The sequence below is a fragment of the Antarctobacter jejuensis genome (assembly GCF_052266595.1).
Taxonomy (GTDB): Bacteria; Pseudomonadota; Alphaproteobacteria; order Rhodobacterales; family Rhodobacteraceae; genus Antarctobacter; species Antarctobacter jejuensis.
Genome location: NZ_JBQQXJ010000003.1, coordinates 1 through 56,849, shown reverse-complemented (window position 1 = coordinate 56,849; position 56,849 = coordinate 1). Strand labels below are relative to the sequence as shown.

The window sequence follows — 56,849 nt, the reverse complement described above, 5'->3', positions numbered from 1 at the left end:
CCGCGCGCCGGATCGGGGTTTCCGCCTGCAGGGTCACGATTTCGGTGCGGGTGATCGCGCCAACACGGTATTCGGTCATTGCGGGCCTTCTCCCTCGGTGGCTTGGCGCAGGGGGCAATCCGAGCAGCGCGCTGCCGCGATCCGTTGCGCTGCGCCGCAGCTAGTACGCGGCGGGTTGCGACCAAACAGCAGCCCGATGGCCATGCCCCCTGCAGCAAGACAGACGATCACGATGGCAAAGGCGATTTCCATGGCTTTCTCCGCCTACAGGATCAGGTCGGCGATTGCGCCGGTCCGGATCTGCCGGATCTGCTGACCGTCATGGTACTGGAACAGCGCCGCGATGTCGTGTGTTTGGGCAAGGTCCGGCCCGGCCTCATCGCCCGCTGCGCAAAGCGCGGTGGCCCAGCCATCTGCCGTCATCGCGTCGCTCGCCACCACGGTCACGGAGCGCAGCGTACCGGACGCCGGCGCGCCTGTGCCGGGGTCGATGATGTGGCTGTACTGGCGCCCGTTCAGAACATAGCTTTGCGCCCGCATCCCCGACGTGGCCACCGCCGTCCCGCCGAGCAGACGCAGCGCTGCGGGGCTGGGTGCCAGCGGCAGTGCCGCTTCGACCGCAACCCGCCAGTCGCGCCCGTCGGGGTGCTGACCCAATGCGATGAATTCCCCACCCAGATCAAAAAGCAGGTCTTTGATACCGGCAGTGCCCGCCAAATCCGCCGCGCGATCCAACGCCCAGCCCTTGGCAATGCCGCACAGGTCCAATGTCAGGTCAGCGCGTGTCTTTGACAGGCCGTCTGGCGTGGTGCTCAGCGCGCGCCAGTCCGGCGCGCCGCCCTGTGCGATCGGACCAAACCCCCAGCGCGCCACCAAAGGCCCGACGGTCGGATCAAAGGCCCCCGATGTCCGCCGGGCGATGTCCAGCGCCGCCGCCGTCACTTCGATCAGCGCGGGATCCGCCGCCTGTTTGCCAGCCGGGCTGGCGTTGAAATGGCTGATGGCGCTGTCGGCGCGCCAAGGCGAAAACTGTTTGTCCGCTTGTGCGAAAAGGCTCTCGATCTGAGGGGCCAGCGCGGCAAGGCCGCTGCCCGGCGGGGTGGCGATCCGCCAATGTGTCCCGAAAGCGGCTCCGCTCAGTGTCTCGACACCGCCCGCAAAGCCGGTGCGCGGCATCAGCGCCGCCGCCGCAACAAGACCAAGGGCGGCGCGACGACCGGGGTTCTGGAGGCGTAGCTTCATGGTTCAGGCTCCGAAATCGTCGTAAAAGATGGAGGACGGCTCAACCCCGAGCCGTTCAAGTGTGGCCAGAACGGCCGAAATCATCATCGGCGGACCGCAGAGGTAATATTCACATTCCTCCGGCGCGCTGTGGCCCTGCATCTGGGCGCGCAGAGTCTCGTGAACAAATCCGGTCGCCCCCCGCCAGCGATCACCCGGTGCGGGATCGGACAGCACGGGCGTCCAGCTGAAATTCGGGTATTGCGCGGCCAGAGCAGCCAGTTCCTCGGCATAGAAGAGATCCGCGGCAGACCGGGCACCATAGAAATAGCGAATCCGGCGGGACGTCCCGCGCGCCAGTTCCTGATGGATCATGGCGCGCAGGGGCGCCATCCCCACGCCGCCGCCGACATAGACCATCTCGCGGCTGGTCGGCTGGACGTGGAATTCTCCGAACGGACCGGACAGGGTGATGTCATCGCCCGGCTGGAGCGAGAAAAGCCAGGAGGACACGACACCCGGCGGCATCCTGTCTTCGCGCCCCGGCGGTGGCACCGCAAGGCGGATGTTGAACACGGCGCGCCCGGTATCCTGCGGCCTGCTGGCCAGTGAATAGGCCCGCGTGACCTCGTCCTCTGATCCGGCGCGCATCCTGCGCCAGCCCGCGATGTCCCAGGCGTCCTGAAACGCGGGCGGAATGTCGAGCGTCTTGAAATCGAGCCTGTAGGGCGGCGCCGTGATCTGCATGAAGTCGCCCGCCCGAAACTCGGATGAGCGGTCCGGCGGCAGGTCGACCACGATCTCTCGGATCAGAGGGGCCAGCATCCGGGTAGAGGCCACCTTGCACAGGAACCCGCCACCGGCGCTCAGGATGTCGTCCGGCACGTCAACCGAACAGTTGCCACGCAGGCCGGTCTGGCAGGCGAGCCGGACATGGGCGCGCCGTTCGCCGGGCGACAGGACGCCACGCTCTGTCGCCTGCGGCTCACCCGCCCCGGCGCCCGTCACCGTCACCCGGCACAGGCCGCAGGTGCCGGACCCGCCACAGGCGGCGGGGATCAGGATGCCACCTCCGTGCAGAACGTTCAGCAGCTTGTCGCCGCGTCGGGCGACCAGATGTACCTTGTCGTTCACCGCGACCTCAAAGGTCGTCTCGGGAACCAGCCGTCGCCGCAGGCCCAGCAACCCAATGCTTAGCCCCACGACCAGCGTCACGATGACGGCGCTTGCCAGCAACACCTCCGTCATTGGCTTGCCGCCATTTGCGCGAAGGAGGCAAAGCCAAGCGACATGAGCCCCGCCAGTACAAAGGCGACCCCCAGACCGCGCAGACCGTCGGGCAAATCGGCATAGGCAAGGCGGGTGCGAATCGCCCCCAGCATCGCAACCGCCACGGCGAAACCAACCCCGCTGCCCAGACCGAAGACCGCCGATTCAGCCAGCGTATAGCTGCGTTCGACCATGAACAGGCTGCCCGCAAGGATGGCGCATTGCACGGTCAGCAAAGGCAGGAACACCCCAAAGGCCGCGTGGATGCCCGGCATGAACCGGTCCAGCAACAGTTCCAGCAATTGCACAGAGGCGGCGATTACCCCGATGAAGGCGATCAGCGACAGATACGACAGGTCAATCTCCGGCAGACCCGCCCAAGTCCAGGCACCAGGGGCCAGAAGATACGTGTAGATCAGGTGATTGAGCGGCACCGTAACTCCCAGAACGCCGGTCATTGCCACGCCCAGCCCAAGGGCCGCCTCGGGCCGTCTGGATAGGGCCAGAAAGGTGCACAGCCCCAGAAACAGGGTCAGCGGCATGTTGTCGACAAAGGCCGCGGTCATGAAAAGGCCCCAAAGCTCTGTCATTCTGCAGGCTCCGGACGCAGAGGCGGCGTGTGTTCGGGTGCTTCGGCCTGTTCGGGGTTCAGGCTGCGCACCGCCCAGACCAAGAGGCCCAGCAGAAAGAAGGCCGAGGGCGCCAGCAACATCAGGCTCAGCGGCGTGAACCAGCCCCCCGCGTCGGCCAGCGGCAGGACCTGCACGCCAAAAAGCGCGCCCTTGCCGAACAATTCGCGCAGCGCGCCGATCACGATCAGAACCAGCGAATAGCCCAACCCGTTGCCAAAGGCGTCCACCATCGACGGCAGCGGCGCGTGGTGGCGGGCGTAGGCCTCTGTCCGGCCCAGCACAAGGCAATTGGTGGTGATCAGCCCTACATAGACGGAAAGCGCGCGGCTGACCTCGGCAAAGTAGGCCTGCAGGATCTGGTCGATCACGATCACCAGAGAGGCGACAATCACGATCTGCACGATCAGGCGGATCGTGTCCGGGATATGCCGCCGGATCAGGCTGATGATCCCCGCCGCCAGCGTCAGAACTACGGTCAGAGAGACCGACATGGTCACCGCCGTCACAAGCGTCGTTGTGACCGCCAGCGCCGAGCATATGCCAAGGATCTGCAGCGTCACCGGGTTCTGCCGGATCAGCGGATCGGTCAGGGTGGTCCAGAAGTTCATCCGCTGCGCCATGGCTCAGAACTCTCCGCGCTCGATGGCGGCCAGCAGCGGGCCGTATCCGTCGGGGCCCAGCCAGAAGCGCACCATCTGGGTCACGCCCCGCCCGGTCCGCGTGGCGCCGGTGATGCCGTCGACCTCTTGCGCAGTCGACGCCGCGCCCTGCGCCACGCGAAAGGCGATAGCCCCGCTGTCATTACGCAATTCGGTTCCGGCAAAACCCGCCTGCCAAGCGGCTTCCTCGATCCGCCCGCCTAGACCCGGCGTTTCGGAATGCGAGGTGATGGCGATCCCGGCGATCGTGTTCATGTCACCTCCCAGCGCGAGAACCGCGTCGATCTGCCCGCCATAGCCCTGCCCCGCCAGCGGCAGCAGCACCAGCGAAACCTTGTCGGCATCGCGCAGCAGAAAGATCTGCGCATAGTCGGGCCGTCTGCCAAGCCCCGCCAGATCCTGCCCGGCAGTGAGCGTGGTCCAGTTCGCCGGATCGGCCAGCGCGGTTTCCAGGGTCGCCGGGGTCACCTCTGATGCGGCACGGCCCTTGTCCAGGTCCACGACCACGGTGGACAGGGTGCCGCCCGACTGTTCCAGCAAGTCCGTCATGCCGGGGATGCCACGGACCAGCGCCGCGATCCGGGCCTGTTCCTCTGCCGCGCGGTTGGCCGCCTGAATGGGCCGCAGGTAGACCGTGGCGCCACTGACCAGCGCCGCGCAGATCGCCGCGACAAGAAAGGCGACGATGACCGTCTTCACCCGGCTTTCGTTCGGGAGTGCCAGCAAGCGTCGTATCGGGTTCCAGTCACGACCGGCCATGTCGCCTCCTGCGTCGGGCAATCCAGAGGGTCAGCGCGGCTTCGTCCAGAAGCGGCGCTGCAAGAGAAGAAAGCAATGCTGCGGCAACGGCGATCTGGACCGGGGCCGCCCCGGCCCACCCTTGGGCAAACAGGATCACCAGCGCCGCATACAGCGCACCGTTGAGCCAACGGCCAAGCGATGTCGCCGCGCTTGTGACCGGATCGGCCACCAGCAGCACCAGTGCGAGCCCGGAGGCAAGCAGAACCGGCTCCGGCAGGACCCCGGCCAGCACCGCGCCCAGCGCGACAAGTCCCGCGCCGGCCAGCACCCCAATCGGCATCACACCGAAGGCCGCGCCGATCAGGGCCGCCGGAATCGCCGCCCAGACAACCGGCGCGTCAAACGTGGGCCAGCCGAAGCCCGGGAAGCCAAAGCCCAGGAAAGACAGGGCCACGGTTGCCGGGTTCACGACGTTGCGGCCCCAGCCGCCAAACACCAATTCCCCCATCACCACGCCAAAGCTGATGCCCAGCACCATGCGGAACACGCCCAGATCCACGGGGGCCAGAACCGCGATGGCGAACGCCGTGATCAGACCGACCAGCGATGGCGGCTGCGCCCGCAAGAGCATGAACACCAGATGCCAGAACCCCACCACCAGCAGCGACAACCCAAGCCGCGCCAGCGCCTCTGGCGCGTTCAGCCAGAGCCAGAACACCGCCAGCGGCAGGTAGGCGGCCAGCAACATCGCGGCCACGGTCTCCCTGTTCCAGAGCCCCCGGATCATGCCGCGAACTCTGTCTGGATCCGGTCGAGCACGGCGCGCAACTGATCCTTGAGGTGTCCACCCTCGCTCAGCACATAGTCGGCAAGCGCAACATCTTCTTCCAACAGGGAAAGCAGGCCCAGTTTCATCGCCGTTTCGTCATCACCCGCGCCCAGTGCACGGACAAATGGCGTGGCGGGCAGCGCCGCGGCGAACGCCTGCGTCAGCGCGGCAGAGGGAATGACCGGATTGCCCGACGCGTTGCGATTGAGGGCCGCCACCAGCCAGTGAGGCCGGTTGCGCGCCGGTCTGCGCGGCAGGACCGTGATCTGGCGGTGACGCGGCGCAAGCCATTGCGCCACGTGGCCGTCCAGCGCCGCACCGGACATCAACTCATGTTGGCCGGGTGCGACAATGCGATGGGTCAACTGCCGCAGATCCGCCCCCGAATGGGTTCGGACGGTGCGCGATTCTCGCAGCGCGGCCCCGGTGATTGTCACAAGCCGCGTCATCGGCAGGCTGCCGGTCCTCAACAGCGTGCCAAGGGCGGCGGCATCCTCGGCATGAACATCCCAGACCGGCGCATCCAGACCGGCGGGGAACAATTGATGGACGCATATCCCGACAGCGGCCTGGGGATGCCGCGCCCCACGGGTTACCTTGCGGATGCGGTCCTCACCCGGGTCCGGCCATTCAAGCCGCGTACCGCTCTGCACGCAGACCAGAACCGGCCCCTCCGTCAGCCGGGCCAGCGCCGCCAGCCCGCGGGAAAAATCCTCTTCGCGGCCTTCCAGAGCCTGGCAGGGATCGGGCGCACCGGGCCGCGTGTCGGCGGCCATCACGACGATTGCGGCAGGTGTCTCTTCGCGCGATGGCATCCCGCCGAAGGGCCGCCGCCGAAGCCACGGCCAAAAGCCCGCGCCCTGCATCAGGCGCCTCAGGCCCGCGGTCGTGGTGGCCGGCCCTGTGTCATGCGTCTCGACAGAGGAGTCATCCTCACGGAACAAAACGATTTCTGACAGTTTTCGACCCGGCAGCAGCGAGATACGCGCGACCCGCCCGGCCACGGGCGCGCTGAAACAGATGTCCGGCGCGTGGCGCAGGCAGGCGACTGCCGCCCCTTTCGCGACAGAATCCCCCTCTTTCACCAGCGAGGTGACATGCAGCAACCGCCCCGTCGGCGGCCGAACGGCGGCCTCTTCCGTGGTCACATCCGTAACCACCGGGTCCGCGGGTGGAGTAGGGAAATCCGGGCTGAGCCCTGCCCGGGATCCGAAGAATGCCATTCTGCCCCCGATTTACTGCGCCGCCGCGTCCACCCTGCCCGCGACTTTCGCTGACCTCAACAGGCGGCACGCTAGCACGGAGAATCAAACCCTAGACATGAGATAAATCAAAGTCTGAAATGCCAGTGCGGTCTACCTTTGGGCCGAGACAGTGGAACAACGCGCACAGGAGGCCGAATATGCCATTGCCATCCCTCAAATCATCTATTCCGATGGTTTTTTTGGCGGGGCTTGCCGCGCTATCCATTGGCGGCACGGTCTTTGGCCAGACAGCGTCGGACGCCACCAAGACCGATGAGACGCCGGTGATTCCTTTTGCCCTGCCGAAATCCGGCCCGTTCAAACCCGCCGAAATCCAGATCGACAACGACAAGGCGATTTCTGACTGGTTCCGCTCGGCCCATGCCAACGCGGCGGCCGAGGCCTTTAGTCATTGGGACGAAGAAGGTGAAATTAACGCCTCATGCGCGACCTGCCATTCCGGCGAGGGGTTCCGCGATTTCCATGGCCTTGACGGAACAGAACCGGGGGTTGTGAACGGTCCCATCAATACCGGCGGCGTCGTCGATTGCGGCACATGCCATAACGCCGGGCTGGCCGAGATCAAGAGCGTGACCTTCCCCAGTGGTGTCATCCACCCGGTTCAGGGGGTCGAGGCCTCTTGCCTGACCTGCCATCAGGGGCGCACGTCGGGCGCAAATGTCCGTACGGCCATTGCAGACCTCGACGAAGACGAGCCCGATGCCAAGCTGCGCTTCATCAACCCGCATTACGCCACCGCCGCTGCCACATGGCTGGGCGGATACGGCGCGGCCGGCTATCACTACGACGGGCGGGACTATTCGGGGCGTTTCTTTCACGCACGTCCCGTTGCCAGCTGCAACTCCTGCCATGAGCCGCACACACTGGAGGTGGAATTCGAGCCCTGCCTGACCTGCCATCAGGCTGACAGCCCGCAGAGCATTCGTATTGCCCGCCAGAGCTATGACGGCAGCGGCGACACCTCTGTCGGCATCCGGTCCGACATCATGGCCAATGCCGATACGCTGATGGAGATGATCCGGGCCTATGCGGATGAGGTCGTCGGCGCCCCGGTCATTTATGACGGAAATCGCTATCCCTATTTCTTTGCGGATGCGAATGGCGACGGTGTCATTGACGTCGCCGATGGCAAACCCGTCGTCTACGGTTCCTGGACGCCTCGCAGCCTGCGTGCGGCCTTCAATTGGAAGCTGGTTACGGCAGATCCCGGCAACTACGCGCACAACCCGCAATACTCGCTGGAGTTGCTCTACGACTCGATCGAAGATTTTGCCGGACCGCTGGGCTACGACATGAAAGAGTTGGAATTGCTGCGCTGACTTTCAGACAAAACCGGGCGGACCTGCGATCGGTCCGCCCGGTGATCTAATCAGCAAAGCGCTTGGCACAGCCCTTGGCAGCACAGGCCTTCGCTCATTGACCGCGTTCGCAGGCCAGCCGCCGATGGATTCAATGCGTCAGCACCTGATCCAGAAAGGCCCGCGTGCGCTCGTTCGTCTGAGAGGTAAAGAACGTCTCCGGGTCGTTTTCCTCGATGATCTCACCTGCATCCATAAACAGGACGCGATCCGCGACCTTGCGGGCAAAGCCCATCTCGTGCGTCACGCAGACCATGGTCATGCCTTCCTGGGCCAGCGTGACCATCACGTCCAGAACCTCGCCGATCATTTCGGGATCCAGCGCCGAGGTCGGCTCGTCAAACAACAGGATCTCCGGCTTCATGCACAGCGCGCGGGCAATTGCGACACGCTGTTGCTGCCCGCCTGACAACTGCCCCGGAAACTTCTTCGCCTGATTTCCGATCTGAACCTTGTTCAGGAACCGCATCGCGGTTTCTTCGGCCTCTGCTTGCGGGATCTTGCGGGCCAGCATCGGTGCGAGGGTGCAGTTTTCAAGAATGCTGAGATGGGGAAACAGGTTGAAGTGCTGGAAACACATGCCCACCTCGCGCCGCATCGCCTCGATGTTGGGTGCATCGGCGTTGATCGGCTCCCCGTTGATGAGGATTTCACCGGACTGGTGTTCCTCAAGCTGGTTGATGGTGCGGATCATCGTGGACTTGCCGGAACCCGACGGGCCGCAGACCACGATCTTTTCGCCCTTCGCGACCGACAGGTTGACGTTCTTGAGCGCGTGGTAGGTGCCGTACCACTTGTTGACATTGCGCATCTCAACGGCCGGTGTCATGTGCGCTCTCCCTCTGGGCTGGGTTTCTCTGCGGCGGCAATGATGATCTCGACTTTCAGCGCGTCGCGGGCCAGCCGCGCCTCGCCGCAGGCCCGTGCCGGGGCCATGCCCGCAGGCACCCAGGCATCCCAGACGGCGTTCATCTCTGAGAAATCGGCCATGTCCGCCAGCCAGACGATGGCCTGCAGGATGTGGGCGCTGTCCGATCCGGCCTCTTCCAGCAGCGCATCGATGCGGGACAGGCAATCTTGGGTCTGATCGGCGACGGTTTCGCCCGCCCCCACCTGCCCGCACAGATAGATGGTGCCGTTGTGCTTGACGATCTTGCTCATGCGATGGCCAGTGTGCAGTCGTTCGATCATGCCGGTTCTCCGATCAGGTCGCGCGCCCGTAGCGCGGTGGTGATTTCCTCAAGGATAGCAGGGTCGTCGATGGCAGCGGGCATTTTGTACGCGATGTCATCGGCGATCTTCTGAACCGTCCCGCGCAGCACCTTGCCGGAACGGGTCTTGGGCAAGCGCTTGACTTCGATCGCGGTTTTGAAGGCGGCAACGGCCCCGATCTTCGACCGGACCAGCGTCACCAGTTCGCGTTCCAGTTCCTTCGGATCACGGTTGGCCCCGTCGTTGGTCACGAACAGTCCCAGCGGCATCTGCCCTTTCAGCGCGTCCGCCTTGCCCACCACGGCACATTCGGCGATGTCGGGGTGGCTGGCGATGACCTCTTCCATCGCGCCTGTCGATAGGCGATGCCCGGCGACGTTGATGATGTCATCAGTGCGCGCCATGATGAAGACATAGCCTTCCTCATCGATGATCCCGGCGTCCGAGGTCGCGTAGTAGCCCGGAAACTCTGCCAGATAGGACGACACGAACCGTTCGGGCGCATTCCACAGCGTCGGAAAGCCCGAAGGCGGCAGCGGCAACTTGCAGACGATATTGCCCAGCGTTCCGGGCGGAACCGGGTGCCCCTCGTCATCCAGCACATGGATGTCATACCCCGGCATCGGCTTACCCGGAGAGCCCGGCTTGACCGGAAAGGCACCAAGACCCACCGGATTGCCGGACATGGGCCAGCCGGTTTCCGTCTGCCACCAATGGTCGATGACCGGGCGGGACAGCTTGGCCTGCGCCCATTCCACCGTCGCCGGGTCAGAGCGTTCCCCGGCCAGAAAGAGCGTGCGAAAGCGGCTGAGATCGTAATCGGCGATCCGCGCGCCGCCGGGGTCTTCCTTTCGGATTGCCCGCAGCGCGGTAGGCGCGGCGAACAGCGCGCTTACCCCGTGATCCTGCAAGACCTTCCAGAAGACGCCCGCATCCGGGGTGCCCACCGGCTTGCCCTCAAAGACCACGGTGGTCGCCCCATGCAGCAGCGGACCGTAACAGATGTAGGAATGTCCCACGACCCAGCCCACGTCCGACGCGGCCCAGAACACCTCGCCTGGCTGGATGCCGTAGTGATGCTCCATCGTCCAGCGCAGCGCCACCATATGACCGCCGTTGTCGCGCACGACGCCCTTGGGCTGGCCCGTGGTGCCGGAGGTGTAGAGGATATACAGCGGATCGGTGGCGGCGACCGGGACACATTCCGTGCCCGCGCCACTTGCGATGGCCCCGTCGACAGCCTGCGCATAATCGACGTCGCGGCCTGCGGTCAGCTCACAGCGTAGCGTGTCGCGTTGCAGGATCACGCAATGGTCCGGCTTGTTCCGTGACAGGTCGATGGCCTCATCCAGCAGCGGCTTGTAGGCGATCACTCGTCCCGGTTCGATCCCGCAAGAGGCCGAGATCACCACCCTGGGCGCGGCATCGTCGATCCGGGTCGCCAGTTCCTGCGCCGCGAAGCCGCCGAAGACAACCGAATGGACCGCCCCAAGCCGCGCGCAGGCCAGCATGGCAAAGATCGCCTGAGGGACCATCGGCATGTAGATGACCACTCGGTCGCCCTTGGCCACGCCCAGCCCGCGCAAGACGGAGGCAAGCGCGCTGACCTGTTCCAACAGTTCCGCGTAGGTGTAGCGGGCAACTGTGCCGGTGATCGGGCTGTCGTGGATGACGGCCAGCTGATCACCCCGCCCCGCCGCAACGTGCCGGTCCACGCAGTTGAAGCAGGTGTTGCAGGTCGCCCCGTCGAACCAGCGTCCATAGACCCCGGCCTCAGCGTTGAAGACAGATGTGGCGGGCGTGAACCAGTCGATCTGCTGCGCCGCCTCCTGCCAGAACCCGACCGGATCAGCCTGCCAGGCAGCGTATGTCTCGGGATATCTCGACATCTTGCGCGGCCTCAGCAGGTGTAGTTCAGGCCAAGGCGGCCGCCGTCGACATAGATCGTCTCACCGGTGATGTAGCTGGCCTTCTTCGAGCAGAGGAACGCCACCACGTCACCGATTTCCCGCGCGCTGCCCGACCGTCCCAGCGGCGTGCGCGACATGGCCACGCGAAAGGCCTCGGGGTTGGCATTGACGCCCGCCATCATCTCCGTATCGATGGAGCCGGGGCCGACCGCGTTCACGCGGATGTTGTTCTTGGCCAGCGCAAGTGCGGCGACCTTGGTCAGTTGCATCAAGCCACCCTTCGACGCGCAATAGGCCGGGATCGCCGGGATCGCCACCTGCGCATTGATCGAGGACATGTTGACGATCGCGCCTTCGATCTTGTGCTCGACCATGACGCGCGCGGCCAGCTGCGTGGCCACAAAGACCCCGCGCAGGTTCACATCGATCACCTTTTCAAAGGCGCTCAGGTCATAGGTAAGGAAATCGCCGGGCATGGCGATGCCCGCATTGTTGACCAGCGCGTGAAGCGGGCCGTGATCCGCTGCGATCTGCGCGAACATCGCCTCGATCTGCGCAACGTCGCCCATGTCGCAGACAATGCCTGCGACAGCGCCCAAGGTTTCCGCCGCTTTGGCGACGCCTTCCGTCTGGATGTCGGACAGGATCACATCATAGCCGTCTTCGATCAGCGCCTCGGCGCAGGCATAGCCGATCCCCTGGGCCGCGCCCGTGACCAGTGCTAGAGGTTTCCCCGTCATCGTCTTACCCTTCGTATCCATAGTCTGTTTTCGCCTGTTCCGGCGTGATCAATCCGGCCTTCAGGTCGGCCTCGACGCTTGCGCGGTCGCGGTTCTCCGGGGCGCCATAGCCGCCGCCACCCGGCAGACTGAGTTTCAGCCGCTGTCCGTTCTTCACCTGCTGACGGCCCTTGCTGCGGAGCGGAGTGCCATCGGCAAGTTCGACCCGCCCGGGCGCGCCACTGCCGCCGCCGTCGCGACCCCGCGCTGGATTTTCGACCCGGTCGAACATCGCGTTGAAGTAGAAGTCATACCCCTCGCGCGGTTCGATCTCGATGATCTGGCCCAGCCCGCCGCGCAAAGCACCCGCGCCGCCAGATCCCGCGCGAAGATCCTTGCGCCAGATCGTGATGGGGCCCACGTGTTCCGTGGCCTCGACGCTCATGGTGGACACGCCCGAGGGGAAGGCCGTGGCCGACAGCCCGTCGAATTGCGGCCGCGCGCCGGTGCCGCCAGAGTTGAACATCAGCACCTCGCGGTTCGGCAGGCCGCTGTCCGGGTCGCTGGGCCGCGCGGAAATCTGGATGTTCCACAGTGCGCTTGCCCCCTCTGCCGGGACCGTTTCGGGCAGCGCCTGGTGCAGCGCCCCCAACACCACGTCCGGAACCAAATGCCCAAGGACATGGCGCACCGACACCGGCGCCGGGCGTTTGGCCGCAAGGATGCAGCCCTCTGGCGCGGTGATCTCGAACGGTTCCAGCGACCCGGTATTGTTGGGCACCTGCGGCGCGATTGCGCACTTCAAACCGTAGCAGGCATAGGCGCGGGTATAGACCTCTGGCACGTTGACGCCAAAGCGGCTCATGCCGGATGTGCCGTCGAAATCGGCGCGCAGGTGATCGCCCTCGACGTCCAGCCTGACCACCATCTGAACCGGCACGTCATAGCCATCGACCTGCATCGTGTGGCGAAACGTTCCATCGGGCACCTTGGCGATGGCCTCTCGTGTGGCCTTGCGGCTGCTTTCGATGATGAAATCGGACAGGCCGCCCAGATCGTCGATGCCGAATTCCCCCATCATCGCCTGAAGGCGGCGGTCCCCGGCCTCATTGCAGGCGGCCAGCGAATACATGTCGCCGACCACCTGATCGGGTTCGCGCACGTTTGCGCGGACCAGCCGGATCAGGTCACGCGCAACCTCGCCGCGTTCGGCGAACTTCATGATCGGGATCAGCAGGCCCTCTTCGTAGACCTCATTCCCGTCGGGGCCAAAGCCGCGCCCGCCAATGTCGACCACATGCGCGGTGCAGGCAAAGAAGCCGATATGCTGACTGCCCCGGAAGCTGGGCGAGACAACAGTGATGTCGTGCAGGTGCCCGGTCCCCAGCCACGGATCGTTGGTGATAAACACATCGCCCTCGAAAATGTTCTGCGCGCCGATCTCGCGGACGAAATGGGTGACGCTTTCGGCCATGGCATTGACGTGGCCAGGCGTTCCGGTGACGGCCTGCGCCATCATCCGCCCCTGCCGGTCGAACAGCCCTGCCGAAAGGTCGCCCGCCTCGCGCACCGATGTGGAAAAGGCCGTACGGATCAGGGTCGTGGCCTGTTCCTCGACCACGGCAATCAGGCGGTTCCACATGATCTGATAGTCAATCGCTGTGGTGGTCATTGGACGTCTCCCTTGCGGATCAGGCGCAGGCTGCCATCGCCCTGCCCCACGGCGCGATAGGCCGAGGTGACGATGGTGGTGGTTTCGTTCTCAACGATGATGGCGGGACCATCGACCGCGCGGCCGGGGGTCATGTCGTTGCGGTCCACCTCGGCGGCATCCACGGTCTGGCGGCGTGCGGCGTCATAGAACTGCCGGGTGCGCAGCGGCGTGACGGCGGTGCCGCTGTCGTGCCGGACAACCGCTGTCGTTTCCGGCAGGACCGAGGCGACGACGAGCGACCAGTTGGTGACCTCGACGCCCAACCCGTCGATCACCCGACCAAAGAGGGTGCGATAGGCGGCTTCGAAGGCCTCTAGGATCTGCGTCCGATCCGCATCGACAAAGGTCTTGTAGGGCAGCGGAACTGGGATTTCCCAACCCTGTCCCGAATAGCGCATGAAGGCGGTCAGCCGGGTCGTCGTCGCGGCCCCCTTGGCGCCAGCGCTGACAAACTCCGTGGCTTCGGCCTCCAGTTCCGTCAAGGCGGCGTTGACGGACGCAGCATCGAAATTTTCGATCCGCTGGAACAGGCCGCGCGTGGCCTCGTAGCTGAACGGCGCCTTGAGAAAGCCGATGGCAGAACCGACGCCCGCCCCCGGCGGGATGATCAATTCGCGAATACCCAGCTTTTCACACAGCCGGCAGGCGTGCAGCGGTGCGCCGCCACCAAAACCGATCATGGTGAAATGTTCGATGTCGCGGCCGTTCTCCACCGTGTGCACCCGCGCGGCATTGGCCATGTTCTCATCGACCATCTCCGTCACGCCAAAGGCCGCGTCCGAGACACCCATGTCCAGCTTCGCCGCCAGCTTATCCGACACCGCCTTGTCCGAAGCGTCAGGGGAGAGCGGAATGGCCCCGCCTGCGAAATTCTCGGGGTCAAGCCGGCCCAGCAGCAGGTTGGCATCCGTGACCGTGGGCTCCGTCCCGCCGCGCCCATAGCAGGCCGGACCGGGTTCCGACGCGGCGGACCGGGGACCAACCTGGATCCGGCCAAGGCTGTCGACCGACGCGATGGACCCGCCCCCTGCCCCGATCTCGACCATCTCGACCACCGGGGTCGACACGGTCATGCCCGACCCTTTCTTGAAGCGATAGGTGCGGGCCACCTCGAAGGTGTTGGCTGTCTTGGGTTCGGCGCCTTCGATCAGGCAGATCTTGGCGGTGGTGCCACCCATGTCAAAGGACAGGACGCTGTTCAGCCCGTGCCCGCGCGCAAAGTCAGCGGCAAAGATCGTGCCGCCTGCCGGTCCGGATTCCAGCAGGCGCACCGGCTGTTCGGCGGCCACATCGACAGAGATCAGCCCGCCGCCGGAATGCAGCATGAAGACCGGCGCGGAAATACCCGCCTCCTGCAACCGCGCCACCAACCGGCCAAGGTAATCGGCCACCTGCGGCTGCACATAGGCATTGGCGATCACCGTGTTGAAACGCGGCAGTTCCCGCATCTGTGGTGAGATGACCGAGGAGATGGAGACTGACAGATCCGGCGCGGCGGCGCGCAGCGCCTCTGCCATCATGACCTCATGCGTGTCGTTGGCGTAGGAATGCATTAGGCCGATGGCGACGGCGTCATAGTCTCCATCCAGCACGGTCTGAACCATCTGCTGCACCTCTGACGGGTCCAGAGCCAACAGCACCTCTCCGTTCGGACCCATGCGTTCATTCAAGGTGAATCGATGTTCCCGGGGGACCAGTGGCGTCGGCAGGGTCAGGTTCAGGTCATATTGCTCAAACCGGTTTTCCGAGCGCATCTCGATAACATCACGAAAGCCTTCGGTTGTTATAAAGGCCAGCTTAGCACCGCGTCGTTCGATCAGTGCGTTTGTCACCAGGGTCGTGCCGTGGATCACCTGCCCTATGTCGCCCAGAGCGACCCCTGCCTTCTCCGCCGCGATGGCGATCCCGTCCAGGATCGCCTGTTCGGGTTGCGCGTAGTTGGTCAGGACCTTGCAGGTGGACAAACCACCCGCTTGGGCAAGGGCAACGTCGGTAAAGGTGCCGCCGATATCGACACCGACACGGTTCTCTGGAATGGCCATGGGTCAGATCGCCTTCATGATTTGGTTGGCAGTGAACGCGGATTGATAGATGCGCGACACGAAGGGCGCGCTGGAGACAGTCGAAAGATCAGTCATGGGCAGGGGCAGGTCCGCACGATCCATCCCGGTCAGCAATCCGGCCATGGTTTCGCCGAACATGGTTCCCGTGGTGATGCCGCGCCCGTTGTAGCCAATCGACGTAAAGAGGTTGGTGTCCAGCTCGTGAACCCGCGGCAGGTGATCGGGCGTCATCGCGATCTGCCCGTGCCAGGCCTCATCAAATTCGACCGGGCCCAGCGTCGGGAAGATCCGCGCAATCTGTTTCTTGGCCCAGCGATGTGACAATCCACGATCCTTTGTGCCGATAACCTTGCCCATCGAGCCAACAAGCAGCCGATTAGAGGCATCGCGGCGGATATTGAACATGATCTGCCCGGTGTCCCACAGCCCTTGTCGTCCCGGCAGGATGTGAGCAGCTTCCGGCCCCAGCGGCTTGGTTGCCAGCTGGAAGTAGTGGATCATCGTGAAAGTGCGCTTGAGATCCGGCCAAAGCGTATCGGTGTAGGCGTTGGTACCCAGCACCACCGCCCGCGCCCGGACCAGCCCCTGATCGGTGGTGACGGTCCAGACCTCACCATCACGCTTGAGCCCGGTGGCGCGCACCCCGGTGCTGATCTTTGCACCGGCAGCCAGCGCCGCGCGAGCCAGGCCGCGGCAATAGCCCATCGGGTTGATCGTGCCACAGCGGTGATCCACGAGTCCGCCGTGAAAATGGGTTGTTCCGATCAGTTTGGACACCTCGTCCCGGTTCAGCAGATCAACCGGTTCGCCCAACCGCTGCCATTCCTTGTGCCGCTCCTGCAGATCGACCAGGCCGCTTGGCCCGTGGGCGGCGTGAATGGTGCCGGTGCGCGTGACCTCGCAGCGGATCTGGTGCTTTTCAATCAGAGAGAAAACATACTCCGGCCCCTGTCCGAACCGCTTGATGAAGCGCGGCCCGTAGGTCTGCCCCAACTGTTCACGCACCTTCTGCGGCGGCAGCCAGAGCGCCGCATTCACAAGCCCGACGTTGCGCCCCGAACCTCCAAAGCCAATCTGCTCTGCTTCGATGACATGGGCCGACAGCCCTTTTTCGGCACAGTGCAGCGCCGTGGATAACCCGGTGAACCCCCCGCCGATCACGGCCACATCAACGATGTTGCCGCCGGTTTCCAGCGGCGCATGAAAGTCCGGCTCTTGGGCCGAAGCGTCCCAAAGCGAAATGGCATCGGATGAGGTCATGCGTCGATTCTCCAATTCGAATTGCTGTTCCAGCGTTATCCGAAAGCTTGCATGGCACCCCAAAACGTGTCAACATATGAAATACACGTTCCACATATCAACACAGGTAAGTCGACGATGCCGCTTAAAATCTCCTCAGCCCAGATGGTGAAAGACGCCCGCGCCCGCATCAAAGAGATCGAAACGCCGGATCTGATCGCCATGGTGAACGACCCAAACGTGGTAATCGTCGATATCCGGGACGTGCGCGAACGCCAGCGCAGCGGCTATATCCCCGGCAGCTTTCACGCCCCGCGTGGGATGATCGAATTCTGGGTCGACCCCGACAGCCCCTATTTCAAAGAGGTCTTCGGACAGGAGGACAAGACATTCGTCTTCCATTGCGCGTCCGGCTGGCGCTCTGCCCTCACCACGGCCACGCTGCAGGACATGGGGTTTGAGGCCGCGCATCTGAAAGAGGGCTTTTCAACTTGGGAAAAACACGGCGGCCCGGTGGAGTTCCCCGAAAAAAAGGGCTGACGCCAGCTTAGCCGCGGCTCAGCTTTGCCGAGACAGAGCGGGCCGCGTGCGACACCAATGCGCCGAACCGGTCCACCCCGCCTTCCGGCAGGTTGATATCCGGAAGCGAAATGCCCAGCGCCCCAACGGCCTCTCCCCCCGGCAGGGTGATCGGCGCCCCGAAACTCAGGATGCGGTCCCGGAACTCTCCGGTATCAAAGGCAAAGCCACGTTCCCGCGTGGCTTTGACATCGGCATCCAGAGCGGCAAGATCGGTGATCGTCCGGTCCGTATGCGCCACCAGTTCCCCGGCGATCTGGTCTCGCAGCTTGTCGTACTCGGCTGCAAGGATCGCCTTGCCCGTCCCGACACAATGCAGCGGCGCGGTTCCCCCAACCGCGTTCCACGACCGGATCGGCTTTTGGCTGTCGATCTTGTCGATATAGACGACCGACAGGTTTTCCCGCGCCGCTAGGTAGACCGTCTCGCCGGTTTCCTTCGCCAGGTACATCAGTTCCGGCGCCGCCAGTTCGCGCAGGTTCAGGTTTTCGACCGATGCGCGGCCTACGCGCCAAGTCTTTAGCGTGGCAGCATAGGTCTTGTCCGGCAGGTGCTGCACATATCCCAGCGTCGCCAAGGTCTGCAATAGCCGAAAAGTGTTCGACTTGGTCAGCCCCAATTCCTTGGACAGCTCCGTGACGCCCTTGCCCTGCTGACACCCGGCAAGGTTCTCAAGGATGGCCAACCCCTTTGACAGGGTGGAATCGACCTTGGGTTCTTTCGCAGCGGCTGGACTCATCGTGTCTGTGTTCCTTTTTGGAAATGGGTATCAGCTACGGCGCGGCTTCGAAAGGTGGGGGTTCATGCGCCTCGACCTTGGGCAATTCCTCATCGAAGCGCCGCACATCCACCAATGCGGAATGCGCCGCGGGGCTTTGTGTCAGCGCAGAGGTCCGCAGATCATGCGTCAGCACGTTCGGATTGCCATGCCGATCGCGGGCCTGTGGCGCGCCGAAATCCGGATCGTACCAGGCCCCGGTCCACAGAAAGACACAGCCCTCCTGAATGTCCGGCGTCACCCGCGCCCCCGCCAGGCAGCGGCCCCGCGCATTGAACAGCTCGACCACGTCGCCGTCAGAAATGCCCCGGCGGGACGCGTCGGCGGGATGGATCAGTACCGGCTCGCGTCCCTTGATCTTGTAGCTGAGACTGTAGGCCCCGTTGTCCAACTGGCTGTGCAAACGGGTCTTCGGCTGCCCCGAGAGCAGCGCAAGCGGATACTGCGCGCCCTGCCCGTCCGCCTTATCGCGCGGCTCGAACCACGCGGCGTGGCCCTTGCAGTCGGGCAAATCGAACCCCGCGATGGTCTGCGAGAAAAGCTCGATCTTGCCGCTTGGTGTCGGCAGCCTGTGCGCCGCGGGATCGGCCCGATAGTCCGCGAGGAAGACCTGATCGGGGCTGGGGTCGGGAAGGGTGATCACATCACCCGCAAGGAAGGTTTCCCAATCGGGCAGGTCGCACCCGGCGTCGCGCGCACGTGACCGAGTGACCTCCCATATATCCTGCAGCCAGTCATCGGCGCTCTTGCCTTCGGTAAAGACCTCGGCGGCGCCAAGCCGCGCCGCAAGATCGGCGTAGATGTCGTATTCGATCCGCGCCTCGGCCACGGGCGGCACAAGCTGCGGCATGGGCACAAGCCCGTCGTCCGATTTGCCCGCCCCGAAATCCGTCCGTTCCTGCGCGGCGGCGACCGGCAGCACGATATCGGCATGACGGGCGGTGGCGGTCCAGTTGACCTCGTTCACGATGATGGTTTCGGGACACTGAAACGCCGCGTGCAGGCGGTTCAGATCCTGATGGTGGTGGAACGGGTTGCCCCCGGCCCACCAGACAAGCCGCGCATCGGGAAAGGTCATATCGCGGCCCTGATAGCGGTAGGCCCCGCCCGGATTCAAAAGCATCTCGCTGATCATCGCGACGGGGATAAAGTCCTGCACCGGGTTCTGCCCCTGAGGCAGCGTTCCCCAGCGAAACAGCCGTTCGATATTGCCGATATTGGCGTTCACGCCATAGCCGACCGTGTAGCCGCCTCCCGGCAGGCCGATTTGGCCCAGCATCGCCGCAAGGGTGATCGCCATCCACATGGGCTGCTCGCCGAAATCCGTGCGCTGCACCCCTGCCGCCACGCTGATCATCGTTCGACCGGCAGCCATGCGCCGTGCCAGACGGCGAATGGCATCCGCATTGACGCGTGTCCGCGCTGCGGCCCAATCGGCATCCTTGGGTGTCCCGTCTTTGGCACCATTCAAATAGGCCTCGACCTTGTCGAAACCTACGGCGTAGGTCTTCAGGAAAGCCGAGTCATACAGGTTCTCGACCAACAGCGTGTGCGCCAGTCCCATCATCAAAGCCGTGTCGCTACCGGGCCGAACCGGCATCCATTCAGCGTTCAGCACCTCCTCAGCATCTGTCCTGAGTGGGCTGATATTCACAAAGGACACGCCGGCCTTGGCGCATGCGGCAAGGTTGTCGCTCATCCGGTGACGGGTCACACCACCGTCGCTGACCTGCGTGTTGCGCAAAGCCATACCGCCGAACATCACCACAAGGTCACTGTGCTTCGCTATCACGCTCCAACGGGTGGCCTGCGCCACATGCGATCGGAAAGGGCCGACGATATGCGGCATCAGCCCGAGCGCGGCATTGTAGCTGTAGTTACCCTCGGACCGGACAAAGCCGCCGATCGTGTTCAGAAAGCGTTTCAACTGGCTCTGTGCATGATGGAAACGACCTGCACTGGACCAGCCATAGGAGCCCGCAAAGATGCCGGTATTGCCGTGCACAGTCCGAACGCGGGTCAGTTCTGACGCGATCAGATCAAGAGCGCGGTCCCACGACACCTCCACAAAGACATCCTGCCCACGCGGCACGGCGCCCGGCGTGCCCTCAAGCCAGCTTTTGCGAATGGCGGGGCGCTGGACGCGCGCGCGTCCGTGCAGACTGCCGGGTATGTTCTGATTGATGAGAGAGGCAGAAGGATCGCTCGGATGCCCCTCGACCGCGACGACCTTGCCACCTTCGACAGTGGCCAGCCCGACACCCCAATGGCTCCCCGTCAGTCTCTTTTGAAGTTCGCTCATGGCTCACCCTTTGTGCCAACATGCAAAACGCATTTTCCATATATTGACACACGGTTTTCCGACTGTCATCTTGAAATCAATCCATCAGACGAGTCAAAGAATGTCCCTCACAGATCCCCCGATAGCCGATGGGCTGGTTCAGATGGGCCGCCCCGACCGGACGGAAGGCCGCCATGTCAACATGCCGATCGAGCTTGGCTCGACAATGGTCTTTGACACCCTGGCAGCCTTTGAGGCGGCGCGCGATGCCCGGTATGACAGCGGCACGCTTTATTACGGCCGGTACGGCAATGCGGCGACCTGCAAGCTTGAACAGATGCTGACGCAGCTGGAACAGGCACATTCCGTCACGCTGACCTCCTCCGGGGTTGCGGCGATCACGCTGACGCTGCTGACCTTTGTGCGTCCGGGTTGCCACCTGCTGGTGGCCGACAATGTCTATGGCAACACACGGGCCTTTTGTGACGGCGTCCTCTCCCGCATGGGGGTAAAGACCACATATTTCGATCCGATGATCGGTGCCGGGATCGCGGACCTTATCCGGGACGAAACCTGCGCCGTGATGTTCGAGGCGCCGGGTTCCGGCACATTCGAAGTGCCCGACATCCCGGCCATCGCAGGTGCCGCGCGCGCTGCGGGCATCCCCTCGATCCTTGACGGGACATGGGCGACGCCGATCTTCTGCCAGCCCCTGACACTGGGCGTGGACGTCGTTGTGGCCTCCATGTCGAAATACCTCAGCGGTCATTCTGACTGCATGATGGGCATGATCGCCAGCACGACAGAACACGCCATTACAATCCGCAAGACGGTGATGGCCGTGGGTGACAAGACCGGCGGGCAAGAGGTTGCCCTTGCCCTACGCGGCCTGCGTACGCTCAAGCTGCGGATGGAACATTTCGACAAGGCTGGGCGTGAGATGGCCGCATGGTTCGCCGAACAGCCGCAGGTCAAGCGTGTCCTGCATCCGGCCTTTGCCGCCTGCCCCGGCCATGAATTCTGGCAACGCGATTTCTCGGGCGCGGCGGGCCTGTTTGGCGTCATCTTTCATCCCTGTAGCGACGATCAGATCCGCGCCTTTGTCGACAGCCTGCATCACTTCGGCATCGGGGTCAGCTGGGGAGGCTACGAAAGCCTCGTCCTGCCCGTCACCCCGCAACGGAGCGCGGGCACATGGAGCGAAGAAGGCCAGCTTGTCCGCTTCAACATAGGGCTGGAGGACACCGAAAGCCTGAAGGCCGACCTGGCCGCCGCCCTGCCCCGTCTCAACACCGCATCGGAGTAGACCATGCACAACAAGATCGACCATTTCGCCATCGGCGCAGACAGCCTGGAACAGGGCGTCGCCGAGATGGAGGCAAAGCTGGGCGTGACCGTGCCGCGCGGCGGCAAGCACGACGCGATGAGCACGCATAACTGCGTCATGCAGACCGGGAATGAGAGCTTTTTCGAACTGATCGCAATCGACCCCGACGCCCCTGCCGATCCCGGCCGGACTCGCTGGTTCACGCTGGACGATCCGGCCACGCAGACACGGCTTGCCGAACGCCCGCGCGCGCTGTGCTGGGTCGTCGGCACGGACGATCTTGACGCGGTGATCGCCGCCAGCCCCGTCGATCTTGGCGAGGTGGTCCTGTTCACGCGCGGCGACCGATCGTGGCGGCTGACCGTGCCGAAGGATGGCAGCCTGCCCATGGGTGGCCTGCTGCCCGCCTTCATCGAATGGTCGCCCGGCCCGCATCCCAGCACGGGACAGCAGGATCTTGGCGTGCGCCTCGAAACGGTGCACCTGTCGCACCCGGATCCCGACAAACTCTCCGCGATCCTGAAGACCCTGCAGGTCGATCATCTTGCCGACGTCAGCAAGGGTGAGACCGGTCTCTCCTTTGCGCTGACGACGCCCCAAGGGCTTGTTATCCTTGACTGACCTCTGAGCATTCCGAAAACGGAAAAACCCCGGGCCATCCTCAGAATGGTCCGGGGTTTTCATTTGCGCACGGACCGCGCGTTACCTCTCTGACAACGCCATGCGGCCCTTAAGGTACTCACCGTACTGGCCCAGCGAGAAAATGAAGACCCAGTAGATCGCCGCCACGAACAGGTAAACCTCGATGTAATAGGGTGCCCAATCCGCCGTACCGAAGGCCGTCTTGCCCGAGGCAAGGATATCGAAGAAGCCGATGATGGTGACAATCGCCGTTTCCTTGAACGTCACCACGACCATGTTGATCGTGCTGGGCAGCGCATGGCGAAACACCTGCGGCAGAACGATGCGGCCAAGGATGTTCCAATACCCAAGGCCAAGCGCCTTGCCCGCCTCGAACTGCCCCTTGGGGATCGCCTGAAACCCGCCGCGAAAGACCTCGGCCTGATAGCAGGCAAAGAACAGCGCAAAGGCGATGATCACGCGCCAGATCTTGTCCCCTTCCAGCCAGCCGGGCAGGAACAGCGGCACCACGACCGCCGCCGTGAAAAGCGTTGTGACCAAGGGCAAAGACCGGATCGTGTCGATGATGATCACGGCAAACCATTTCACCACCGGCATTTCGGACCGGCGCATCAGCGCCAGCCCCAACCCCATCGGCATCCCCAACAGAACCACCGCTGCGAAGAGGAACAGGGTCAGGGACAACCCGCCCCAGCCGTCCGTCGTGACCTGCCGCAGGCCCAGCAGGCTCCCCTCCATCAGCAGGTAATAGGTTGCGAACCCGGCCACCCATAGCATGGCAAGCCGCAGCGGCTGCCACATGGCTGGCAGGCAGGACAGCAGGACCGTGACGACGATGGCAATGGCTGCAAGGGTCGATCGCCAGTGTTCCTCGAACGGATAAGTGCCGAAGAGGATCAGCCGGTGACGCGCGTCGATTACCGCCCAACAGGCCCCGCCATGTCCACATTGATCGACGGCCTCTTTCGACCAGACCGCGCGCACCACTGCCCAGTCTAAAAAGCGCCATGCGGCATAGGCCAGCATGGCAAAGACAACCACCGAGACCGCCGCCGAAAGTGGCGACCCGAACCCATATTTTAGGAACTTCGCCCGGGCGATCCGTAGCCGGCTGGGTGGCGCGATTTCAAACGTCCGCGGCGCCGTGATGTCCGTCACAGCCATCGTCAATGCTCCTTCAGTTTCAGGCGCGCGTTCAGCCAGTTGGTGAAAATCGCGATCGAATAGTTGATCGCCAGGAAGGTCAGCATCAGCAGCAGGATCAGTTCCAGCGTCTGGCCAGACTGGCTGATCGAATTGACGGTGATATAGAACAGGTCACTGAACCCGATGGCGATGCCGATGGTCGTCGCCTTCATCATGAAGATCCACTGATTGCCAAGCGGCGGAATGATGCTGCGCAGCGCCATCGGCACCTTGATCCGCGACCAGATGGCCGCCCGCGTCAGGCCCAGCGCCTGCCCCGCCTCGACCAAACCACGCGGCACCTGCGCCAGACCGCCCCGCACGATCTCTGCGATGTAGGCACCGCCGTACAGCGTGATGGAGGTGATCAGCGCGAACAATTCGATCGGCACGGAAATCCCGCCGCGAAACCGCAACCCCTGCAATTCAGGAACCGAGAACAGGCTTTCACCCTCCGGCCGGAACAGCACCGCAGCCACCAGAACGGCGGCAAGGCAGCCAAAGACCCAGATCGCCAGCCCGCGCCAGAGCGTCGTCTTGGCAAGGATCAGCCCAATCGCAAGGGCAACCGATGCTGCCAACATGGCGACAGCAACAGCCGGGCTGACATTCAGACCCGGCAGCATCAAACCGCGCCCGGACAGATAGGCGAGGTCGCCAAAGCTGATCGCCTGACGCGGTCCACCCATGTGGATCAGCAGCGCATAGAGAAACACCGCCTGAAGGATCAGGGGGATGTTACGAAAGATCTGCACATAGACATTCGCCGCGAAATTCAGCGCCGGGTGACGTGCATCACGCATTGTCCCTACCACGAACCCCAGGATGGTCGTGGTGACGATACAGGTAAAACCCACGAACAGCGTGTTCAGAAGTCCGATGAACAGGGTGTAGGAATAGGGATCATTGATCGACCGTTCGATCAGGGAAAACGAGTAATCCCAGCCTGTTCCCCGCTCAAGAAATGAAAAGCCGCTGGTCATGTTCAGGCGCGTCAGGTTGAACTGGGCGTTCGACACGCCTCCCCAGACCGCCAATACCGTGATGACAATGATCGCCGCTTGAACGATCAGTTTGCGCCGTCTGACCCTGGCGCGCAGTCGCTCTGCCGTTTCCATGCTAGGCCCCCTGCGTCCTGTCGGAAAACGGGCCACCCCCGGTCTGGGGACGGCCCGCCGTGTCTAGGTCATCAATCCAGAATAGGCGCGTATAGGACGCCGCCATGGCTCCACAGATTGTTGAGGCCGCGATCCAAATTGTAAGGGCTGTTCTTGCCAAGGTTGCGATCGTAGATCTCGGCAAAGTTGCCGACCGCTGCGATCATCTCGCGGGCCCAGGTGTCGCGCATGCCAAGGCGCTCGCCCATGCCCGGCTCGACGCCCAGCAGGCGGGCGACACGCGGGTTGGCCGGGTTCGCTGCCATGTCCTCGACGTTCTCGGAGGTGATGCCCTCTTCCTCGGCGATCAGCAGCGCCGCCAGCATCCAGTTCACCACGTCGACAAAGCTTTCGTCGCCCTGACGCATGGCGGCAGAGATCGGTTCGCTGGACAGTTGATCGCTCAGGATCACATGCGCGTCAGGGTCATCGATCTCGGTCGCGCGCAACACGGCAAGGTTTGGCCCCCAACCGGCGAAGGCGTCACAGCGGTTTGCCAGATAGGCCGAGCGCAGTTCGGCCGCGCTTTCATAAGACACCATGTCGTGTTCGACACCGATGGTCTGCAGATAGTTGGCGGCCAGGCGCTCAATCGTTGTGCCCGCCTCCACGCAGATGGTGCCCCCTTCGAGCCCCGTGGCATCGGTGATCCCCAGATCGCCATGCGCCATGAACTGCGTGCCGCCAAAGAAATACGGCAGGCTGAACTGTAGGCCCAATTCGGTGTCACGCCCCATGGTCCAGCCGGTGGCCTTGATGATCACATCCACATCGCCGGACTGCAACGCCGGAAACCGCTGCGCCCAGCTGAGCGGCACGATCTGGTTCTTGTCCGGGTCGCCAAGAATGGCGGTGGTCAGGGCACGACACAGGTCGATGTCCAGGCCCTTCCACTCATTGTTGTCGTTCACCTCGACAAAGCCGAAATAGCTGCCGTTGTGACCGGAACACAGCAGCGTGCCCCGCTCCTCGATTTGTTTGACGGTCGCACTTTCCGCGACCGCGATCTGCGGCGCCATTACCGACGCTGCGATGATCGCGCTTGTAGCCAGGATCTTGTTCATCGACTTTCCCTATTGTTTCATATATCGGCACAAGTGTATTGATATACAGCATGTAAACCCTGTTTGAATGAGTCAACATTTTTCTGCGCAAAACCGGGAAACGGCGCGCTGTCGCACATGCTTTGGGCGAAGAAATTCGCGGTCCCGGTCCGCTCAGAGCCTTGGGTTTTGGTGTCCCGATGCATCACAGGCACGACGCCCCCGGCCCGGAACCACCCCAGATCGGCTCTGTGCGGAGATGAGGAAGCGCCAAGCCAACCGACAGCCTTCCCGCCACTGGCTGATGTCGTCCGATCTCGAACATGAGCGGCGGCATCGGCTGCAAACGCCTGTTCCGTCTGGTTGTTTATAGTCCCGCCCAAGGGCGCGTTGGCGATGCCCGTTGCCCTTCAGCACACACGCATCAAAGAGGCCGAAGGTCTTTAACGAATTTGAAAGAAGTTTCGTCTTTGCGGTCGGCGAAGCAGCAAGCCAAAATACCACCGGCCCGCCTGATTTCCTCGACGCCCTCTCGCGAACTTTCGCGCCAAAAAAAGGGCGTTCTGCAAGGTGGACGTTGAAACTACTTCAGCCCCTTGGACGTCCGCCAACCGTCAGGCCAGACCCGCAGAAAGCTGATGAGCATCGCTCCATTGCCTGGGGGATTGCCCGTACATGCGCTTGAACTCGCGGCTGAATTGCGAGGCGCTCACGTAGCCCACGTCTGTGGCCGCCTCATTCACGGTCATGCCACCGGCGATCTTCATCGCGGCGTTGTTCAGGCGCATCGACTTGACGAACTGGATAGGAGACATCGTCGTCGCCTGTTTGAACTTGCGATGAAACACCGCCCGGCTCATGCCCGCGCGGGTTGCCATTTCGTCGATCGAGACCGTTTCATCCAGTCTGGAGGACACATGCGCGATGGAACGCGCGATGGCATTGCCGGGGCCAAAGGCCTGCCGGGCAAACAGCCCCGCGTCCCCTTTCAGGATAGCATAATACAGCTCGCGCAGCCTTGCGTCGCCAAGGACAGCCGCGTCCATCGGGCTTTCGCCCAGCCGCACCAGCCGCAGCAGCGCATCCAGAAACGTCTCATCCCAGCGGGCCAGCCGTATGCCGCGTGCACTGCCCTTTGTGGCGGGCATGCTGCTTCCGGCGGCGTCCATCTCCATGGTCAGTTCGGTCATCAGGCGCTGGTCGAGCGCGATATAGACGCCGTAGAGCGGGTTTTCCGGCGACGCGGCGGGTGTTCCCGCCTTTACCGGCATCGACATCGGGCAGCACAAGTATTTACTGCTGTCATAGACGTAGTGCTCCCCATCCAGCACGGTTTCCTTGCCGCCGCTGACAATGGCAATCACGCAGGGCTCATAGACCGCCGGCGCACAGGGAACCGCGGATGTGGCGCGGAACAGCTGAACCCCCTTGATACCCGTGCCCGTCATGCCGTCCTCATGCAGGCGGCGTTCGATGATTTGTCTGATCTGCTGTTTGCTCATGCGGGTGAGATAATGTCAGAAAACGCACCATAACAACCGCATTGATACAATCAGGCAAGTAATCGCGATGATCTCATCTATTCTGTCCACCCGGTGAGAGATATCTACCCGATCAACAGAGCCCCCCATGCCGCACGGCGCTGCGCCGTGGTTGAAAGGATAGACCCATGACAGACACCCTCTTTGGTCCCAAAGGCTGGACCCCTGAACGCCTCGGCTCGCTCGCGGGCAAGACCTTTGTCATCACAGGCGCCAATGCGGGCGCGGGCTTTCAGGCCGCACGCATCCTTCTGACCAAGGGTGCAAAGGTGGTGATGCTGAACCGCAGCGCAGAGAAGTCGACCGCCGCCATCAAGGACCTGAAAGACACAGTCGGCGCGCAAGCGGACGTAAGCTTTGTCCGCATGGACCTCTCAGATCTGGCCAGCGTGCGTGATGCGGCGACAGAGGTGCTGAAGACCGTTCCGCGCATCGACGCACTGATCTGCAACGCCGCCATCGCACAGGTTCCGACGCAGAAGCTGACCGTCGATGGCTTTGAAAGCCAGCTTGGCACCAACCATTACGGGCACTTCGTGCTGAGCGGGATGCTGTTCGACCGCATCGAGGAGTCGCAAGGCCGGATCGTGGTGGTGGCCAGCCTCGGTTACAACATGGGGATCAAGACGATCCAGTTCGACGATATGAACTGGGACAAGAACTACAGCGCCAACGCGGTCTACAGCCAATCCAAACTGGCGCAGATGATGTTCGCCTATGAACTTCAGGACAGGGTCAAAGAGGCGGGCAGGAATGTCGAGGTTTATGTCTGCCACCCCGGCTCCTCGGCAACCTCTCTGATCGCCACCAGTGGCGGCCGCCTCTCGAAGTTTCTCTTTTGGCTCATGACCAAGACACCGATGGTGCAGACCGCCGAAAAGGGCGCCTATCCAGAGGTCATGTGCGCCACCGAAGATGGGCTGGAACAGCGGGCGCTCTATGGCCCCACCGGCCGCATGCAATTCGTCGGACCGGTCGGTCGTGGAACGCTGAACCCTCATGCCTATGACAAACCTGTCATGGTCAAATTGTGGGATGTCTCCGAGAAAGCGACGGGGTTCAACTGGTCGGTCTGACCGGAAACCGATCCCGTCAACCAAATGGCACAAGCGGCCAAAACGACTCATGCCGCTTGCCCTGTGACGCATACCCGGCCCGACCTGATCCGGGTTCAGGCCGGGCCAATTGTGAAATCCCAAGCGCCGGACAACAACATGGACATTCTCAAGACAGCGACCGACTGGGCGAAGGCCGAAGTGTTTTCCTCATCGTTTTTCATCCTTTTCGGAGCCGCATTTCTGGTGGCCAGCTTCGGGTTTTGGCACATGGGCAAGACAGATATGGCCAAAGCCTACGTGATCCCCACCTTGGTGGCGGGGGGCTTGTTGCTGATCCTCGGCGGCGGTCTGGTCTACGGCAGCCAAAAAGCCTCGCAGGGCTTGAGGCGGCTTTCACCAGCGATGCCAAGGTTTTTGTCGCTGCCGAGATTGCGCGCGTCGAAGGCATCATGGCCCAATACAAGGTCGCCGTTTTCTGGGTCATGCCGCTGATCGTGATCGCATCTGCTGCATTGATCATCGTGTTTCAAAGCCCGATCTGGCGGGCCAGCCTGATCACCACCATTGTCTTTATGGGCGCAATCATGCTGGTCGACAGCAATGCCAACGCCCGTCTTGAAACCTACAAGGCGAAGTTGTTATCGGCAAAATCTGCGGAATAGCCGTGTCCGGACAGGGTACGGGGTCGCTTGTCGGTATGCGCAGCCTTGGCCGTGCCGAATCGCGCTGTCCGCCAGAGGCAGCCCCGGACCCAAGTCAGATTTGCGCGCCGTCGAGCCCCGGCGGCACCAGCACGAAATTTCCCACATGGGCTTTCTTCAGAAATTCTTGCTGCGCCTCGGCGATCTGTTCCAGAGGGTAGGTCTTTGCCAGCAACGGGCGAATTTCGCCGCTTTCGATGTAGGAGATCAGGTTGGGAAAGACCGGCTCATCCCAAGCGGTGCAGCCGATCAGGGTGATGTCCTTGAGGTACATATCCCGCATGTCCAGACTGACGATGGGACCGGCAATCGCACCTGAGGACACGAACCGCCCGCCGCGCTTCAGCACCTTCAGCATCTGCGGAAATCCATCGCCCGCCACGTTGTCGACCACCACATCAACCGTGGACTCGCCCAGTTCGCCCACCAAGTCTGCCCCGCGCGTGATAATGACATCGGCGCCCAGATCGCGCAGCAAGTCGGCTTTGCCCGCGCTGGTGATCGCCGCCACGCGCGCGCCGCGGCGCTTGGCCAGTTGGACGGTGGCCGATCCCACGCCGCCAGAGGCACCCGCCACAAGCACAAGATCGCCCGATTTCACACCGGCGCGGTGCAACATGTTTTCCGAGGTGCCATAGGCGCAGGGAATCGTCGCCAGTTCGGCATCCGACCAATCGCACTCCACGGCAAATACCTCGCTCGCCGGTACTTTCACATACTGCGCAAAGGCTCCGTCGAAATCCGAGGCCATCCAGATGTTTTCCATGTCGTCAAACCCGTTCGGCCGCATGCAGGCGCGGACCAGAACCCGTTTTCCGACCAGCGAAGCGCCCGCTTCGTCCGCGGACCCAACGACCACGCCACAACAATCCGTGCCCTGAATGAGGGGAAAGGGCGTTGCCGCGCTCCACCCGCCATCGGATTTCTGTTCGGCATCGGTTTCTTGCGCCTGAGACGCTGCGTTGGTGTCGGTTGTCACGCTGGATGAATACCATCCAATACGCGTGTTGATTTCGGTGTTGTTGACGCCCGCCGCATGCACGCGGATCAGAACCTCACCCGGACTGGGAACAGGCACGGGGACCGCGCGATAGACGAGTTTGTCGTAGCCGCCATTGCCTGTGGTGACGACAGCCATCATCATCGCGTTGCCGTCTTTTGCAGCCTCTTGGGACATTGAAGCGCCTTTCCAACTTGCATGGCACCACACTGCCGCCTGTCATTCAGAATGGGAACAATGTGTTTGGATTGCGCGGTAGACCACCCGCGCGTTGCAGTTTCAACCGCTCTTCAAGCTGTCACCGTCTCCTCCGGGAACAGGTCCTGCGGGTCGATCCCACGCATCTCGGCGCTGGCCCGGACCGCCTTCCGCAGCGACCCGCTACGTTTCAGGAGTCGGCGGAAACGGTCCTGATCCAGTTCCAACAGGGCCGACGGCGCAATAGCCCGGACCTCGGCGCGGCGCGCCTTTTTCGAAAGGATCGCCATCTGGCCGAACATATCGCCCCGCCCCAGACGCCATGTCTGACCAGCGCTTTCCAACTCCACGGCACCGGAGGCGATGAAGAACACGCTTCTGGGGGCGCTGTCCTTACGCAGCAGGATTTCGCCCGGGTCGGCATGGCGCGCCTTCAGCGCCCGGGCCAGCCGTTTCAGCACGGCATCCTCAAGATCCGCGAACAGGGGGAACTGCCGAACCAATTCCACCCGTCGCAAAGCGATATCGAGACGCGGACGCGTTTCCGCGGTGGCGCGACGCTGGCCGATGTCCTGCATCAGCGCGGTGTAAACCTCGGCTCCCACCAGCCCGTCCTCGCGCATGGCGGTGTATTCCCGTTCCTCCAGACGCAGCGCGGTACGGCGAATAAAGCGGCGCTCCAGCTTTTCCGCATAGCCCGGATACTGCAGCTGCAGACTCTCCAGCGCGGTCTCCACCGCCTCGATCCGGCGTGACAGCAGCTCGTGCAGCAGATCGGCCACGCGGCGACCGTGAATCCGGCGGATGCGACCGTCGATGAAGCCGCCCAGATCCCGCAGGATCAGCCGCTGCGACAAGAGCAGCTCGAACCGGTCCGCCGTCAACCGGGCCAGCGGAAACGACAACCGCAACCGGTTGTGCAGGATCACGGCGGCCCGGAACCTTGATCCAAAGGCCACGGTGCCCCGCGCCGCGCGCTGATAGCCGCTGCGGCCGCCGGTGCGCGCGCCTTCGATCAGCCGGTCGGCGTCGGACAGCACCTGTTCCGCCATCCGGGCCGAAATCGTCCGTTCCCGCATCCGCGCGAGGATGGTGTCTCGTTCATGGCCGGCCAGCGCAATCAGGCCCAGCGTGATACGGTCCCGGTCGAGGATATCCGCACTCTCCTCCGCCGTCTTCACGGCCAGTTCCAGACGCTCGCCAAAGCGTTTGGCCTCGGAACGCACGGTCTCGTGGTTCAGCTCATAATTCTCGGTCATGCGCGACACGTCCTCGCGCACGGTCTGCAGCGCCACGGCGACCACCTGCCGCGACAGCGCCTCATCGATGGGCGACAGCCGGTCCAGCCCCAGCTTGCCGATAACCAAGCGAAGGGTCGTCCCCTGCACCATCAACGTGAACAGCGTGAACCCGGTGGCCAGGATGCCCACGACACGCTGAATGTCATCCGGCACGCGGAAGCTTTCGGTCACCGCAAGGGCCAGCGCCAGCGTGACCGCCCCCCGCAGACCGCCCCACAGGATGGCCACGCGGTAAGGGCGTTCCACCGCCGGAGAGAACCCCAGCAGGGTCAGCAGCGGCAACAGCCCGAACAGGATGACCGACCGCGCGGCAAAGGCGGCCAGGATGACCACCCCGACCAGCATGAAATCCTCGGCCCGGGCTTCCTCCAGAAGGCGCGGGATCAGCAGGGCTGCAAGGATAAAGATCAACGCCCCGGCCCAATGCGCCAGCACGTCCCACAGGTCACGCAGGTTGGCCCAGGCCTGCGGCGGCAGACGCCCGGGCCCGGCAAGGTTCATCGTCAGGCCAGCGGCCACCACGGCGATCACGCCGGAGGCGCCGATGCTCTGTTCCGCCCCGATATAGGCCAAGTATGGCAGAGCCACGGAGATCGAGATCTGCGCCAGTTCATGCTGGCTGAACAGTGCCATGATGCGCACCGCTACCTGCGCCGCCAGCCAACCGACAACCGCGCCCCCCGCGATCAGCAGCGGGAACCGGGCCAGCGCGTCCTGCAGGCTGGGATCGGGAACGCCCAGCATGACGAAGCCCATGAACAAGCCGAATAGCGCAATGGCCGCGGCGTCGTTCAGCAGGCTCTCACCCTCGATGATCCGGGCCAGACGCCGCGGGGCGGAAATGGACCGGAAGATGCTTACCACGGCCGAGGGATCGGTGGTCGATACGATGGCACCGATCAGCAGGCAAGCCGCCAGCGGCAGCGCACTGGCCCATGACAGCGCATAGCCAACGCTTAAGGTGGCGACGACAACCGCCACCACCGCCAGCACGAGGATCGGCACCCAGTCATCCAGCATCCGCCGCAGATTCATCCCCAGAGTGGCCTGGAACAGCAGGGTTGGCAGGAAGACGTAGAGAAAGATATTGGACCGGATCGGCAGGCCCAGGATCGCCTCGGCCACCGGGTTCAGGGCATCGGTCAAATCCGTCCGGAGAAACCAGATCGCGCCGACACCGATCAGGATGCCCAGCACGGCAAGGATCACGCTGTAAGGCACCCGCAAACGCGCGGCGAGCGGTTCCGCCCCCGCGATGACAAGGAACAGGGAGGCAATGACCGTGGTGACGAGAACGATATCCATACGCCTGAATTAGCCGGGATTTCGGACGCCGGAAATCCAGAACCGCAGAAAACGGATGGCAATTCCGCCTCAAATTCAGGCGCATCGGCCTTTCCCCGCCGAGCCGCGGCCAAAGCCGGACAACCGATGCCCCCCAAAAAAACAACCGACCCCGGCCCGATTGATCGGACCGGGGCCAAAGCCAATCAACCGAGCCCACCGGATGCCTGCATCCGGTACGGCCCGTGCCGGATCACCAGGCGTTATAGGACAGGTACTTGCCTGACATCTCGACCTTGACCCGGTCGCCCTTTTCATGCGGCACGCGGGTTACGGACATGTCGAAATCGATGGCCGACATGATGCCGGTGCCGAACTTTTCCTCAATCAGCGCCTTCAGCGTCGGGCCGTAGACGCCGACGATCTCGTAGAAACGATAGACGCAGGGGTCGGTCGGCACCGATTGTTCCCAAACCTTGGTCGGCGGCTCTTCGAGAACCGAAACCGCCTCTTGCGGCAGCCCCATCACCGACACCAGCGCCTCTGCCTTGTCCTTTGGAAAGCCGTTCATGCCCATGCAGGCCGAATGGGTCCAGACCGGCGACATGTCGATCTTTTCGGCGATTCCCTCCCATGTCATCCCGGCCTGTTTCTTGGCCGATAGGATCATCATGGTCACGTCTTCCTTGGTCATCATGGTCGGCACCTCAAATGTGTCTTTCATTGCTTGTTTCCTCCTCTCGTGGGGTCTCTATCCTTAGGGGGTTACAGCCCGAGCTCTGTCAGCCCGGGGTGATCGTCAGGCCGCGGCCCCTGCGGCCAGCGGAACTTGCGGTCCGCCTCCGCGATGGGCACATCGTTGATCGAGGCATGGCGCACCGCCATGTAGCCAAGATCGTCGAACTCCCAGTTCTCGTTGCCGTGGGCACGGAACCACTGGCCGTTTTCGTCGTGCCATTCGTAGCAAAAGCGCACGGCGATCCGATTGGCGTCATGGGCCCAGATTTCCTTGATCAGGCGATAGCCGTTCTCGCTGGCCCATTTGCGGGCCAGAAAGGCGCGCACCTCGTCCCGGCCATTCAGGAACTCGGACCGGTTGCGCCAGCGCGTGTCCGACGTGTAAGCCATCGCAACCTTGTCGGGGTCGCGGGTGTTCCACGCGTTTTCGGCCATGCGCACCTTCTGCACCGCATCCTCATATGCGAAGGGCGGCAGGGGCGCGCGTGGGGTCTCTTCGGTCATGGCCGCGTCCCTCAGTCATTCACCGCGCGCAGCCGCGGCTCGGCCTCGGGTTCCGGCTCTGCCTGCGGCGCTTCCGGCGCGGTCTTGTCGATGCGCACGGTTTCCGGCGACTGCGCCATGCCATCAGCCTGCTGCCCGGCCAGTTCTTTCGAGCGTTGACCAAGGAAATGCACCAGGTGGTTGCGGATGGCGTAATAGTTCGGATGCTCGACGATCTCGGTCCGGTTGCGTGGCCGTGGGATGGTGATCTCGACAGATTCCGCGACGCGGGCAAAGGGGCCATTGGTCATCAGCAGTATACGGTCGGCCAGCAGGATCGCCTCGTCGATGTCATGGGTGATCATGAACACCGTCTGTTCCGTATCGCCCCAGACCTTCAGCAGCTCATCCTGAATGGTGCCCCGTGTCAGCGCATCCAGAGCGCCAAAGGGTTCGTCCAGCAATAACAGCTTGGGCTGGTTGGCAAAGGCCCGCGCGATGGACACCCGTTGACGCATCCCGCCCGACAGTTGCGATGGCTTTCGGTGTACCACATCCCCGTCCAACCCGACCTTGGCCAGGTAGGCGCGGGCGTGCTCCTCGACCTTGGCGCGTGACCAGCCGGGATAGCGCGCCTTGACGCCGAAGGTCACGTTTTTCAGCGCCGACAGCCACGGCAACAGAGAGTAGTTCTGGAACACCACCCCCCGGTCCAGCGAGGGGCCGGAAACCGCGTAGCCATCCATCTTGACCACGCCGGAGGTGGGTTCTGCCAGCCCGGCGAGGATGTTCATGATCGTCGACTTGCCACAGCCGGAATGGCCAAGGATGCAGACGAACTCTCCCTTCTCGATGCCGAATGACGCCTCTTCGAAGACCGTCAGCTTACCCCCCTGCCCGTCCGGAAAGGTCTGAGTCAGACGCTCGATGCTGAGAAACGGTTTGGACATTGTGCTGCTCCTTATTCCGCGTAGGCGACAGAGCGCTGCAGAACGCCAAAGGCGGAATCCAGCAGCATGCCGACGACGCCGATCATGAGGATCGAAAAGATGACGGAGGTCAGGTCGAGGTTGTTCCACTCGTTCCAGACGTAGTAGCCGATGCCGGTCCCGCCCACGAGCATTTCTGCCGCCACGATGACCAGCCAGGCGATCCCGATGGAGATGCGCATGCCCGTGATGATCGTCGGCGCCGCGGCGGGCAGGATCACGGTAAAGGCAGTCTTGAGGGGGCCCAGTTCATGCGTGCGCGCCACGTTGACCCAATCCTTCCGGACGCCCGCCACCCCGAAGGCCGTGTTGATCAGCATCGGCCAGATCGAACAGATGAAGATCACGAAGATCGCGCTCGCCTCTGAGTCCTGGATGATGAACAGCGCCAAAGGCATCCACGCCAGCGGAGAGATCGGCCGCAGAACCTGGATAAACGGGTTGAACGCCTTGTAGGCGACCTGACTCATGCCGATCAGGAACCCCAGCGGGATGGCGATCAGCGCCGCAAGGAAATAGCCCGTCAGCACCCGATAGATGCTGTAGCCGATCTGAATGCCAATGCCCTTGTCGTTGGGGCCCGCGTCGTAGAACGGGTTCGACAATTGCTCCCACGCCTTGGCCAGTACCTGGCTGGGCGGCGGCACACCGGCCTTGGGCGCGCCGCCCCCGGTCAGGCGTTCATATTCGGTCAGTTCCTCGGCGGCTTTCTGGGCCGGGATGGCGGCCTCCCAGATCAGGAGGCCAACCACCAGCATCACGACGGACAGGATCGCCGCGCGCTGGTTGGTGGAAAGGTTGTCCAGCATGGATCAGCCCTTTCCGATGGCAAAGCTTTTGACATAGGCCTGCGGTTCGGCGGGGTCGAAGGTCTTGCCCATGATGGTGTGCGACTTGTAGGTGACGTCGGGCGCCTCGTAGCCCAGATCGTTCATCACCTTCTTGGCGTCGGCGGCCAGATAGACCTGCTCGGCCACCGCCTTGTAGTCGATATCGTTCTCGATATAGCCCCAACGCTTCATCTGCGTCAGGATCCAGACGCCCATCGAATGCCAGGGGAAGGGGTCGAAATCGATCCGGTCGGGCACCCTCTTCACCTCGCCCAGACCGTCGGCATATGTGCCGGTCAGCACCTGTTCGATCACCGGAACCGGCTGGTTGAGATAGTTGGTCGGCGCGATCGCCGCGCTGATTTCCTTGCGGTTCGCGGGGTCGGAGGCGTATTGCGTCGCGTCGATGATCGACTTCAGCAGCGCGCCATAGGTGTTGGGCAGTTCCTCGGCAAAGGACAGGGGCGCGGCGAAGGCGCAACAGGGATGACCCTCCCAGATGTCCTTGGTCAGCGTGTGAATGAACCCGATACCTTCCCAGACCGCGCGCTGGTTGAACGGGTCGGGCGACAGGTAGCCGTCAAGGTTCCCGGCGCGCAGGTTGGCCACCATCTCCGGCGGCGGCACCACGCGGATCTGGATGTCCACATCCGGGTCCAGACCGAATTCCGCCACGTAGTAGCGCAGCAGGAAATTGTGCATCGAATATTCGAACGGCACGCCAAAGGTGAAACCCTTCCACTGGGCCGGGTCACGCTTGTCCAGGTGTTCGTTCGACAGAACGATGGCCTGACCGTTGATGTTCTCGACCGCGGGCATGATGTAGGGTTCGGCAACCGACCCCGCGCCCAGCGTCATGGCCAGCGGCATCGGCGTCAGCATGTGGCTGGCGTCATATTCACCGGACAGCGACTTGTCCCGCGCCACGGCCCAGCCGGCGGTCTTGATAACCTGCGCGTTCAGCCCGTGTTTTTCATAAAACCCCATCGGCTGCGCCATGATGATCGGCGTGGCACAGGTGATCGGCACGAAACCGATGTTCAGGTCGGTCTTTTCCGGCGTGCCAAGGGTGTCCAGGATGGCCGCCTTGGCCTCGTTCAGAGGGAACACCGACGCCAGCGCCGCAGCGACCGTGCCGCCGCCCAGCATCCCCATGAAGGACCGCCTCCCGATATCGCTGTGACCAAAGACAGAGCGGACAACCGCGCTTTCGACCGCGCGTTCCAGCATGTCGTCCGAGGACATGCGCGCCGGTTCGGCATGGCCTTTGTCGTGGCCGTGGCCAGACAGGCAGTTGTCACACCCACAATCCGCGCCGTGGCGCAGATCGGTTTTTTCCGAATACGGGTTTCCAAGGCTCTTGATCGTCACGGTGACCTCCTGTGCTGAAGCGTTGACAGAAGGATGACCGCAATGATTCACCGAAAAAAGCGTGCGCTCAAAATTTAATCTTCCAACAAAATTTATATATTTCAGATGCATACGCTCTAACTGATGCTTCAATTGTTACGATATATCGTAAATTACGATTTTTCGTTAACTGACGCTGCGCTGCCGCGATAGGATCCCCCCATGTCGCTTGATCATGTCCAGACCGATTCACTTCTGCACGCCATCCCGCAGCCCGTGCTGATCCTTGATACGCAGCGTGACCGCGTCGTCGACTGGAACGCAGAGGCCGCATCTCTGTTCTGCGACCGCCCCGATGCCACGCCCAAACGGTTCTCCACTTACCTGCAATCCTCGCTGTCGCATTTCGTCGTCTTTCTCGAAGAGATGGAACATCGCGGCACCAGCTGGACCCGGGATGTGCAGTTCTACGCGCAGGACGGCCGCGACCTGCGGTGCGAAGTCCACGCCCGCCCCCTGCGCGACCGGCCCGGCTGGGTCCTGCTGTCGCTGACCGACCTGCGGGCACTGGACCGCCGCGCCGAAGAGGCGGCCGCCGCCGAAACCTTTCGCGCCGGGTTGATCGAATGGAAACGGACGGAAACCTTCTTTGCCGAGCTGGAACGCCAGAACCAACTGATCCTGAACGCCGCGGGCGAAGGCATCTACGGCGTCAACGCCGAGGGCAAAACCACCTTCGTCAACCGCGCCGCGCAGGACATGTTGGGCTGGACCAGCGAGGACCTGCTGGGCAAGGACATCCATTCGATGATCCACCACCACCACTTGAACGGCGATCACTACCCCTCTCAGCAATGCCCGATCTACCGGTCCTTCCGCTTTGAACAGGTCAACCGGATCGAGGATGAGGTGTTCTGGCGCAAGGATGGACACCCGATCCGCGTCGAATACGTCTCGACCCCGATCTATGATCAGCAGATCCTTGCGGGCGCGGTGGTGATTTTTCGCGACATCACCGAACGCAAGGAAAACGAACGAAAACTCCGCGACGCCCTGTCAGAGGTCGCCGCGCTGCGCGACCGGCTGGAACAGGAAAACGCTTACCTGCAAGAGGCGATCTCTTCCGAACGGGCGCATCACGACATCATCGGCACCTCGCCTGCCATCCGCCAGACGGTCAAACGCATTGACCTTGTAGCGGAGACAGAGGCCACCGTCCTGATCCACGGCGAAACCGGCACCGGCAAATCGCTGGTCGCCGCCGCCATCCACAAGGCCAGCCCTCGCGCCCGTCGCCCGCTGATACATTTCAAGTGCAGTTCGCTGGTCCCCGAAGAGGTGGAATCCGAACTCTTCGGCCACGTGCGCGGCGCGCCCAACGGCGCCACCCGCGACAAGGCGGGCAAGTTGGAACTGGCGCACGGCGGCACCCTGTTTCTGGACGATGTCGAAGAACTGCCCATCGAAATCCAGGGCAAGCTGCTGGCGGCGCTGCAAAACCGCACCGTCACCCGGCTGGGCGACACGCGGGAAAAGCCGCTGGATATCCGCGTGATCGCCTCTACCGCGCTGTCGGACACGCAGGCCCGCAAATCGTCGCGCATCCGTGAAGACCTCTACCTGTTCCTCAACGTCTTCCCAATCAGTTGCCAGCCCCTGCGGGACCGGCAAGAGGATATCCCCCTCCTGGCCGCACACCTGCTGCGTCTCGCCTGCCGCCGCCTCAACCGCCCTGAACCGGTGCTGACCGAAGGCGTGGTCAACCAACTGCAGTCCTATGACTGGCCCGGCAATGTGCGCGAGTTGCACAACGTGATGGAACGCGCCGCCATCGTTTCGCAGAACCGGAAACTGGTGATCGAAATGGCCCGGGCCGCGCCGGAGCAGGCCCAGAACATCAGCTTCAGGACAGAGGCACAGATGCAGGATCTTGCCCGCGCAAACCTGATAGCCGCCTTGCGCGAAACCAACGGGCGGATCTCGGGCCCCTCCGGCGCCGCCGTCCTGCTGGGGATCAAGCCAACCACCCTCTTTTCGCGCATCGAGAAGATGCAGATTTCCCGTTCGGACTGGGGCTGACCCCCCGCAGAGCGGCGGCAAATCCGCTTTCCAGCCCGGTCTTTCGATAACGCTAGCCAAAGCGCAGACCGCCACACGTTGCAGCACCACGCCCGCTCCATTGTCGAGTGCGTCGAACAACCGGCGCGGACCCATGCGGTGCGGCGTCAGCCAAGGGCATCACCAACCCGGTCGCCGCCTTTTAGACCGCCAGCCAGATGCTCGAGCATCTGGGCGAAGCGGGTGCCGCGGATCGCCTCATGCGCGCGGTCGAAAAGGTTTGCGCAGACGGATTTCTCAAACCGGATGTCGGCGACAAGGCAACCACCCAAGAGGTGACCGATGCGGTTTGTGAAACAATCCGCGGTCAGAATACCTGAGGCGACCAGTAGTCCCCGAGGAGGCGCGCACTAACCGCGTTATCTTTTCGGTTCGGTTACAGGCCGTTTGTCGGAACGCCGCACACGCTCGGCGACAAACTGAACGCCAGCGGGAAACGACGCGCCAAGCAGCAGGACCGAAAGGCAATGCGTCGCGACTGACAGGCGATGGCACGATGCCATCGCCTGTAGGGCAAGGGCCGGACGGGTTATTCCGCCACCTCCAGCGGGGTGTCGTCGGTCACCGGCAGCGACGGTTCGCCGTGGTTGCCGGTTTCAAGCGCGCGACGTACGCCCGCTTCGTAATCCGGATGGACCTTTTTCAGAACCGCCAGCCAGCGTTCCTTGACGGCGTCAGACACCGGCGCCATCCCGCCGGCCATATTCTTGTGCAGGCGGGCGCGTTCTTCGTCACTCAGCACCTCGCTGTAGAGCGCGCGCGGCTGGACGTAGTCGACCTCGCTTTCCTCCTGCTTGAAACGCGCAGCCACAGCCTCTGGGTCGATCCGGAGCGGCGGTTCGGCGACGCTCTCGTCCGCGACCGGGCCATCGTACTGGTTGGGCTCGTAATAGGCGTTCGGGTTGCCGAAATCGTTGGTGAAGAACCGCATCGCCCCGTCCTTGTGGTAATGGTTCACCTTCGCGTTCTTCGGTGCGTTCGCGGGCAGCGCTTCGTAATGCGTGCCAAGGCGGTAGCGATGCGCATCGGCATAGGAGAAGACCCGCGCCTGCAGCATCTTGTCGGGCGAAAAACCGATGCCGGGCACGATGTTGTTGGGGCTGAAGGCCGCGTTCTCGACCAGCTGGAAATAGTTTTCGGGGAAGGTGTCCATCACCAGTTCACCCACCTCGATCAGCGGGTAGTCGTCGTGTGGCCAGACCTTGGTGAGGTCGAAGGGGTTGAACTCGGTCTTCAGCGCCTGCTCCTCGGTCATGACCTGGATAAACAGCGTCCACTTCGGGAAGTCGCCCGCCTCGATCATGTTCCACAGTTCTTCCTGATAGCTCTCGCGGGTCTTGCCGATGATCTCGGCAGCCTTGGCATCCGACAGCCATTCGTGACCCTGCTGGGTCTTGAAGTGGAATTTCACCCAGTGGCGTTCGCCTTTGGCGTTCCACATCGAGAAGGTGTGGCTGCCGTAGCCGTTCATGTGGGCAGGCGAGCGCGGAATGCCCCGGTCGGACATCAGGATCGTGACTTGGTGCACGCTCTCGGGCTGGCCCGCCCAGAAGTCGAACATCGCCTCGGGCGAGCGCATGTTGGTCTTCGGGTGCCGTTTTTGCGTGCGAATGAAATCGGGGAACTTGAACGCGTCGCGAATGAAGAAGATGGGGGTGTTGTTGCCCACCATGTCCCAGTTGCCGTCCTCGGTGTAGAACTTCAGCGAAAAGCCCCGGACATCGCGTTCGGCGTCTGCTGCGCCACTTTCCCCGGCCACCGTCGACCAGCGCGACAGCACCTCGGTCTTCTTGCCGATCTCCGAAAAGACCTTGGCGCAGGTGTAATGGGTGATGTCGTGGGTCACGGTGAAATGCCCCTGCAAACCCCAGCCCTTGGCGTGGACCACCCGCTCGGGGATGCGTTCGCGGTTTTGATGGGCCAGCTTCTCTAGGAGATAGTGGTCTTCCAACAGGACCGGACCGCGCGCGCCCGCGGTTTTGGAGGTTTCATTGGTGGGATACGGCTTTCCGGACGTCGATGTAAGGGTCGGTTTCCTGGACATGAAGGTTCCTTTCTGTTTCCGTCTGGGGGTGGCGGGATGTGAAGTTTTTTTGCTGACACTCTTTTAGGCGCAGTGGCCTTCAGGGCAGGAACACGGCCTTGGCATTGACGAATTCGCGCAGGCCAAAGCCGCCGTGCTCGCGGCCATAGCCCGAGTCCTTGACGCCGCCGAAAGGCATGTTGGGGTGGGCTGCGCCAAAGCCGTTGATCCGCACCATGCCGGTGTCGAAGTGCTTGCGCGCCAGCTCGACCGCGCGCGCCTCATCGCGCGAGAAAATACCGCCCCCCAAACCGTAGCGGCTGTCGTTGGCGATCCTCATGGCGTCCTCGTCGTCCTTGGCACGAATGACCGACGCAACGGGGCCAAAGATCTCATCGTCGTATGCCGGCATGCCCGGGGTGACATTGCCGAGGACCGTTGCGGGGTAATAGGCCCCGGAGCGATCCGCCGCGTGGCCGCCGCAGAGGATTTTGGCACCTTTCGCGGCACTTTCCGCGACCTGCTCCACGACCTTTTCGAGCTGCGCCTGGCTGCTGAGAGGGCCAAGTTCGGTGTTTTCGTCCCTGGGATCGCCAAGCGCGACGTTCGACATCGCGTCCACGAAGGCCGAGACGAAGGCATCGTAGACACTGTCGGACACGATGAAGCGCTTGGCATTCACACAGGTCTGGCCATTGTTGTAGAGCCGCCCCTGAACGGAATACTTGACCGCCATTTCGATGTCGGCGTCGCCAAATACCAGGTAGGCGTCGTTCGACCCAAGCTCGAGCACCGTCTTCTTGAGAGCGGCAGCGGCCTTTGCGCCGATATGACGGCCTGCATCGTCCGAGCCGGTCATCGTTACGCCGCGGATGCGCGGGTTTTCGATGATCTTGTCCGACAGGTCATGGTCGATCATCAATACGCGGAAGATGTCGTCCGGAAGGCCCGCTTCGCGGCAGATCTCTTGCAGGCGCAACGCGCTGCCGGTGCAAATCGAGGCGTGCTTCAGAACGCAGCCGTTGCCCGCCATCAAGGCAGCCGCCAGCACCCGGACAGGTTGGTAGAAGGGGAAGTTCCAGGGTTGGATCGAGTAGATCACCCCGATCGGCTGATAGGTGACAAGACCGGTTTCGCCGTTGCCAAGGTCACGTGTTTCATCGGCAAGATGTGCCGGACCGTGATCTGCGGTATATTCGAAGATCGCCGCGCACAGCTCGATCTCGTCGCGGCCAGCTGACAGAAGCTTGCCCATTTCGCGGGTCATCAGCGCGGCCAACTCCTCACTGTTCTCGCGGAGCTTTTCGGCCATTTTCCGCAGGTAGCCGGCGCGCTCAGCGTGAGACAACTCACGCCACTGAAGAAACGCCTGGTGGCAGGCCTCGACGGCGTCGAAAGCCTGTGCTTCGTTCATCGTCTCGTAGACGGCGAGTTTCTCGGCGGTTGCGGGATTGAACGTTTCGATCTTGGACATCGTGCTGCTCCTTCGGGCTCCGGCCGACAACCCGCGCGTGTTGAAATGGTTCCCCGCCGCCCGCCGCACGAAGAAGGCGTTGCTTCACAGGTGCCGCAGTTTCACCGCAGGTGACGGGAAGGCCTCAAACACTGCCAACCCACGGACGTGTGAACGAAAATCTTCTCGCACCCTGTTGCACTGCGCGCATGATGTTCTATTTTTGTTCCATGCCCAAATCTGTCTCCGAAAAACTGGCCATTCTGGCGGATGCCGCCAAATACGACGCCTCCTGCGCCTCGTCAGGGACGACGCGCCGAGATGCCCGGAACGGTGGTATCGGCAGCGCGGGCGGTAGTGGAATCTGCCACTCCTACACGCCGGACGGGCGCTGTGTCAGTCTGCTCAAGATCCTGATGACCAACTTCTGCATCTACGATTGCGCCTATTGCATCAACCGCGTCAGCAGCGGCGTCGAACGGGCCCGGTTCAGCCCTGAGGAGGTCGTCGATCTCACGCTGGAATTCTACCGGCGGAACTACATCGAGGGGCTGTTCCTGAGTTCGGGCATCATCCGCAGCCCGGACGACACCATGGCCGACATGGTCCGGATCGCGCGCCTCTTGCGCGAAGAACACGGCTTCAAGGGTTACATCCATCTCAAGACCATCCCCGAGGCGAGCCAAGAGCTGATCGATGCGGCCGGGCTTTATGCCGACAGGTTGTCGGTCAACATCGAACTGCCGCGCGATGCCAGCACCCGCCGCCTTGCCCCGCAGAAAAAGCCCGAGACGATCCGTGCGGCGATGGCCGCTGTTCGGCTGAAACGTCAGGAAAGCGGCGAACGGAGCCATACCGGCAAACGCCCGGCCCGGTTCGCGCCCGCTGGGCAATCGACGCAGATGATCGTTGGCGCGGATGCCGCCAATGACCGTGACATCCTGACGACGGCGTCCCGGCTTTACACGGGGTACCGGTTGAAACGTGTCTACTACTCCGCCTTTTCGCCGATCCCCGACGCCTCTGCCGCGCTGCCGCTGATCAAGCCCCCGCTCCTGCGCGAGCATCGCCTCTATCAAGCGGACTGGCTAATGCGGTTCTACGGTTTCGATGTCGAAGAGATCACCGGCGCGGCGCCCAGTGGCGACCTCGACCTAGAGGTCGATCCGAAACTGGCTTGGGCGATCGCCAACCGCGCGCATTTCCCGGTGGACGTCAACCGGGCGGAGCGCGCCATGCTGCTGCGTGTTCCCGGCTTTGGCACCCGTACCGTCGATCGCATCCTTGCGGCGCGGCGCTCAGGCGCGTTGCGCTATGGCGATCTGATCCGGATCGGCGCGCGGATGGGCGTGGCAAAGCCCTTCGTGACGATGCCGGACTGGTCACCGGGCACCTTGACCGACACGGACAACCTGCGCGCGCGCTTCACCGCGCCGCCGCAGCAACTCAGCCTGTTCTGATGTACCGGGTCACCCTGCCGGAACAGGGGTTTTTCGAAACCTGGCGCGCCGCTGCCCGGCGGCTGGCGAGCCACGATGTCCCGCCCGACCGGATTGTGTGGGATCGCGGCGGTGAGACCGACCTTTTCGCCGCCGCACCGCCGCCAGAGGCAGAGGGCCCGTCAGAGGTCACCGCGACGAAGCCATTGATCGCGACGGCGAAATCGGTTTTGTGCCATGCCGATCCGGAGGCACCGGCCCTGGCTTACCAAGCGCTGCACCGACACCAGAGCGCACCGCGCGCCCTCAGCAATCCCGCCGATCCGCTCACACGGCGCCTGGCGCAGCTGCAAAAGGCGGTCAAACGCGACATCCACAAGATGCATGCCTTCGTCCGGTTCCACGAATTGCCGGAGGAGGGCCCGCGCCGTCGCTTTGGTGCATGGTTCGAGCCCGACCACCTGATCCTCGAAGCCGCGACGCCGTTTTTCGCCCGTCGGTTTGCCGACATGGACTGGACCATCGCGACCCCGCAAGGGGTGGCCAGGTTCGAGAACGGCGCGCTTTCGTTCCATCCCACCGCTCCACACCCCGATCTGCCCGAAGATGCGTCCCAAGCGCTCTGGGGCACCTATTTCGCCAACATTTTCAACCCGGCGCGCCTGCATCTGAAGGCCATGCGGTCGGAGATGCCGGTCAAATACTGGAAGAACCTGCCCGAAACCCGGCTTATTCCGGAAATGCTGGCGTGTGCAGAAGCGCGCATCGACGCGATGCGCGCAGCCATGCCGAACGAGAGGCCTGCGCGCGCGGTGCGCATTCTCGACAGGCTGCCGCAGTCCGAACCGGCGGGGATGCCGGGCGACATGAGCGCGGCAAGGCAGGCGGCATCGGCATGTCGGCGCTGTTCATTGTGTGAACCGGCAACGCAGACCGTTTGGGGTGACGGCGATCCTGCCGCGCCGCTGATGATCGTCGGAGAACAGCCGGGCGATGCCGAAGATCTTGCCGGGCGGCCCTTCGTCGGCCCCGCCGGACAGATCCTGACGTCTGTCATGGCCGAAGCTGGCACCGGGCCTGTGTGGAAAACAAATGCGGTCAAGCACTTCAAGTTCCAGCCGCGCGGCAAACGGCGGCTGCACCAGTTGCCAGATCGGCACGAGATTGACCATTGTCGCTGGTGGCTCGACCTTGAACGACGGTTTGTGCAGCCAAGAGTGACCGTGGCGCTGGGTACCTCTGCAGCCTATGCGTTGACCGGCGATGCCTCTCCCCTCGGCGCGCGGCGCGGCACGGTGGAAACCGGGCTGGACGGAGGCGCGGTCATGTTGACCTGGCATCCGAGCTATGTGCTTCGGTCGACCGGAGAGACTGCGGCGCGCATACGCTCTGAATTGCTGGCGGATCTAAAGGCTGCGGTCGGGCTGGCTTAATAACAGCGGTGATCACGGAGCACTGTATCAGTCGAGAGATTGCGCCGCTCCAAGTTCTCATTTCGGCGGCCAGAGCTACGGAGGCCAAGAGGCGTCCCGAGGAGGCAAGAGACCGTCAGCTCGGCAGGTTCGATCTGCATGGCCTTTGCTGCGTTGCCCAAGGGCTCTCGAACGGTTGACCAGTCGGCCTTTCGCGCAGCGGCGTGCAACTGCCGCGTCTCTTCTTCACGCTCCCGGACACGCGCTTCCAAACTGTCCTCGGTCTGGTCCGATATCCGCGCTTCGAACTCGAGCAGGCGGGCCATTTCCGCTCGCAGAAATTCCTGCAGGATGGTTTTGCCCATTTCCGGACAGAAATTCGAAGTCCCTGATTCTCTGATCATTCTTGTTACTCGCTCTTCAAGAGCCGCGATAAGCGCAGAGGCGCGTCTCACGGCGACGAGGAGGAGGTCGGTTTGCAGGGAAAGACAGAGAAAAAGGTTTGATCCGGGTTCTGACACAGCCCGGAGCAGACGTTTGCGAAAGTAGAAGAAGCGCCCCCTACGCATCAGGTAGGGCATGGGGATGCCGCGGCCTGAACGGGAGGAATCGAAGCGGCGGCGGGGTCTGTGTGATACAGGATGTGTTACAGAATGTGTTACAGCACCCGAAGGTGGTGTGGCACATCCGCAATCCGGCCCCTCAGGGCCTTTGTTTTCATTGGATAATTTCGGCATTTGGCTGGGGTGGTAGGATTTTGCGTTTACTATCATGCACTTAGAAAAATCAGCAATATGGGTTTGATTGTCAAGCTGCGAAAAAGATTTGAGACATGATTTGTGTCAGGGTCGGTGTCAGTTACCAGCAACAGCGAAGCAGAAGAGCACGGTTGCACTTTGAGGCGACCGAGCGCACGGTTTGGTTTCGGCTGGGCGAGTTGAACCATGTCCTGCTTCTGACGCTGGCAGGCAGGCCGATCGCGCCAGGCAAAGAACCCGCTCTGGCTGACATCCAGAACCTGACACATGCGGGTGATTGGGAAGCTGGCCTTCTCCGCCTCGATAAAGCTGAAACTCATCGACTTGCGTCTTTCGCGAAGAAGGCTGCGGCTTTTTTTAAGATATCACGCTCCTGCTTCAGCACGGCGTTCTCGCGTCGCAACCGCTTCAGCTCGGCGTGCAGGTCAACCGACGCCTCCACCGGCTCACTGGCATCCCGCTCTCGACTGAGCCATCGCGTCAACGTCGAAAGCCCAATCCCGAGATCTTCCGCGATCTCTCGCCGCGTCCGACCGCTGGTCAGCGCCAGCCGCACTGCTTCACGCCGAAACTCCGGCGTCGGTCTGTTCCCGTTTCCCATAGAACACCTCCTGGTTCCTCAGTTGGTGCTCTCCACTTTTTCGGGGCAAGTCCAGACCCCGTTGCGCCAAGTGCCGAGGCGGAGGCCGCCCCGCTCACCTTGCGCGAGCCATGCCCCTGCTGTGGCGGCCCGATGCGCATCATCGAGATCTTTCGGCGCGGGCAGAAACCGATGTCGCATGCCCCACCGAGGGAGCAGGCAGCATGACATATCGCCCGTCATCCGTCACGAAACAGCACCGGCTACAATCCGCAGACCCGGTCCGAACTGCGTGTCCTCGTTCCTTTCCAGCGCGGCAAAAGGCGGCGACAACTCCGAAACGCACCGCCTTGTCGGGATCACCGGCTGGGTTTACGGTCGTATCAGGCGTCCGGTGCGCCATCAGCCGCAGCATGGATGCAGCCGCCGCCCCGATCGTCCGAACACTTTCCCCATAGCCTGATCCAAGACCCCCGCGGCTTCCTCCTTCCGAGGTTTGTCAACGCGGGCTGCCACCTCCCGGCCGCCCACCTCGCACCACAGCCCGCATCGAAAAACCTTCAGGAAATCAGTCATTCGCTGCTCTGCCAAATATAGTTGTCATCAACGCCAGAAGAAATATCCAAGGCTCGCTTCAATTCGCCAAATACAGTTTATCGCTACTTCCAATATAACAGTTGATTCGAATACTTTACTGAAAGCACCGGAGCACTTGCCTATATTCGCCTAATTCGCGTTACCAGAAAATTCAGACGCCATGGCCAGGCGGACCGCCTCCATCAAATCAATTTGACTAACCGGCTTGCTCAACCGTATGTCCTCCGAAATCAACCCATTGCCATGAACCAATGCTTCATCCGCGTAACCCGACATGAATATGACAGGAAAGTCCTCACGAATTTCGCGAACGGATTTGGCTAAATGAGTCCCCATCAATTCCCCTGGCATAACTATGTCCGTAAGTAAAAGATCGTAAGTTGGATTGGCTTGAAAGAGAGAAAGTGCCTCATCCCCACTCGCAGCTGTAACAACTGAACATCCGAACTTTTCCAATGTCTTGGCAAGTATTTTCGCCACTTCAATTTCATCTTCTGCAAGGAGTATCCTAAGCTTCATACTCATCAATTCAGCGGCAGCGTTGGTTTCGACTGGGAGTTCTGAGCTCAACCCATCATCTGCCGCGCAAAAGTATATCTTGAATGTTGTTCCGACGTTTGCCTCTGAGTGCACTTGAACGGTTCCTCCAGATTGCTTAATGAAGCCGTGCACCATGGATAGGCCAAGCCCCGACCCTTTGCCCGGAGCTTTTGTAGTGAAAAACGGTTCAAATATCTGGTCGAGAACATCTTTTGGTATGCCGTGGCCAGTGTCCGTCACAGTTAAGACAACATATCTTCCGCGCCCCAGCGTTTCCCTTGCCGCATCTTCAATATCATAATCAATAATTTCGTTTGATGTCTCGACCGTTAACTTTCCGCCTTCGGGCATTGCATCGCGTGCGTTCAGAATGAGATTCAATATCAAACTCTCGGTCAAACTGTGGTCAACATCTATTTCCCACAATGTGGAGTTTAGCTTGGTGCGTATTGATATGTTCTCGGGGAGAGTTCTGTTGATCCAGTTCTGAACGCCGACAATAGACGTATTGATGTTGAAACGTGACGGATTTAAACTCGCTTTCCGTGCGAAACTTAATAGACTCTTCGTCAAGTCGGCTCCGCGCAAAGTGGCCGATATTGCAGTGTCAATATATTCAGTCGGCATCAACTCGCTTGCTTCAAGTTGCAGAAGTTCCAGATTCCCTAAAATCACGGCCAATAGGTTGTTGAAGTCATGGGCAATGCCACCGGTCAAATGGCCTACAGCTTCTAACCTCTGGCTGCGAACAAGTGCTTCTTGAGCCTCGTGTTTGTCAGTAACTTCAATAATTACGCCCTCTAATTCTATATCACCTGCCGGCGTCTTTACTGGCCTTCCACGCTCAAAGAGCCAAATTGGGGGCTGAGATTCCTCGCGATACACGGGGTACTCGAATTCGTAGCTGCCTTCATCCTCTATTGCTCTAAGAACAGCCGCCTCTATCATTCTGAGGTCTCGTTCTTTCAAAACGCGATGATATGAAAATCCGTCAGATGCGTTTGTTTCACCTTCTTCTTTTGTGACGCCAAACAGTTGAGAAAAACCAGCGCTCGTATAGACTGGGGTCCTATCGGCGTCGTTTTTCACTCGATATAGCGCACCGGGGATGTTATCCATCAAATTTGAAAGTTGTTCGCGGCTTTGTCTCAGCTGTTCTTTTTGAGATTCTTGGTCTGTGATATCGAGCAAGACTCCTGTAGTTGCCACAAACTGACCATTTCCGTCGAATACCGGTCCGCACAATTCATGGATGGTGCGGATTGACCCGTCGTCTCGAACAATGCGAGTCACGACTTCGTAACCTGACTTATCACGATGTGCTTTTTCTATCACACGACGATAGGTCTCGCGGTCATCGCAATGAACCCAGCTAAGATCTTTTTTATAGGGGGCCGCACCTTTCTCCAAAACAGCATCCGACGGTATTTTTGAGGCAACTGTTCGGGCAATGAGCTCCTCTGAACTGACGCCGTAAATTTCTGCGAGCTCGTCAGAGCAATAGGTGATTCTGCCCTCTATCTCGTCCCAAACCCATGCGCCCACGTTTGCCAGTCTAACTGCGTCCCGATACTTTTTCTCACTGGATCGCAATGCTCTCTCTGACTCGTATTTTTCGGTGATGTTTTTAGCGGCGCCCCAGTACCCTAAAAATTCGCCTTTTTTGTCAAATCTGGCGCGGCCCGAAAGCTCCCCGTAAAACACCTCACCAGACGGTGACACCGCTGAAACAACAAAATCGTTCAACGCCGATTTTTTGGCAAAAAGTGACTGAACCGTTGTCCATGTTCCGCTCGTTGGATCAAGGTTTTCCACGTCCCAAAGTGCGCGGCCCAAAACGTCTTCCACTCTTCGACCAGCAAAGGACTCTGTTCCAACAACATTTATGAGTTTGTGGTTGGCGTCGGTTTCCCACTGCCAATCCGTTGCAAGATTTGCGTAAAACTTGAGACGCTCAGTTTGCCTCATTGCAATTTCTTCAACTTCAATCCGTTCCTGATTTTCAAATGTAAGCGATATCAAGCTGGCAAGCGTAATGGCGAAGTCTTTCTCATCATCCGTCCAAACTCTTTTGGGGCCAGTGTGCTCAATGCACAATATCCCGACCATCTTTCCTATGATATGGATCGGGCAGTCCAACATTGACGAAATGCCATTTTCAAGAAGATAGACATGCGCAAGTTCGGAGCATCGAGGGTCGTTAATGGCGTCATCAAAGCTGAGCAGGGAGTTGGTTTTGATAACTTCAAAGTATCGCTTGGCCTGATCTTGGGTGAGCAGGTTATCCGCCTGAATTTTTCCGTCTACAGAATTCCATAGCGATATTGCTTGAATTTCGGTTTGATCAGGGTTCAGCTTCCAAATTCCGACCCGCCCGACCGAAAGCGCCTTCCCAATTTCTTGACAAAAAAAATGGAGAGCATCATCAAATTCAAGTTTCGAAAACTGTCTTTCGTTGATCAATTCCCGCACGATCATTTGATATTTAGAAGTCATCACTTATCCGGTAAGAAACGGCTGTGAGGTATCATCCTTCTGTTCAGAGAGGTCGTCAACGCAAATGTCCGCTTCGGGAAAGCTGCGCTGAAGCGTCAGGCCGACCTGCGATCGGCGGCTTTGGGCCGTTCATGTCACTCCGGAGCAAGTCGGGGATCCGTCCTCGGCCGTGGAGCATCCGGACGGCAGCATCGTTTTCCAGAACTACGCTATGCGGATTTCATCCAAGCTGCGAGTTTGTCTCGCGCCATGGGGCGGCCAAAATGGTAGCCTTGCCAGATGTCGCAACCCAAAGCGCGCATTAGGTCCGCCTGCTCCTGGGTTTCCAAACCCTCGGCGGTCATCGAAATATTCAGCCTACGACACATGTCGCCGATGGCTTGCACCATAGCATGGGCTCCCGTGCTTTCCTGTACCGCAGCCCGGGTAATTTCGCCGGCCAATTTGACGCGCTCCGGTTTGAATTTCAGCAGAGACGTGAGTGACGCCCTCCCGCTTCCGAAATCATCGATCTCAAGGGCAATGTCCTTCTCGCGCAGATGCGCAACCAGTTCCGAGACACTCTCGAAATCCCTGTCAACATCCAGGGTCTCGAGAATCTCGATGTTGATGCGGAAGGGCAAGCTTTCGGAACTTTCCAACCATGGAAGGTCGGTTGCGTCGGCGAGCCTCTTCAGGCTGACGTTCACGGACACCTGTGACAATGGATTCTCTGTTTCGCTGAACATGCGGCCCGTTTCGATTGCGTGTAGGTAAACCGTTCGATCAATGCAGCTGATGAGACTTAAGTCCTCGGCGATACCGAGGAAATCTTTCGGATAAAGAAGGCCGCGTGTCGGGTGCTCCCACCGCGCCAAGGCTTCGACCCCGATGATGGCACCACTTTGAGCGCAGACTTGCGGCTGATAATGAGCAAGGAACTCGCCTCGTTCCAGCCCGACCAGGAGATCGTCCGATAGGATCTTGCGATCTTCGACATGCTTCCTGAGTGTATCGTCGAAAAAGTGGTAGCGATTGCGTCCCAACCGCTTGGCCTCATAAAGTGCGATGTCTGCGTCGTCCTGGCATGCCGGTAAACAATCAGCGCTTCCTGAAGCGATACCTGCGCTTACACCGAAATGCAGCATCTTGTCCTGCCACGGCAAAGGAGCCTGGCATTGTTCGATGATGCGAGCGGCTACATCCCGTGCAAGCGCTTCCGTGCATGGGCCCTCAAGGACAAGAACGAACTCGTCACCGCCGACCCTTGCGACACAGTCTCGCCGGCGCACGTTCGACGAGAGGATCTCGGCCACGTGGCGCAAGAGACAATCTCCGGCAGCATGGCCGAAGACATCATTGATGGGTTTGAAGCGGTCGAGGTCCAGATGGATAAAGCCGAATGTACCCTCAACTCCAACCAGGTTGCGCATATACTCGTCAAGGCCACGGCGGTTGCGCAGCCCTGTCAATGGATCCGTGATCGCCGCGCGTCCGAGTGCGTCAGCGCGCCTTTTCAGTTCGCGTTCCTGGCGCTTGAGTTGCGTCACGTCGATCCTGAATCCAACGGTATCTCCATTTGGCAAACGTGCCTCGTGGACCATGACGTGCTTGTCTCCGGGCAATTCTTGGGCGACCGGCGCAGACGGGTTTCGATGCCGTTCGAGTCGCTCCGTCAGCCAGGCGTCTTCCCTTCCTATCGCCTCAAGGTATTGACCGTTGCGCAGCCCTTCCCGAAGGATGCTCTCGAACGTCTGGCCAACATTGATCGCGCTTGACGAGCAAGCGTATAGATCGCGATATTTCTGGTTGAACATAACCGCGCGGTCGTTGGCGTCATAAAGAGCGAAGGCGTCCGGCACCGCTTCGAGGGCTGCACACAGACGCTCTTGGGCCTCCTGCGCTTTCTCGCGTGCCTCCACGAGTTCACCGTTCCTGCGTACGCGGTTTGTAATGTCCTGGAAAGCACCGAAAAGACTGCGGGGTTTGCCCTCGCGAAGCTCGACCTCGCCGATGGCGCGTACCCAGATACGCTCGCCCGAAGCTCGGACAAAGGGAAGCTCCAAGTCCCAAGGTGTACCGTCCTCCAACGCCTTTTCGACAGCCTGTGTGAGCGGCTCCTGTGCTTCAGGTGGGTAGAATTCGATCGCCTTTTCTAATCCTGGGACATAATCGTTGCCAACTCCGTGAATGCGGCGCGTCTCCTCGGTCCAAATCAGTTCGTTCGTCTCGAGGTCGAGTTCCCAGCCTCCGACCCCGGCCGCACGGCCCGTGCGGTTCATCAAGCGCTCCATGCGTTCCGTATTCCGGGTCCGCTTGCGCTGTTCGTCGAGCGGGAAATGAGTGCCGAACATCCATTCGGGCTTCCCGTCTTCCGTCCACGTGAAAACACGTCCCCGGTCATGCACCCAGACCCAGTGACCATCTCGGTGGCGCATCCGCGCTTCCAGGTCGTAGTAATTCGTCTCGCCGTCCCAATGCCGCTGCAGAGCATCGCCTGAGCGCTCGAGATCGTCGGGATGCGCGAGCGTCAGCCAGGTGTCTATCGAGATCGGACGCAGTTCTTCCAATCGATAGCCCACGATTTCTGCCCATCTTTCGTTGAAGCGGGTCTCGCCCGTCTGAACATTCCACTCCCAGGTGCCGGCGTTCGTGCCTTCGAGGCAGGATTGCAAGCGATAGGATTTGATGCGGAGGTCGTCGACGACGTCACTCTTCTCTTCAATCGACTTGAGTATTGCAAAGGCGCCCACGGGCTGGCCCGCATTGTCCATTATGGTTTGCGCAGACACACGAAATGAAACGGCCGCGCCGCATTTTGCGACGAATTCGCAGCCGTAATCATCCAGCCGCCCGTTTTCGAACAGAGCGGACGTGCAGGCATAGGCCTCGGCGGCGCAGTCATCAGTTAAGAAGTTCACGCTTCTCCGGCCGATCACCTCTTCGCGACGATAGCCGAGTTTAGCCAGCCAATCGTCGCTGACCTGCAAAATATACCCGCCCATGTCCGTGACGTGAAACATGCCCGGAAAAGAATCCGGCATGCGCAGCACATCCGTTGCAGATGTCTTTGCAGGGACAATTCTTTTGAGTTGGGACACTACGGTCGCTCCGTGCACAAAGTGGAGGTGATAGGACTTTCATGCGAAAATTACGGTTAACAAAAACTTACTTTTTTGATCTGAGTTGAATGTGCAATCAACTGTTGTGGCTATTCGGCAGCGGCGGCTTGGGGTATCGTCGCATTCAGTCAGCCTGACAGACGCACCAGAACAATCCCGACACCCACCACTGCGGCAGCGATGTAGGGTGCAGCGGCAAGGCCGATGCCTTCCACCACAAGCCCCCCGGCCCATGCACTGCCGGCAATGCCAAGGTTGAACGCACCGATGTTCAAACCAGAGGCCACATCAACCGCACCCGGTGAAACTTCGCGTGCGATTTGCATAACGTAGGACTGCAGCGGCGGCACGTTGGCGAAGGCAATACCGCCCCAGAAGGCCGCAACCGCGATGGCTGCAATCGGGTTTGAGAGGAGCGCACCGAGTGCGAGCAGTGATTTGGCAAGGCCAGCAAAGATCACGGTCAAGGACGCCACTGCACCGATGCGGTCGGCCAGTTTACCGCCTGCGATGTTACCCATGGCGACAGATGCACCGTAAAGCAACAACACAAGGCTAACCGCACCCGCAGACAGCCCCGTGACTTCGTTCAGCATCGCCCTGCAGAAGCGCGAAGCCGGCAACGACGAACCAAACGATGGCACCGAGGCCGAAGGCGGCCCCGGCAAGCTCTCCAATCGGAGGAACGACCGTGAGGAGCCCGGCCGCGCCGGCGAGTCCGCCAAGCCCTGCGGTGAGCCTGCCCAAGACCCCGCTTGCGCGCGCGGCGAGGCTGACCGCGAGAAACCATGCCCCGCCAGCGATCTCGTTTCCCCCGCCAAGGCCCAGTTCGACCGCGTGCAGCACCTGCCACAGGGCGGCCGCCGCCTCCGGATCGGCGGCAAGAACGTGGGCCCGTTCAGCGGCGACATTGGCGATCATCCCGGCGCCGAGGACGAGGGTGGCCCAGATCAGGCCCATCGCCCCAGTCAGGGCGGCGGAATCGGGCCGCGAGACAGCGATCTGCTGGCGGAGCGCAACGACGAGCACGGCGAGCGCCAGCGCGTTGACGACGTAGATCAGCGTGTTCCAGGCGATCAGGACGCCCGGGCGCTCGGCGATGAAACCCGCGACGGCGGCGGCGTCGATCTCATCTGTGCCAAAGCCCAGCGGGGCGAACACGGTGACGAGAAGAGCGAAGCCCAGGAGGTAGGTTGCCGCACAGATCAGGGCAGCGAGGCCGCCGGCGTTGCGAAGGGTCATCAGCGGGGTCCTTTGCGGTGTTGTTCCGACCCGGCGGCGAGGCTTGCGAAGTGGTCGGTGAGGCGCCGCGTCCCGAACCGGGGCGCGACCATATCCATTCCGAGCGCGGTCAAGAAGAACCGCGCGGGGCCGCTCACACGGCGCGGCAGGATCGGCAGGGCAGCGAGCGCGGCGCGCCGCAGCGCGTCCGGCAGGTGGGTGATGCGCGGCGGAGTTCCATGCGCGGCAAAGGCGGCGCGGGCGATCTCGTCCTGGGTCATCACGTCAGGCCCGCCGATCTCGGCCCAGCCCCGCCCGGCGTCTGTTTCATCGGCGACGGCCACTGCCAGGTCGGCACCATGAATGGGATTCAGGCGATGCGTTCCGTCTCCGAAAAGCCAGACGCGCCCGGTGCGGGCCATCGCGAAAATTTCGCCCATGTCCGAGAAGTAGCCGGTTGGCGCGATCACTGTCGCGGGGATATCGGATGAATGGAGCGCATCGACAAAGGCGGTCTTGGCATCGACAAGCGGCACCCCTGCCATCGACTCGGCATTCAGAACATGGACATAGGCGAAACGTCCGACGCCCGCCGTTTCCGCTTCGCGCAGCAGGTTCAGGTTCGCCTGGTAATCGACCTCCCGGTACCCCAGTCCGTCGGTCTGCCGGGTGACCCCCAGCGACGAGACGACGAGGTCGATTCCATCCATGACTCCCTTGAGCGTTTCGGGCCGGGTGGCCTCGGCCTCGACCAGCAAATCGGCAAGCCCCTCGGCCCGGGTCGTGTCACGGACCAGGGCAGTGACATGATGTCCGCGACGCGCGTATTCGGCGCATAGAAAGCGCCCGAGATAGCCGGTCGCGCCGGCAACGAGAACGTTCATGGATCCTCTCCGGTATTCAGGAAAAACCGACGCCAAGCGCGGCGGCGGCCATGAGAAAAAGGACTGGCGTCCAAAGCAGGCGCCCCGGACGCGACGGGCTGGCCGCATTGGCGGCCAGCGACGCGATGGAGAGCCCCACAGCAGGCCAGAACAGCGGTGCCAGCGCCGTGGTCCCGATCCCGGCCCGGGCAAGCACCGCCCCGGCCATCGTTGCCAGCAGCGCCCCTTGAACAAGGGCCATTGCCCGCCAGAACGGCGGCAAGCACCCGGGAAAGCGCCCGCCCACCGTCAGGCGCCCAAGGGGCGCGCCCGCGGCGATGGCCAGATGCATGGCCAGCGGCATCACCGCCAAGCCGGCATAGACGAAGGCAAGGGTCTGCGTCACCGGCCCTGCCCCCACCAGCGCAGCAAGTATGCCCAAGATGTTGATTTCTGCTGAGAAGTGACCCGGTTTTTTCACCGAGATTTGACCCACCCTTGTTTATTCCTCGGCGGTCATGTTGTGGTCAATGCCGGCGTCTCCTTTCTTGTTTTCTTGGCGGCTTCGGAACTGGCTTTGAAGCGGTAGCTGTCGTTGCCGGTTTCCAGGATGTGGCAGCGGTGAGTGAGCCGGTCCAGGAGCGCGGTTGTCATCTTTGCATCCCCGAAGACCTGCGCCCATTCCGAGAAGCTGAGGTTTGTGGTGATGATTACGCTGGTACGCTCGTAGAGTTTGCTCAGGAGGTGGAACAGAAGCGCGCCGCCTGATGAACTGAACGGCAGGTATCCCAGCTCGTCGAGGATGACCAAGTCGACCTTGGTGAGCATCTCGGCCATTTTCCCGGCTTTTCCGAGCGTCTTTTCCTGTTCCAGCGCGTTGACGAGTTCCACCGTCGAGTAGAAGCGAACCTTGCATCTGTGATGCTCGATAGCCTGAACGCCGATGGCCGTT

The 56,849-nt window shown here is 61.8% G+C and carries 49 protein-coding genes and 2 pseudogenes (1 of these 51 running past the window's edge); 11 read left to right on the top strand and 40 right to left on the bottom strand.

Features of this window, described 5'->3' with window-relative positions; all coding sequences use genetic code 11:
* The 9 genes in view from ACTXGA_RS05235 to ACTXGA_RS05195 are tightly spaced (at most 12 nt apart) and all read right to left on the bottom strand, a layout consistent with a single transcriptional unit that may run on beyond the window.
* A protein-coding gene (locus tag ACTXGA_RS05235) for a CBS domain-containing protein (protein WP_443392084.1) crosses the window boundary here: on the bottom strand, window positions 1-79 show its 5' portion. The gene continues 314 nt to the left of window position 1, outside the view; only the first 79 of its 393 coding nucleotides appear in the window; the start codon lies at window positions 77-79; its stop codon lies beyond the left edge, outside the window.
* Window positions 76-252 (bottom strand): hypothetical protein, encoded by a 177-nt coding sequence (locus ACTXGA_RS05230; RefSeq protein WP_443392083.1) that lies wholly within the window; start codon window positions 250-252, stop codon window positions 76-78. The genes ACTXGA_RS05235 and ACTXGA_RS05230 overlap by 4 nt, the downstream gene beginning before the upstream one ends.
* Window positions 253-264: 12 nt before the next feature.
* The gene (locus ACTXGA_RS05225; protein ID WP_443392082.1) at window positions 265-1,242 is read right to left on the bottom strand and encodes an FAD:protein FMN transferase; all 978 of its coding nucleotides are present in this window, start codon (window positions 1,240-1,242) and stop codon (window positions 265-267) included.
* A 3-nt stretch (window positions 1,243-1,245) separates the two neighbouring features.
* Complete coding sequence (nqrF, locus tag ACTXGA_RS05220; protein WP_443392081.1) at window positions 1,246-2,469, bottom strand: NADH:ubiquinone reductase (Na(+)-transporting) subunit F; 1,224 nt, start codon at window positions 2,467-2,469, stop codon at window positions 1,246-1,248.
* Complete coding sequence (gene nqrE / locus ACTXGA_RS05215; protein WP_443392080.1) at window positions 2,466-3,080, bottom strand: NADH:ubiquinone reductase (Na(+)-transporting) subunit E; 615 nt, start codon at window positions 3,078-3,080, stop codon at window positions 2,466-2,468. Before nqrE ends, nqrF begins: the two co-directional genes overlap by 4 nt.
* On the bottom strand, window positions 3,077-3,742 hold the full coding sequence (locus tag ACTXGA_RS05210) for an NADH:ubiquinone reductase (Na(+)-transporting) subunit D (RefSeq protein ID WP_443392079.1): 666 nt from the start codon (window positions 3,740-3,742) through the stop codon (window positions 3,077-3,079). Before ACTXGA_RS05210 ends, nqrE begins: the two co-directional genes overlap by 4 nt.
* A gap of 3 nt (window positions 3,743-3,745) precedes the next feature.
* Window positions 3,746-4,540, bottom strand: a complete 795-nt coding sequence (locus ACTXGA_RS05205; RefSeq protein ID WP_443392078.1) for an FMN-binding protein — start codon at window positions 4,538-4,540, stop codon at window positions 3,746-3,748.
* Window positions 4,527-5,309 carry an RnfABCDGE type electron transport complex subunit D gene (locus tag ACTXGA_RS05200; protein WP_443392077.1) on the bottom strand — a complete coding sequence of 261 codons (783 nt, stop codon included), beginning with the start codon at window positions 5,307-5,309 and terminating at the stop codon, window positions 4,527-4,529. The genes ACTXGA_RS05205 and ACTXGA_RS05200 overlap by 14 nt, the downstream gene beginning before the upstream one ends.
* On the bottom strand, window positions 5,306-6,574 hold the full coding sequence (locus ACTXGA_RS05195) for a Na(+)-translocating NADH-quinone reductase subunit A (RefSeq protein ID WP_443392076.1): 1,269 nt from the start codon (window positions 6,572-6,574) through the stop codon (window positions 5,306-5,308). The genes ACTXGA_RS05200 and ACTXGA_RS05195 overlap by 4 nt, the downstream gene beginning before the upstream one ends.
* Window positions 6,575-6,786: 212 nt before the next feature.
* Here ACTXGA_RS05195 and ACTXGA_RS05190 point away from each other — a divergent pair, with 212 nt between their 5' ends.
* Complete coding sequence (locus ACTXGA_RS05190; RefSeq protein ID WP_443392075.1) at window positions 6,787-7,935, top strand: cytochrome c3 family protein; 1,149 nt, start codon at window positions 6,787-6,789, stop codon at window positions 7,933-7,935.
* A 130-nt stretch (window positions 7,936-8,065) separates the two neighbouring features.
* On the opposite strand, the gene ACTXGA_RS05185 is transcribed toward ACTXGA_RS05190, so the two are convergent.
* The 7 genes from ACTXGA_RS05185 to ACTXGA_RS05155 are packed head-to-tail and all read right to left on the bottom strand — an operon-like array spanning window position 8,066 to window position 16,852.
* Window positions 8,066-8,803, bottom strand: a complete 738-nt coding sequence (locus ACTXGA_RS05185) for an amino acid ABC transporter ATP-binding protein (RefSeq protein WP_443392074.1) — start codon at window positions 8,801-8,803, stop codon at window positions 8,066-8,068.
* The gene (locus ACTXGA_RS05180; protein WP_443392073.1) at window positions 8,800-9,165 is read right to left on the bottom strand and encodes a RidA family protein; all 366 of its coding nucleotides are present in this window, start codon (window positions 9,163-9,165) and stop codon (window positions 8,800-8,802) included. Before ACTXGA_RS05180 ends, ACTXGA_RS05185 begins: the two co-directional genes overlap by 4 nt.
* Window positions 9,162-11,075, bottom strand: coding sequence for a propionyl-CoA synthetase (locus ACTXGA_RS05175; protein ID WP_443392072.1), 1,914 nt, complete (start codon window positions 11,073-11,075; stop codon window positions 9,162-9,164). Before ACTXGA_RS05175 ends, ACTXGA_RS05180 begins: the two co-directional genes overlap by 4 nt.
* 11 nt (window positions 11,076-11,086) lie before the next feature.
* Window positions 11,087-11,836 carry an SDR family NAD(P)-dependent oxidoreductase gene (locus tag ACTXGA_RS05170; protein ID WP_443392071.1) on the bottom strand — a complete coding sequence of 250 codons (750 nt, stop codon included), beginning with the start codon at window positions 11,834-11,836 and terminating at the stop codon, window positions 11,087-11,089.
* A 4-nt stretch (window positions 11,837-11,840) separates the two neighbouring features.
* Window positions 11,841-13,487, bottom strand: coding sequence for a hydantoinase B/oxoprolinase family protein (locus tag ACTXGA_RS05165; RefSeq protein ID WP_443392070.1), 1,647 nt, complete (start codon window positions 13,485-13,487; stop codon window positions 11,841-11,843).
* Window positions 13,484-15,571, bottom strand: a complete 2,088-nt coding sequence (locus ACTXGA_RS05160) for a hydantoinase/oxoprolinase family protein (protein WP_443392069.1) — start codon at window positions 15,569-15,571, stop codon at window positions 13,484-13,486. Before ACTXGA_RS05160 ends, ACTXGA_RS05165 begins: the two co-directional genes overlap by 4 nt.
* A gap of 3 nt (window positions 15,572-15,574) precedes the next feature.
* Complete coding sequence (locus ACTXGA_RS05155; RefSeq protein WP_443392068.1) at window positions 15,575-16,852, bottom strand: NAD(P)/FAD-dependent oxidoreductase; 1,278 nt, start codon at window positions 16,850-16,852, stop codon at window positions 15,575-15,577.
* Window positions 16,853-16,969: 117 nt separating this feature from the next.
* Here ACTXGA_RS05155 and ACTXGA_RS05150 point away from each other — a divergent pair, with 117 nt between their 5' ends.
* The gene (locus tag ACTXGA_RS05150) at window positions 16,970-17,371 is read left to right on the top strand and encodes a rhodanese-like domain-containing protein (RefSeq protein WP_443392067.1); all 402 of its coding nucleotides are present in this window, start codon (window positions 16,970-16,972) and stop codon (window positions 17,369-17,371) included.
* Between the two features lie 7 nt (window positions 17,372-17,378).
* Here the strand turns inward: ACTXGA_RS05150 and ACTXGA_RS05145 are convergent, their stop codons facing one another.
* Window positions 17,379-18,149, bottom strand: a complete 771-nt coding sequence (locus ACTXGA_RS05145; RefSeq protein WP_443392066.1) for an IclR family transcriptional regulator — start codon at window positions 18,147-18,149, stop codon at window positions 17,379-17,381.
* 34 nt (window positions 18,150-18,183) lie between these two features.
* Window positions 18,184-20,490 carry a molybdopterin-dependent oxidoreductase gene (locus tag ACTXGA_RS05140; protein WP_443392065.1) on the bottom strand — a complete coding sequence of 769 codons (2,307 nt, stop codon included), beginning with the start codon at window positions 20,488-20,490 and terminating at the stop codon, window positions 18,184-18,186.
* 100 nt (window positions 20,491-20,590) lie between these two features.
* On the opposite strand from ACTXGA_RS05140, the gene metC reads away from it, so the two are divergent.
* Window positions 20,591-21,775 (top strand): cystathionine beta-lyase, encoded by a 1,185-nt coding sequence (gene metC / locus ACTXGA_RS05135; protein ID WP_443392064.1) that lies wholly within the window; start codon window positions 20,591-20,593, stop codon window positions 21,773-21,775.
* Window positions 21,776-21,778: 3 nt separating this feature from the next.
* Window positions 21,779-22,417: a VOC family protein gene (locus tag ACTXGA_RS05130; protein WP_443392063.1), complete on the top strand. Its 639-nt coding sequence runs from the start codon at window positions 21,779-21,781 to the stop codon at window positions 22,415-22,417.
* Between the two features lie 81 nt (window positions 22,418-22,498).
* Here ACTXGA_RS05130 and ACTXGA_RS05125 read toward each other — a convergent pair whose 3' ends face one another.
* The 4 genes from ACTXGA_RS05125 to ACTXGA_RS05110 form a co-directional block, all read right to left on the bottom strand.
* Window positions 22,499-23,602 (bottom strand): amino acid ABC transporter permease, encoded by a 1,104-nt coding sequence (locus ACTXGA_RS05125; RefSeq protein ID WP_443392062.1) that lies wholly within the window; start codon window positions 23,600-23,602, stop codon window positions 22,499-22,501.
* A gap of 2 nt (window positions 23,603-23,604) precedes the next feature.
* Window positions 23,605-24,741 (bottom strand): ABC transporter permease subunit, encoded by a 1,137-nt coding sequence (locus tag ACTXGA_RS05120; RefSeq protein ID WP_443392061.1) that lies wholly within the window; start codon window positions 24,739-24,741, stop codon window positions 23,605-23,607.
* Window positions 24,742-24,812: 71 nt separating this feature from the next.
* Window positions 24,813-25,844: a transporter substrate-binding domain-containing protein gene (locus tag ACTXGA_RS05115; RefSeq protein WP_443392060.1), complete on the bottom strand. Its 1,032-nt coding sequence runs from the start codon at window positions 25,842-25,844 to the stop codon at window positions 24,813-24,815.
* 593 nt (window positions 25,845-26,437) lie between these two features.
* Window positions 26,438-27,271, bottom strand: a complete 834-nt coding sequence (locus ACTXGA_RS05110) for an AraC family transcriptional regulator (RefSeq protein WP_443392059.1) — start codon at window positions 27,269-27,271, stop codon at window positions 26,438-26,440.
* 221 nt (window positions 27,272-27,492) lie between these two features.
* Between ACTXGA_RS05110 and ACTXGA_RS05105 the strand changes: the two genes are divergently transcribed.
* The 3 genes from ACTXGA_RS05105 (at window position 27,493) to ACTXGA_RS05095 (ending at window position 29,084) form a co-directional block, all read left to right on the top strand.
* Window positions 27,493-28,440, top strand: coding sequence for an SDR family oxidoreductase (locus ACTXGA_RS05105; RefSeq protein ID WP_443392058.1), 948 nt, complete (start codon window positions 27,493-27,495; stop codon window positions 28,438-28,440).
* A 138-nt stretch (window positions 28,441-28,578) separates the two neighbouring features.
* Window positions 28,579-28,914 (top strand): hypothetical protein, encoded by a 336-nt coding sequence (locus tag ACTXGA_RS05100; protein WP_443392057.1) that lies wholly within the window; start codon window positions 28,579-28,581, stop codon window positions 28,912-28,914.
* Complete coding sequence (locus tag ACTXGA_RS05095; protein ID WP_443392056.1) at window positions 28,872-29,084, top strand: hypothetical protein; 213 nt, start codon at window positions 28,872-28,874, stop codon at window positions 29,082-29,084. Before ACTXGA_RS05100 ends, ACTXGA_RS05095 begins: the two co-directional genes overlap by 43 nt.
* A 94-nt stretch (window positions 29,085-29,178) precedes the next feature.
* On the opposite strand, the gene ACTXGA_RS05090 is transcribed toward ACTXGA_RS05095, so the two are convergent.
* The 7 genes from ACTXGA_RS05090 to ACTXGA_RS05060 all read right to left on the bottom strand — a co-directional run bounded on the left by ACTXGA_RS05090 (window position 29,179) and on the right by ACTXGA_RS05060 (window position 37,317).
* A complete protein-coding gene (locus tag ACTXGA_RS05090; protein WP_443392055.1) occupies window positions 29,179-30,300 on the bottom strand; it encodes an alcohol dehydrogenase family protein in 1,122 nt (373 codons plus the stop codon).
* 113 nt (window positions 30,301-30,413) lie between these two features.
* Window positions 30,414-32,927, bottom strand: coding sequence for a cation:proton antiporter (locus ACTXGA_RS05085; RefSeq protein ID WP_443392054.1), 2,514 nt, complete (start codon window positions 32,925-32,927; stop codon window positions 30,414-30,416).
* A 232-nt stretch (window positions 32,928-33,159) separates the two neighbouring features.
* On the bottom strand, window positions 33,160-33,630 hold the full coding sequence (gene cynS / locus ACTXGA_RS05080; RefSeq protein ID WP_443392053.1) for a cyanase: 471 nt from the start codon (window positions 33,628-33,630) through the stop codon (window positions 33,160-33,162).
* 41 nt (window positions 33,631-33,671) lie between these two features.
* A complete protein-coding gene (locus tag ACTXGA_RS05075) occupies window positions 33,672-34,148 on the bottom strand; it encodes a nuclear transport factor 2 family protein (protein ID WP_443392052.1) in 477 nt (158 codons plus the stop codon).
* A gap of 11 nt (window positions 34,149-34,159) precedes the next feature.
* A complete protein-coding gene (locus ACTXGA_RS05070) occupies window positions 34,160-35,077 on the bottom strand; it encodes an ABC transporter ATP-binding protein (protein WP_443392051.1) in 918 nt (305 codons plus the stop codon).
* 11 nt (window positions 35,078-35,088) lie between these two features.
* Window positions 35,089-35,925, bottom strand: a complete 837-nt coding sequence (gene ntrB, locus ACTXGA_RS05065; RefSeq protein WP_443392050.1) for a nitrate ABC transporter permease — start codon at window positions 35,923-35,925, stop codon at window positions 35,089-35,091.
* 3 nt (window positions 35,926-35,928) lie between these two features.
* A complete protein-coding gene (locus ACTXGA_RS05060) occupies window positions 35,929-37,317 on the bottom strand; it encodes a CmpA/NrtA family ABC transporter substrate-binding protein (protein ID WP_443392049.1) in 1,389 nt (462 codons plus the stop codon).
* A gap of 201 nt (window positions 37,318-37,518) precedes the next feature.
* Here ACTXGA_RS05060 and ACTXGA_RS05055 point away from each other — a divergent pair, with 201 nt between their 5' ends.
* The gene (locus tag ACTXGA_RS05055) at window positions 37,519-39,375 is read left to right on the top strand and encodes a sigma 54-interacting transcriptional regulator (RefSeq protein ID WP_443392048.1); all 1,857 of its coding nucleotides are present in this window, start codon (window positions 37,519-37,521) and stop codon (window positions 39,373-39,375) included.
* 568 nt (window positions 39,376-39,943) lie between these two features.
* On the opposite strand, the gene ACTXGA_RS05050 is transcribed toward ACTXGA_RS05055, so the two are convergent.
* Window positions 39,944-41,458: a catalase gene (locus ACTXGA_RS05050; protein WP_443392047.1), complete on the bottom strand. Its 1,515-nt coding sequence runs from the start codon at window positions 41,456-41,458 to the stop codon at window positions 39,944-39,946.
* A gap of 79 nt (window positions 41,459-41,537) precedes the next feature.
* A complete protein-coding gene (locus ACTXGA_RS05045) occupies window positions 41,538-42,911 on the bottom strand; it encodes an NAD-dependent succinate-semialdehyde dehydrogenase (RefSeq protein ID WP_443392046.1) in 1,374 nt (457 codons plus the stop codon).
* Window positions 42,912-43,099: 188 nt separating this feature from the next.
* Between ACTXGA_RS05045 and ACTXGA_RS05040 the strand changes: the two genes are divergently transcribed.
* Together ACTXGA_RS05040 and ACTXGA_RS05035 are read left to right on the top strand one after the other, a co-directional pair.
* Window positions 43,100-44,350, top strand: a complete 1,251-nt coding sequence (locus tag ACTXGA_RS05040) for a putative DNA modification/repair radical SAM protein (protein WP_443392045.1) — start codon at window positions 43,100-43,102, stop codon at window positions 44,348-44,350.
* Entirely contained in the window at window positions 44,350-45,762 is a 1,413-nt protein-coding gene (locus ACTXGA_RS05035; protein WP_443392044.1) for a UdgX family uracil-DNA binding protein, read from the top strand. The genes ACTXGA_RS05040 and ACTXGA_RS05035 overlap by 1 nt, the downstream gene beginning before the upstream one ends.
* Here the strand turns inward: ACTXGA_RS05035 and ACTXGA_RS05030 are convergent.
* Together ACTXGA_RS05030 and ACTXGA_RS05025 are read right to left on the bottom strand one after the other, a co-directional pair.
* Window positions 45,759-46,322 carry a hypothetical protein gene (locus ACTXGA_RS05030; RefSeq protein WP_443392043.1) on the bottom strand — a complete coding sequence of 188 codons (564 nt, stop codon included), beginning with the start codon at window positions 46,320-46,322 and terminating at the stop codon, window positions 45,759-45,761. The two genes, ACTXGA_RS05035 and ACTXGA_RS05030, sit on opposite strands and share 4 nt — an antisense overlap.
* Window positions 46,323-46,672: 350 nt before the next feature.
* Window positions 46,673-47,100 (bottom strand): annotated as a pseudogene (locus tag ACTXGA_RS05025) (transposase); the annotation flags it as partial.
* A gap of 78 nt (window positions 47,101-47,178) precedes the next feature.
* Here ACTXGA_RS05025 and ACTXGA_RS05020 point away from each other — a divergent pair.
* Window positions 47,179-47,307 (top strand): annotated as a pseudogene (locus ACTXGA_RS05020) (IS91 family transposase); the annotation flags it as partial.
* A 498-nt stretch (window positions 47,308-47,805) separates the two neighbouring features.
* Here ACTXGA_RS05020 and ACTXGA_RS05015 read toward each other — a convergent pair.
* From ACTXGA_RS05015 to ACTXGA_RS04985, 7 genes are all read right to left on the bottom strand, one after another.
* Window positions 47,806-50,712, bottom strand: a complete 2,907-nt coding sequence (locus tag ACTXGA_RS05015) for a PAS domain S-box protein (RefSeq protein ID WP_443392042.1) — start codon at window positions 50,710-50,712, stop codon at window positions 47,806-47,808.
* A 209-nt stretch (window positions 50,713-50,921) separates the two neighbouring features.
* Window positions 50,922-53,792: an EAL domain-containing protein gene (locus ACTXGA_RS05010; RefSeq protein WP_443392041.1), complete on the bottom strand. Its 2,871-nt coding sequence runs from the start codon at window positions 53,790-53,792 to the stop codon at window positions 50,922-50,924.
* Between the two features lie 149 nt (window positions 53,793-53,941).
* Window positions 53,942-54,409, bottom strand: coding sequence for an MFS transporter (locus ACTXGA_RS05005; protein WP_443392040.1), 468 nt, complete (start codon window positions 54,407-54,409; stop codon window positions 53,942-53,944).
* Complete coding sequence (locus ACTXGA_RS05000) at window positions 54,369-55,055, bottom strand: hypothetical protein (RefSeq protein ID WP_443392039.1); 687 nt, start codon at window positions 55,053-55,055, stop codon at window positions 54,369-54,371. Before ACTXGA_RS05000 ends, ACTXGA_RS05005 begins: the two co-directional genes overlap by 41 nt.
* Window positions 55,055-55,918, bottom strand: coding sequence for an SDR family oxidoreductase (locus tag ACTXGA_RS04995; protein WP_443392038.1), 864 nt, complete (start codon window positions 55,916-55,918; stop codon window positions 55,055-55,057). Before ACTXGA_RS04995 ends, ACTXGA_RS05000 begins: the two co-directional genes overlap by 1 nt.
* A gap of 16 nt (window positions 55,919-55,934) precedes the next feature.
* Entirely contained in the window at window positions 55,935-56,339 is a 405-nt protein-coding gene (locus ACTXGA_RS04990; protein WP_443392037.1) for a hypothetical protein, read from the bottom strand.
* A 74-nt stretch (window positions 56,340-56,413) separates the two neighbouring features.
* The coding region (locus tag ACTXGA_RS04985; RefSeq protein ID WP_443392036.1) for an ATP-binding protein at window positions 56,414-56,849 on the bottom strand (436 nt) is incomplete at its 5' end.

Bases quoted from the DNA above. Each gene is read 5' to 3' on its own strand.
- ACTXGA_RS05230 (WP_443392083.1), bottom strand. From the start codon at position 252: ATGGAAATCGCCTTTGCCATCGTGATCGTCTGTCTTGCTGCAGGGGGC.
- ACTXGA_RS05225 (WP_443392082.1), bottom strand. From the start codon at position 1,242: ATGAAGCTACGCCTCCAGAACCCCGGTCGTCGCGCCGCCCTTGGTCTT.
- nqrF (WP_443392081.1), bottom strand. From the start codon at position 2,469: ATGACGGAGGTGTTGCTGGCAAGCGCCGTCATCGTGACGCTGGTCGTG.
- nqrE (WP_443392080.1), bottom strand. From the start codon at position 3,080: ATGACAGAGCTTTGGGGCCTTTTCATGACCGCGGCCTTTGTCGACAAC.
- ACTXGA_RS05210 (WP_443392079.1), bottom strand. From the start codon at position 3,742: ATGGCGCAGCGGATGAACTTCTGGACCACCCTGACCGATCCGCTGATC.
- ACTXGA_RS05205 (WP_443392078.1), bottom strand. From the start codon at position 4,540: ATGGCCGGTCGTGACTGGAACCCGATACGACGCTTGCTGGCACTCCCG.
- ACTXGA_RS05200 (WP_443392077.1), bottom strand. From the start codon at position 5,309: ATGATCCGGGGGCTCTGGAACAGGGAGACCGTGGCCGCGATGTTGCTG.
- ACTXGA_RS05195 (WP_443392076.1), bottom strand. From the start codon at position 6,574: ATGGCATTCTTCGGATCCCGGGCAGGGCTCAGCCCGGATTTCCCTACT.
- ACTXGA_RS05190 (WP_443392075.1), top strand. From the start codon at position 6,787: ATGGTTTTTTTGGCGGGGCTTGCCGCGCTATCCATTGGCGGCACGGTC.
- ACTXGA_RS05185 (WP_443392074.1), bottom strand. From the start codon at position 8,803: ATGACACCGGCCGTTGAGATGCGCAATGTCAACAAGTGGTACGGCACC.
- ACTXGA_RS05180 (WP_443392073.1), bottom strand. From the start codon at position 9,165: ATGATCGAACGACTGCACACTGGCCATCGCATGAGCAAGATCGTCAAG.
- ACTXGA_RS05175 (WP_443392072.1), bottom strand. From the start codon at position 11,075: ATGTCGAGATATCCCGAGACATACGCTGCCTGGCAGGCTGATCCGGTC.
- ACTXGA_RS05170 (WP_443392071.1), bottom strand. From the start codon at position 11,836: ATGACGGGGAAACCTCTAGCACTGGTCACGGGCGCGGCCCAGGGGATC.
- ACTXGA_RS05165 (WP_443392070.1), bottom strand. From the start codon at position 13,487: ATGACCACCACAGCGATTGACTATCAGATCATGTGGAACCGCCTGATT.
- ACTXGA_RS05160 (WP_443392069.1), bottom strand. From the start codon at position 15,571: ATGGCCATTCCAGAGAACCGTGTCGGTGTCGATATCGGCGGCACCTTT.
- ACTXGA_RS05155 (WP_443392068.1), bottom strand. From the start codon at position 16,852: ATGACCTCATCCGATGCCATTTCGCTTTGGGACGCTTCGGCCCAAGAG.
- ACTXGA_RS05150 (WP_443392067.1), top strand. From the start codon at position 16,970: ATGCCGCTTAAAATCTCCTCAGCCCAGATGGTGAAAGACGCCCGCGCC.
- ACTXGA_RS05145 (WP_443392066.1), bottom strand. From the start codon at position 18,149: ATGAGTCCAGCCGCTGCGAAAGAACCCAAGGTCGATTCCACCCTGTCA.
- ACTXGA_RS05140 (WP_443392065.1), bottom strand. From the start codon at position 20,490: ATGAGCGAACTTCAAAAGAGACTGACGGGGAGCCATTGGGGTGTCGGG.
- metC (WP_443392064.1), top strand. From the start codon at position 20,591: ATGTCCCTCACAGATCCCCCGATAGCCGATGGGCTGGTTCAGATGGGC.
- ACTXGA_RS05130 (WP_443392063.1), top strand. From the start codon at position 21,779: ATGCACAACAAGATCGACCATTTCGCCATCGGCGCAGACAGCCTGGAA.
- ACTXGA_RS05125 (WP_443392062.1), bottom strand. From the start codon at position 23,602: ATGGCTGTGACGGACATCACGGCGCCGCGGACGTTTGAAATCGCGCCA.
- ACTXGA_RS05120 (WP_443392061.1), bottom strand. From the start codon at position 24,741: ATGGAAACGGCAGAGCGACTGCGCGCCAGGGTCAGACGGCGCAAACTG.
- ACTXGA_RS05115 (WP_443392060.1), bottom strand. From the start codon at position 25,844: ATGAACAAGATCCTGGCTACAAGCGCGATCATCGCAGCGTCGGTAATG.
- ACTXGA_RS05110 (WP_443392059.1), bottom strand. From the start codon at position 27,271: ATGACGGGCACGGGTATCAAGGGGGTTCAGCTGTTCCGCGCCACATCC.
- ACTXGA_RS05105 (WP_443392058.1), top strand. From the start codon at position 27,493: ATGACAGACACCCTCTTTGGTCCCAAAGGCTGGACCCCTGAACGCCTC.
- ACTXGA_RS05100 (WP_443392057.1), top strand. From the start codon at position 28,579: ATGGACATTCTCAAGACAGCGACCGACTGGGCGAAGGCCGAAGTGTTT.
- ACTXGA_RS05095 (WP_443392056.1), top strand. From the start codon at position 28,872: ATGGCCCAATACAAGGTCGCCGTTTTCTGGGTCATGCCGCTGATCGTG.
- ACTXGA_RS05090 (WP_443392055.1), bottom strand. From the start codon at position 30,300: ATGTCCCAAGAGGCTGCAAAAGACGGCAACGCGATGATGATGGCTGTC.
- ACTXGA_RS05085 (WP_443392054.1), bottom strand. From the start codon at position 32,927: ATGGATATCGTTCTCGTCACCACGGTCATTGCCTCCCTGTTCCTTGTC.
- cynS (WP_443392053.1), bottom strand. From the start codon at position 33,630: ATGAAAGACACATTTGAGGTGCCGACCATGATGACCAAGGAAGACGTG.
- ACTXGA_RS05075 (WP_443392052.1), bottom strand. From the start codon at position 34,148: ATGACCGAAGAGACCCCACGCGCGCCCCTGCCGCCCTTCGCATATGAG.
- ACTXGA_RS05070 (WP_443392051.1), bottom strand. From the start codon at position 35,077: ATGTCCAAACCGTTTCTCAGCATCGAGCGTCTGACTCAGACCTTTCCG.
- ntrB (WP_443392050.1), bottom strand. From the start codon at position 35,925: ATGCTGGACAACCTTTCCACCAACCAGCGCGCGGCGATCCTGTCCGTC.
- ACTXGA_RS05055 (WP_443392048.1), top strand. From the start codon at position 37,519: ATGTCGCTTGATCATGTCCAGACCGATTCACTTCTGCACGCCATCCCG.
- ACTXGA_RS05050 (WP_443392047.1), bottom strand. From the start codon at position 41,458: ATGTCCAGGAAACCGACCCTTACATCGACGTCCGGAAAGCCGTATCCC.
- ACTXGA_RS05045 (WP_443392046.1), bottom strand. From the start codon at position 42,911: ATGTCCAAGATCGAAACGTTCAATCCCGCAACCGCCGAGAAACTCGCC.
- ACTXGA_RS05040 (WP_443392045.1), top strand. From the start codon at position 43,100: ATGATGTTCTATTTTTGTTCCATGCCCAAATCTGTCTCCGAAAAACTG.
- ACTXGA_RS05035 (WP_443392044.1), top strand. From the start codon at position 44,350: ATGTACCGGGTCACCCTGCCGGAACAGGGGTTTTTCGAAACCTGGCGC.
- ACTXGA_RS05030 (WP_443392043.1), bottom strand. From the start codon at position 46,322: ATGCCCTACCTGATGCGTAGGGGGCGCTTCTTCTACTTTCGCAAACGT.
- ACTXGA_RS05015 (WP_443392042.1), bottom strand. From the start codon at position 50,712: ATGACTTCTAAATATCAAATGATCGTGCGGGAATTGATCAACGAAAGA.
- ACTXGA_RS05005 (WP_443392040.1), bottom strand. From the start codon at position 54,409: ATGCTGAACGAAGTCACGGGGCTGTCTGCGGGTGCGGTTAGCCTTGTG.
- ACTXGA_RS05000 (WP_443392039.1), bottom strand. From the start codon at position 55,055: ATGACCCTTCGCAACGCCGGCGGCCTCGCTGCCCTGATCTGTGCGGCA.
- ACTXGA_RS04995 (WP_443392038.1), bottom strand. From the start codon at position 55,918: ATGAACGTTCTCGTTGCCGGCGCGACCGGCTATCTCGGGCGCTTTCTA.